This window comes from Sinobacterium caligoides (assembly GCF_003752585.1).
GTDB classification, from domain to species: domain Bacteria; phylum Pseudomonadota; class Gammaproteobacteria; order Pseudomonadales; family Sinobacteriaceae; genus Sinobacterium; species Sinobacterium caligoides.
This window is the reverse complement of the sequence record NZ_RKHR01000007.1, coordinates 68917-126587: the sequence shown is the minus strand read 5'-3', so window position 1 is coordinate 126587 and position 57671 is coordinate 68917. Positions and strand designations below refer to the sequence as shown.

General features: G+C 51.5%; 48 protein-coding genes (1 of these 48 running past the window's edge). 24 read left to right on the top strand and 24 right to left on the bottom strand.

Annotated elements, in window-relative coordinates:
• Both EDC56_RS16985 and aspA read left to right on the top strand, forming a co-directional pair.
• Nucleotides 1-1532, top strand: partial view of a TonB-dependent receptor gene (locus EDC56_RS16985; RefSeq protein WP_123713775.1) — the 3' portion only. Its footprint begins 877 nt before the window's first position; 1532 of the gene's 2409 nt are visible here — the last part of the coding sequence; its start codon lies off the left edge, out of view; the stop codon is at nt 1530-1532.
• Nucleotides 1533-2154: 622 nt separating this feature from the next.
• Nucleotides 2155-3588: an aspartate ammonia-lyase gene (aspA, locus tag EDC56_RS16975; RefSeq protein ID WP_123713773.1), complete on the top strand. Its 1434-nt coding sequence runs from the start codon at nt 2155-2157 to the stop codon at nt 3586-3588.
• A 53-nt stretch (nt 3589-3641) separates the two neighbouring features.
• On the opposite strand, the gene EDC56_RS16970 is transcribed toward aspA, so the two are convergent.
• From EDC56_RS16970 to EDC56_RS16950, 5 genes are all read right to left on the bottom strand, one after another.
• Complete coding sequence (locus tag EDC56_RS16970; protein WP_123713772.1) at nt 3642-3989, bottom strand: HopJ type III effector protein; 348 nt, start codon at nt 3987-3989, stop codon at nt 3642-3644.
• 55 nt (nt 3990-4044) lie between these two features.
• Nucleotides 4045-4458: an alternative ribosome rescue aminoacyl-tRNA hydrolase ArfB gene (gene arfB, locus EDC56_RS16965; protein WP_123713771.1), complete on the bottom strand. Its 414-nt coding sequence runs from the start codon at nt 4456-4458 to the stop codon at nt 4045-4047.
• Nucleotides 4452-5396, bottom strand: coding sequence for a D-hexose-6-phosphate mutarotase (locus tag EDC56_RS16960; protein WP_123713770.1), 945 nt, complete (start codon nt 5394-5396; stop codon nt 4452-4454). Before EDC56_RS16960 ends, arfB begins: the two co-directional genes overlap by 7 nt.
• 188 nt (nt 5397-5584) lie before the next feature.
• On the bottom strand, nt 5585-7702 hold the full coding sequence (gene pta, locus EDC56_RS16955) for a phosphate acetyltransferase (RefSeq protein ID WP_123713769.1): 2118 nt from the start codon (nt 7700-7702) through the stop codon (nt 5585-5587).
• A gap of 91 nt (nt 7703-7793) precedes the next feature.
• Nucleotides 7794-8969 carry an acetate/propionate family kinase gene (locus tag EDC56_RS16950; RefSeq protein WP_123713768.1) on the bottom strand — a complete coding sequence of 392 codons (1176 nt, stop codon included), beginning with the start codon at nt 8967-8969 and terminating at the stop codon, nt 7794-7796.
• 264 nt (nt 8970-9233) lie between these two features.
• Between EDC56_RS16950 and EDC56_RS16945 the strand changes: the two genes are divergently transcribed.
• From EDC56_RS16945 to EDC56_RS16910, 8 genes are all read left to right on the top strand, one after another.
• A complete protein-coding gene (locus tag EDC56_RS16945; RefSeq protein WP_123713767.1) occupies nt 9234-9989 on the top strand; it encodes a spermine/spermidine synthase domain-containing protein in 756 nt (251 codons plus the stop codon).
• A 2-nt stretch (nt 9990-9991) separates the two neighbouring features.
• Complete coding sequence (locus EDC56_RS16940; RefSeq protein WP_245980734.1) at nt 9992-11338, top strand: MATE family efflux transporter; 1347 nt, start codon at nt 9992-9994, stop codon at nt 11336-11338.
• 62 nt (nt 11339-11400) lie between these two features.
• Nucleotides 11401-11976, top strand: coding sequence for an elongation factor P-like protein EfpL (efpL, locus tag EDC56_RS16935; RefSeq protein WP_245980733.1), 576 nt, complete (start codon nt 11401-11403; stop codon nt 11974-11976).
• A 573-nt stretch (nt 11977-12549) separates the two neighbouring features.
• Nucleotides 12550-13287: an ATP-binding cassette domain-containing protein gene (locus EDC56_RS16930; protein ID WP_123713766.1), complete on the top strand. Its 738-nt coding sequence runs from the start codon at nt 12550-12552 to the stop codon at nt 13285-13287.
• An 11-nt stretch (nt 13288-13298) separates the two neighbouring features.
• Nucleotides 13299-14042: a transporter substrate-binding domain-containing protein gene (locus EDC56_RS16925; protein ID WP_123713765.1), complete on the top strand. Its 744-nt coding sequence runs from the start codon at nt 13299-13301 to the stop codon at nt 14040-14042.
• Between the two features lie 10 nt (nt 14043-14052).
• A complete protein-coding gene (gene artQ, locus EDC56_RS16920; RefSeq protein WP_211333741.1) occupies nt 14053-14730 on the top strand; it encodes an arginine ABC transporter permease ArtQ in 678 nt (225 codons plus the stop codon).
• A gap of 3 nt (nt 14731-14733) precedes the next feature.
• Nucleotides 14734-15426, top strand: coding sequence for an arginine ABC transporter permease ArtM (gene artM, locus EDC56_RS16915; RefSeq protein WP_123713764.1), 693 nt, complete (start codon nt 14734-14736; stop codon nt 15424-15426).
• A 181-nt stretch (nt 15427-15607) separates the two neighbouring features.
• Complete coding sequence (locus EDC56_RS16910) at nt 15608-17569, top strand: DNA topoisomerase III (RefSeq protein ID WP_123713763.1); 1962 nt, start codon at nt 15608-15610, stop codon at nt 17567-17569.
• A gap of 25 nt (nt 17570-17594) precedes the next feature.
• Here EDC56_RS16910 and EDC56_RS16905 read toward each other — a convergent pair whose 3' ends face one another.
• Nucleotides 17595-17813, bottom strand: a complete 219-nt coding sequence (locus EDC56_RS16905; protein ID WP_123713762.1) for a DUF3820 family protein — start codon at nt 17811-17813, stop codon at nt 17595-17597.
• Between the two features lie 305 nt (nt 17814-18118).
• On the opposite strand from EDC56_RS16905, the gene EDC56_RS16900 reads away from it, so the two are divergent.
• On the top strand, nt 18119-18451 hold the full coding sequence (locus EDC56_RS16900) for a hypothetical protein (RefSeq protein WP_123713761.1): 333 nt from the start codon (nt 18119-18121) through the stop codon (nt 18449-18451).
• Nucleotides 18452-18607: 156 nt separating this feature from the next.
• The gene (locus EDC56_RS16895; protein WP_123713760.1) at nt 18608-20533 is read left to right on the top strand and encodes an MFS transporter; all 1926 of its coding nucleotides are present in this window, start codon (nt 18608-18610) and stop codon (nt 20531-20533) included.
• A 1-nt stretch (nt 20534) separates the two neighbouring features.
• Here EDC56_RS16895 and EDC56_RS16890 read toward each other — a convergent pair whose 3' ends face one another.
• The gene (locus EDC56_RS16890) at nt 20535-20954 is read right to left on the bottom strand and encodes a phosphate-starvation-inducible protein PsiE (RefSeq protein WP_123713759.1); all 420 of its coding nucleotides are present in this window, start codon (nt 20952-20954) and stop codon (nt 20535-20537) included.
• A 417-nt stretch (nt 20955-21371) separates the two neighbouring features.
• On the opposite strand from EDC56_RS16890, the gene EDC56_RS16885 reads away from it, so the two are divergent.
• Nucleotides 21372-23066 (top strand): AMP-binding protein, encoded by a 1695-nt coding sequence (locus tag EDC56_RS16885; protein WP_123713848.1) that lies wholly within the window; start codon nt 21372-21374, stop codon nt 23064-23066.
• Between the two features lie 64 nt (nt 23067-23130).
• Here the strand turns inward: EDC56_RS16885 and EDC56_RS16880 are convergent, their stop codons facing one another.
• Nucleotides 23131-23325, bottom strand: a complete 195-nt coding sequence (locus EDC56_RS16880; protein ID WP_123713758.1) for a hypothetical protein — start codon at nt 23323-23325, stop codon at nt 23131-23133.
• Nucleotides 23326-23546: 221 nt separating this feature from the next.
• Nucleotides 23547-23993, bottom strand: coding sequence for a YaiI/YqxD family protein (locus tag EDC56_RS16875; protein ID WP_123713757.1), 447 nt, complete (start codon nt 23991-23993; stop codon nt 23547-23549).
• A gap of 128 nt (nt 23994-24121) precedes the next feature.
• Here EDC56_RS16875 and EDC56_RS16870 point away from each other — a divergent pair, with 128 nt between their 5' ends.
• Nucleotides 24122-26848, top strand: a complete 2727-nt coding sequence (locus EDC56_RS16870) for a S8 family serine peptidase (RefSeq protein WP_162844229.1) — start codon at nt 24122-24124, stop codon at nt 26846-26848.
• Nucleotides 26848-27600 carry a hypothetical protein gene (locus EDC56_RS16865; RefSeq protein WP_123713755.1) on the top strand — a complete coding sequence of 251 codons (753 nt, stop codon included), beginning with the start codon at nt 26848-26850 and terminating at the stop codon, nt 27598-27600. Before EDC56_RS16870 ends, EDC56_RS16865 begins: the two co-directional genes overlap by 1 nt.
• Here EDC56_RS16865 and EDC56_RS19490 read toward each other — a convergent pair.
• Complete coding sequence (locus EDC56_RS19490; RefSeq protein WP_148059442.1) at nt 27558-27812, bottom strand: hypothetical protein; 255 nt, start codon at nt 27810-27812, stop codon at nt 27558-27560. The genes EDC56_RS16865 and EDC56_RS19490 overlap by 43 nt on opposite strands.
• 457 nt (nt 27813-28269) lie before the next feature.
• Between EDC56_RS19490 and EDC56_RS16860 the strand changes: the two genes are divergently transcribed.
• Nucleotides 28270-29241: an RDD family protein gene (locus EDC56_RS16860; protein ID WP_123713754.1), complete on the top strand. Its 972-nt coding sequence runs from the start codon at nt 28270-28272 to the stop codon at nt 29239-29241.
• A 4-nt stretch (nt 29242-29245) separates the two neighbouring features.
• Here EDC56_RS16860 and EDC56_RS16855 read toward each other — a convergent pair whose 3' ends face one another.
• The 9 genes from EDC56_RS16855 to EDC56_RS16825 all read right to left on the bottom strand — a co-directional run bounded on the left by EDC56_RS16855 (nt 29246) and on the right by EDC56_RS16825 (nt 42536).
• Complete coding sequence (locus EDC56_RS16855) at nt 29246-31333, bottom strand: FUSC family membrane protein (RefSeq protein WP_123713753.1); 2088 nt, start codon at nt 31331-31333, stop codon at nt 29246-29248.
• A 140-nt stretch (nt 31334-31473) separates the two neighbouring features.
• Nucleotides 31474-33504, bottom strand: coding sequence for a TonB-dependent receptor domain-containing protein (locus EDC56_RS16850; RefSeq protein ID WP_123713752.1), 2031 nt, complete (start codon nt 33502-33504; stop codon nt 31474-31476).
• A 390-nt stretch (nt 33505-33894) separates the two neighbouring features.
• Nucleotides 33895-34347 (bottom strand): hypothetical protein, encoded by a 453-nt coding sequence (locus EDC56_RS16845; RefSeq protein WP_123713751.1) that lies wholly within the window; start codon nt 34345-34347, stop codon nt 33895-33897.
• A gap of 368 nt (nt 34348-34715) precedes the next feature.
• A complete protein-coding gene (locus tag EDC56_RS19680; protein WP_162844228.1) occupies nt 34716-34874 on the bottom strand; it encodes a hypothetical protein in 159 nt (52 codons plus the stop codon).
• 891 nt (nt 34875-35765) lie between these two features.
• The gene (locus EDC56_RS16840; protein WP_123713750.1) at nt 35766-37763 is read right to left on the bottom strand and encodes an acyltransferase family protein; all 1998 of its coding nucleotides are present in this window, start codon (nt 37761-37763) and stop codon (nt 35766-35768) included.
• 285 nt (nt 37764-38048) lie between these two features.
• The gene (locus EDC56_RS16835; RefSeq protein WP_123713749.1) at nt 38049-40010 is read right to left on the bottom strand and encodes a RecQ family ATP-dependent DNA helicase; all 1962 of its coding nucleotides are present in this window, start codon (nt 40008-40010) and stop codon (nt 38049-38051) included.
• 266 nt (nt 40011-40276) lie between these two features.
• On the bottom strand, nt 40277-40423 hold the full coding sequence (locus EDC56_RS19675; protein WP_162844227.1) for a hypothetical protein: 147 nt from the start codon (nt 40421-40423) through the stop codon (nt 40277-40279).
• A gap of 188 nt (nt 40424-40611) precedes the next feature.
• Nucleotides 40612-41856, bottom strand: coding sequence for an ABC transporter permease (locus EDC56_RS16830; RefSeq protein WP_123713748.1), 1245 nt, complete (start codon nt 41854-41856; stop codon nt 40612-40614).
• On the bottom strand, nt 41856-42536 hold the full coding sequence (locus tag EDC56_RS16825; RefSeq protein WP_123713747.1) for an ATP-binding cassette domain-containing protein: 681 nt from the start codon (nt 42534-42536) through the stop codon (nt 41856-41858). Before EDC56_RS16825 ends, EDC56_RS16830 begins: the two co-directional genes overlap by 1 nt.
• Before the next feature lie 107 nt (nt 42537-42643).
• On the opposite strand from EDC56_RS16825, the gene EDC56_RS16820 reads away from it, so the two are divergent.
• Nucleotides 42644-43327 carry a DUF3299 domain-containing protein gene (locus EDC56_RS16820; protein WP_123713847.1) on the top strand — a complete coding sequence of 228 codons (684 nt, stop codon included), beginning with the start codon at nt 42644-42646 and terminating at the stop codon, nt 43325-43327.
• 39 nt (nt 43328-43366) lie between these two features.
• Here the strand turns inward: EDC56_RS16820 and EDC56_RS16815 are convergent, their stop codons facing one another.
• The 3 genes from EDC56_RS16815 to EDC56_RS16805 all read right to left on the bottom strand — a co-directional run bounded on the left by EDC56_RS16815 (nt 43367) and on the right by EDC56_RS16805 (nt 46023).
• Nucleotides 43367-44371 (bottom strand): CobW family GTP-binding protein, encoded by a 1005-nt coding sequence (locus tag EDC56_RS16815; protein ID WP_123713746.1) that lies wholly within the window; start codon nt 44369-44371, stop codon nt 43367-43369.
• Between the two features lie 28 nt (nt 44372-44399).
• The gene (locus tag EDC56_RS16810) at nt 44400-45098 is read right to left on the bottom strand and encodes a DUF2796 domain-containing protein (protein ID WP_123713745.1); all 699 of its coding nucleotides are present in this window, start codon (nt 45096-45098) and stop codon (nt 44400-44402) included.
• Between the two features lie 148 nt (nt 45099-45246).
• Nucleotides 45247-46023 carry a DUF1826 domain-containing protein gene (locus EDC56_RS16805; protein WP_245980732.1) on the bottom strand — a complete coding sequence of 259 codons (777 nt, stop codon included), beginning with the start codon at nt 46021-46023 and terminating at the stop codon, nt 45247-45249.
• A 474-nt stretch (nt 46024-46497) separates the two neighbouring features.
• On the opposite strand from EDC56_RS16805, the gene EDC56_RS16800 reads away from it, so the two are divergent.
• Nucleotides 46498-47913 carry an FAD-dependent oxidoreductase gene (locus tag EDC56_RS16800; RefSeq protein ID WP_123713744.1) on the top strand — a complete coding sequence of 472 codons (1416 nt, stop codon included), beginning with the start codon at nt 46498-46500 and terminating at the stop codon, nt 47911-47913.
• Nucleotides 47914-48234: 321 nt separating this feature from the next.
• Nucleotides 48235-49032: a helix-hairpin-helix domain-containing protein gene (locus tag EDC56_RS16795; protein WP_123713743.1), complete on the top strand. Its 798-nt coding sequence runs from the start codon at nt 48235-48237 to the stop codon at nt 49030-49032.
• A gap of 105 nt (nt 49033-49137) precedes the next feature.
• Here EDC56_RS16795 and EDC56_RS16790 read toward each other — a convergent pair whose 3' ends face one another.
• Nucleotides 49138-51633 carry an SMP-30/gluconolactonase/LRE family protein gene (locus tag EDC56_RS16790; RefSeq protein ID WP_123713742.1) on the bottom strand — a complete coding sequence of 832 codons (2496 nt, stop codon included), beginning with the start codon at nt 51631-51633 and terminating at the stop codon, nt 49138-49140.
• Nucleotides 51634-52262: 629 nt separating this feature from the next.
• Between EDC56_RS16790 and EDC56_RS16785 the strand changes: the two genes are divergently transcribed.
• The 4 genes from EDC56_RS16785 to EDC56_RS19835 all read left to right on the top strand — a co-directional run bounded on the left by EDC56_RS16785 (nt 52263) and on the right by EDC56_RS19835 (nt 54988).
• Nucleotides 52263-52913, top strand: a complete 651-nt coding sequence (locus EDC56_RS16785; protein WP_123713741.1) for a hypothetical protein — start codon at nt 52263-52265, stop codon at nt 52911-52913.
• Nucleotides 52914-53444: 531 nt separating this feature from the next.
• The gene (locus EDC56_RS19670; RefSeq protein ID WP_162844226.1) at nt 53445-53900 is read left to right on the top strand and encodes a hypothetical protein; all 456 of its coding nucleotides are present in this window, start codon (nt 53445-53447) and stop codon (nt 53898-53900) included.
• Entirely contained in the window at nt 53860-54582 is a 723-nt protein-coding gene (locus EDC56_RS19840; RefSeq protein WP_211333740.1) for a PepSY domain-containing protein, read from the top strand. Before EDC56_RS19670 ends, EDC56_RS19840 begins: the two co-directional genes overlap by 41 nt.
• The gene (locus EDC56_RS19835; protein WP_211333739.1) at nt 54566-54988 is read left to right on the top strand and encodes a M4 family metallopeptidase; all 423 of its coding nucleotides are present in this window, start codon (nt 54566-54568) and stop codon (nt 54986-54988) included. Before EDC56_RS19840 ends, EDC56_RS19835 begins: the two co-directional genes overlap by 17 nt.
• Nucleotides 54989-55168: 180 nt before the next feature.
• Here the strand turns inward: EDC56_RS19835 and EDC56_RS16775 are convergent, their stop codons facing one another.
• Nucleotides 55169-56311: a M14 family metallopeptidase gene (locus tag EDC56_RS16775; RefSeq protein WP_123713845.1), complete on the bottom strand. Its 1143-nt coding sequence runs from the start codon at nt 56309-56311 to the stop codon at nt 55169-55171.
• A 589-nt stretch (nt 56312-56900) separates the two neighbouring features.
• Between EDC56_RS16775 and EDC56_RS19665 the strand changes: the two genes are divergently transcribed.
• Nucleotides 56901-57671: hypothetical protein (locus EDC56_RS19665; protein ID WP_162844225.1), on the top strand; the 771-nt coding region annotated here is incomplete at its 3' end.

Genomic DNA, 57671 nt, shown 5'->3' with positions numbered 1-57671 from the left:
TGAATGAGGAGCTTGACTATAAGCGCTCTTCGAACGGCGATTCCTCTGAAAACAACGTCACCAGTGCGGCGTTGCAGTTCGATTACAGCTTCGACGATGATAGCCAACTCACCTTCATCAGCGGCTACCTGGCCTATGACTACGATGAGATGTGCGACTGCGACTTCACCGGTGCTAACACCTTTACCCTGCAGTCACAGGAAGACTACAAACAGTACAGTCAAGAGGTGCGCTTCAGCTCACCTATCGGCCAGAGCGTCGAATATATTGTCGGCGGTTACCTGCAGAGCAGCGAGCTGGATTTTAATGATAACTTCCGCATCAATAACACGAGCACAATGGGGCCGGTGATGGAGCAGAAGTTTATTGACGCAGGGAAGGGGCCTGGTTTTGGCCAGGCGATTCTGGGGACTGCGTCACCGCGTGAGCTGACTCAGGATAGCAGTGAGTGGTCGCTGTTTGCCCAGGCCACCTGGAATATCAGTGAGCGCTTCCGCGCCATTGCCGGTGGTCGTTATTCCGAGGAGAAGAAGGAAGCGGAGAAGACGTTGCGTTTTGGGCTACTCGACGGTTCGCTCTTCTCTGACCCGGTACAAGCGGCAATGGCGGCAGCGGTATTTAATAATGCTTTTCAGGTCTATGAGATGGACTTAAAAGATGAGCGTAAGAAGTCGAACTTCGCACCGATGGTGACACTGCAATACGACCTCAACGATGACATCATGGGCTACGTAACGATCGCCAGTGGTTTTAAATCTGGAGGCTTTGATGCGCGCTCAAATAACGTTCCTGCACCGGGCAATGTTCAGGGTAGTGTACCGGGGACGTTTGAGTTTGATGATGAGGAGGCGTTGAGCTACGAGGCGGGCTTCAAGTCGCGTCTACTCGGTGGTCGCGCGACGCTGAATGCGGCGCTGTATCGCACAGAATACGATGACCTGCAGGTTTCTGTCTTTGACGGCACCCTCGGCTTCAACGTGGGCAACGCTGCTAGCGCGGTAAGCCAGGGCTTTGAACTGGATGGCCGTTTCCGCGCCACCGAATACCTGACCTTTGGCAGCTCGATCGCCTACCTCGACTTTGAATTCGGCGACTATGACAGTGGCCCGTGTCGAGCCTTTGAGACACCGAGCTCGGTCGATGGTACGAACTGTAATCGTGACGGCGAAACCAATCAGTATGTGTCACCGTGGACGGCGAACTTGATGACCGAGTATGCACGACCCTTGGGTGACAGCGGCCTTGAGTTGATGGCGAATCTAGACCTGCTGTTTAAGGACAGCTATTACACCGCCGGTAACTTAGAGGAGGACACCAAACAGGGCGCCTACACGATGATCAATGCACGCTTGGGTATTGGTGCCGAGGATGGTAGCTGGGATGTCGCCCTCGTGGGCAAGAACCTCAGCGATCGCGAGGTGGTTAGCTATTCCGCTGACACGCCGCTAGCGACGACGTTTGGCTATAAGAGTCAATATGGCTTTGTTGAGGCACCGAGAACAGTCGCGCTGCAGGGCGGTTACCGCTTCTAACAAAACGTTTCGTGAGTGATGATAACAAACCGCCTTCGGGCGGTTTTTTGCTTTTACCCACAGATTTGTGGGTAACTCTCCGCTTGGCTACATGTCCGCTTGTGTATAAATAACTTGTTTTAGGTTGTCCCCTGTTTCTGTGTGTAACTAAGTGCATAAGCCGGGTGCAGAACAGTCTAACGTAGTGGGGGTGCGGTGTTACCGCTGATGATCGTTTTTTGCCCATATGGGAAACTTGGCACTATGTATGCAGGGTTAGCTCAAATTTCTTTAAATACCCGCTCCGCTGAATAGAAGCAAGCGTTTTTGTTGCCGATTGATTGTGGGTAGTTTGGCGGCGCGAAGGTAATGGCGGGCTTTATGGCACGATTACTCGGCGAACTTGTGCGTATCTTCGCGGTGGACGGCGCTATTGTGGACAAACGCAGCAGAGCAACAGAGTGGCTGCGATATGATTGTAACAGTAGGGGGAAAAATAGCGGTAAAAGTAGAGGTAAAAATAGGAATAATTACGCATGGCTCTGGCCCCAATTTTACTGGATAGTAGCGGCCATCTAAGCACAGGCTGGTGCCTTGCCAGCTGACAATTACTCGGTCATTGAAGGCCTTGGAAGGATAATTTATGTTGGACGATGTAAAGCGGCGTTTGGAACAGGATCTGCTAGGTGAACGTGAGATTCCTGAGACGGCTTATTATGGTATTCATGCGCAGCGAGCGATCGATAACTTTCCGATCAGTGGTAGCGTGATTAGCGATGTGCCGCAGTTTATTCGCGGCATGGTTCAGACCAAGAAGGCAGCCGCCCTGGCTAACGGCGAACTCGGTACGATAGAGCAGGAAAAGACCCAGGCGATCATCCAGGCCTGTGACCTGATGCTTGAGACGGGCAAGGGCTTCGATCAGTTCAATATCGACCTGTTTCAGGGTGGCGCGGGTACCTCGGTCAATATGAACACCAACGAGGTGCTGGCAAACATTGCGCTGGAGCTGCTCGGCTATGAGAAGGGCCGCTACGATATTATCAACCCCAACGACCATGTGAATAAGTGCCAGTCAACCAACGATGCCTACCCGACAGGCTTCCGCGTTGCGTTGGTCCAGGACTGCGATAGCCTGCTGGAGGCGGTCGAATATCTCTGCGGTGTGATGAAAGATAAGTCGGAAGAATTTGACGATGTGTTAAAGATGGGCCGCACCCAGCTACAAGACGCCGTGCCGATGACCTTGGGTCAGGAGTTCAAGGCCTTCGCGGTGACGCTCAACGAAGAGCTGAAGAGTATTCAGCGCACGCAGAGTCTATTATTAGAGGTCAACCTCGGTGCGACGGCGATCGGCACCGGCCTGAATACTCCGGTGGAATATTCCAGCCTGGCGATACAGCGTCTGAGTGAGGTGACTGGCTATCCCTTTGTGGCGGCGGAAGACCTAGTTGAGGCGACGTCGGACTGTGGTGCCTATGTTAGCTTATCGGGTTCACTGAAGCGGGCGGCGGTTAAGCTGGGCAAAATCTGCAACGATTTGCGCCTGCTTAGCAGCGGCCCGCGCACCGGCTTCGGCGAGATTAACCTGCCACAGCTGCAGGCGGGCTCGTCGATCATGCCGGCCAAGGTCAACCCGGTCATCCCGGAGGTGGTCAATCAGATTGCCTTTAAGGTGATGGGCAACGATGTCACCATCACCATGGCAGCTGAGGCGGGTCAGCTACAGCTTAACGTGATGGAGCCGGTGATCGCACAGAGCATCTTCGAGTCGATCTCTCTGCTGAAGTCGGGCTGTTACGTGCTAGCGGATAAGTGTATTCGCGGCATCACCGCCAACGAACAGGTATGTTTTAACTCGGTACTTAACTCCATCGGCATCGTCACCTACCTCAACCCGTTCATCGGTCATGATGCCGGCGATGAGATCGGCAAGATCTGTGCACAGACTGGCCGTAATGTCCGCGAGGTGGTGCTGGAGATGGGCTTGCTGACCGAGCAGGAGGTCGACGAGATCCTCTCGGTAGAGAACCTAAAGCGGCCAAGCTACAAGGCCAAACTGCATAAGTACGCTTAAGGCGAGAGTTATGCACAGGATGGGAGGCGCCGATAGGGCGCCTTTTTTGTGGCTTACTTTTCCTGCAGCGCGGGGCTGCTGAAGCTGATGCCCTGCCAGCCGCTCTGCATGAAGTTGCGAATGTTCTGGTGATCATCACCCTGTGGGTTGGCTAATACGTCTTGTCGATAGAACTTGCCGAAGCAGGCGAGGGTCTGTGCGATGTCGAGCTGATTGAGTTGAGCGAAGGCGAATATCTTTGCCGAGCCTTCGTTAGTGCCGGCGGCATTGACGGTGTTGCCATTGCGAAACTCGGCCGGTGTGTAGTGATAGCAAGCCTCAATGGTGGCGATCACTTCGGTAAACTCAACCTGTTCAGGTTGTTGTTTGAGGCGGGCTAGTAATGTGCTCTTATCGGTCATAGTCGTTACTTATTGTTGATTGTGGATTGTGGATAACTGGGCGCTAGTGGTCGAGCTAGTAGTCAATTTTCTTGCGCAGAGACTTGGTCTTGGCATCTTTGGTTTTGCCGTCGAGGCGTCGCCTCTGCGAGCCCTTCGTGGGTTTGGTGGGGCGGCGTTTTTTCTCGACGACAGCGGCCTGCAGAATGATTTCCTTTAGGCGTAATAGCGCGTCCTCACGGTTTTTTTCCTGGGTGCGGAAGCGCTGTGCCTTGAGGATTAGCACTCCGTCCTTGCTGATGCGACTGTCTTTGAGCGCCAGTAAGCGCTCCTTGTAGAAGCTGGGCAGCGATGAGCGGCGGATGTCGAAGCGCAGGTGGATCGCCGTCGAGACCTTGTTGACATTCTGGCCGCCGGCACCCTGTGAGCGGATCGCGGAGAGTTCGACCTCCCACTCTTTTATCGACAGGTGTGAGTTGATCGTTAACATGTGGCGCGAGATAACCTCAGGTCTAGGGTGTGTGACTCGCCCGGGGCGAGGCTGATGAAGTCGAGGCCGGCGTTGGCGGTCTCGACACAGACCATCTGTTGGTAGGCGTGATCATCGAAGTGGCTGAGGCGTTTGGCCTTCTCGATCCACGGGTTCCAGACGACGGTGCTGTGGCTGTTGTCACTGTCGATATAGAGGTCGCTATTGGCGGTGTCGTGCAGGGTCAGGCGCGGTGGTTGGCGCTGATAGATGCGGTCGACTTCGCCGTCAAACGCCAGCTTGCCGCGCTGTTGTTGCGTCGACCAATGGTCGAGGGCATCTCGATAGTGGCAGCCGTCGAGACCTTGTAGCTGGACGTTATCGATGTGGCTGATGTCGAAGTAGCTATGCAGGGCGCTGCTGTAGTGAAACTTATCGGCACAGCGGTTGTGTACGGTAAAGGCGATGTCGAGATGCTGGCCAATGGTGACTCGGTATTCAAGACGTGTCTGAAAGGGCCAGAATGGCTGGCTGTGGCGAGGGATGTCCAGTTGTAACAGCAGCGTGGTGCTGTCTTCGCCTTCCTCTACGCTGACCAGTTGCCAAGCCTGTTCGCGGACGAAGCCGTGGGCGGAAGCATCGTCGAGCTGGCGGGTGGAATATTGCTCGGTGATGGTCTTCGGGTTGGCGTGTAGGCCGCCAAACCAGGGCCAGCAGATGGGGATGCCGCCACGCAGTGAGCGGCCTAGGCTGTAATCACAGTGTTCGCTGCACCACAGGACCGGGGTTTGTTGTTGCGGCTGGTAGTGGCTGATTTGCGCGCCTTGCAAGAAGAGACTGGCGCATGCGCTGGCATTCTCTACATCGATAGCGACGAGTTGACCCTGTTCCCTGAAGTTGACGCTTGTTTGTTGGTTGAAGCGTTGCTTCAGCTGCTCGATGAGCGTTGTGTTATCCATGATATCGTTATCGTCGTTGTCTCGCGGTGCATCGGCCGGGCGCAGAGTGGCGCACGATGGTGAAGAGCCTAGCTTACCGCAAATTGTCGTCGCCGATAAATCCTGTGGGGAAAATAAAGCGCGGCAGTACGCTGTTAGCAGAGACAAAAAAACCGGCACAGGGCCGGTTTTTTGAGCGCCAAAGGCGTTTACTTCTCGAGCTCGCCTTCACTGCCTGACTGGATTGCAGTCAGGGCGATGGTGTAGACAATGTCGTCGACGAGGGCGCCGCGAGACAGGTCGTTAACCGGCTTCTTCAAGCCCTGCAACATCGGGCCGACACTGACTACAGAGGCGCTGCGTTGCACAGCCTTGTAGGTGGTGTTACCGGTGTTGAGGTCGGGGAAGATGATGACGGTGGCTTTACCGGCAACGGGGCTATCCGGCGCCTTGCTGGCTGCAACGCTGGCGGTGGTTGCCGCATCGTACTGCAGAGGACCGTCGATCACGAGATCAGGGCGCAGCTCCTTGGCGATGCGTGTGGCCTCACGGACCTTCTCGACATCGGCACCGCTGCCTGAGCTACCAGTGCTGTAGGAGATCATCGCAACGCGTGGCGGAATACCAAAGGCGGCCGCAGAATCGGCGGACTGAATGGCAATGTCGGCCAGCTGCTGTGCGTCGGGGTCTGGGTTGACGGCGCAGTCACCGTAGACCATTACCTGATCGGGTAGGCACATGAAGAACACCGAGGAGACAAGGCTGGCGTCAGGCTTGGTCTTGATCAGCTGCAGTGCAGGCAAGATGGTGTTTGCCGTGGTGTGAACAGCACCTGAGACGAGGCCGTCAACGTCGTTCTGTTCGAGCATCATGGTGCCGAGGACGACGCTGTCTTCGAGCAGCTGACGAGCACGGACTTCGTTCATGCCCTTGTGCTTACGCAGCTCGACAAAGGAGTTGATGTAGTTGTTGCGGATGGTACGCGGGTCGATAACTTCGAAGTTTTGCTCAGGACGGCTCCAACCACGCTTCTCCAGCAGGTCATCGATGACCGCGGGATCGGCGAGTAGCTGACAGTGTGCGATGCCCTTGTTGGCTGAGATGATGGCAGCCTCGACGGTGCGTGGCTCATCACCCTCGGGTAGCACGACGGTCTTCTTCAGCGCCTTGGCGACACGCACTAAGTTGTAGCGGAAGGCCGCGGGAGAGAGGCGACGCTCGCCTTCGACGCTGATCACTTCGCGGAACTTCTCACGCTGTAGGTGGGCGACGACGTGATCAATGATCGAGGCAAAGCGCTCGGTGTCATCCTCAGGCGTGTAGGGGTAGAGTGCTGGCAGGCGCGTGGCCGTCGGGTAGGTGGCGGTCTTGGTGACCATAACGGGTAGGCCAAGCTCGAGCGCGGGGGCGATCAGCTTCATGGTGCCTTCTGAAGGCTGCAGGCCGCCAGTCAGCAGTACACCGGCTAGCGGATTGCCGCTAATCTCAGCGAGCGCTGCCGCCTGTAGTACGTCGTTGCGATCGCCAGAGGTGACGACCAGCGTGCCGGGCTGCAGGACTTCGACCAGGTTGCCGGGTGAGCGTGCGCCGATACTGACATGCTCGATGCGACGGCTTTCAGCCTGCCCCTTGTGTAGAATCTGTACCGGTAGTACGCGATTGATGTCGATGGTTCTCGGCGCCATCAGGCGGCTCTGCCAAGGAATGATACCGAACAGCTTGAAGTGGCCGCCGCGGAAGATAGGCAGCTGCTTTTCTAGTGCTTCAAGGCTGGGGATCTCACGTCCCTGGGTGTCGAACATCTCTGGGCGAATGGTGCCGTGTACGTCACGGGGAGCACCGGCCTTGTTGATAACGACACCGAGGGCGCGGCCGTGGATTGCTCCGCCGTAAGTCTCTGCAGCAATCTCTAGCTTGCGGTTCATGTGCTGAGGATTAACTTCGGTGTCGGTGGCAACCAGAATGACGCTGGCGTCTAGGGACTTGGCCAGTGCCGAGTTAACCTTGGTTGCGAAGGGGGTCGCGTCGTTGCTCGCCAAGCCCAGGACGATGACGATGTCGCAATCGGCGGCCTGTTCTTCGTAAGAGGCGACCATCAGCTCGAGGGCGTCGTCTAGCTCGCCATCGCTCATATACTGTTGTAGTTGTTCCATGCCCATGGCGGGTTTAGAGCCGAATGAGGCGCTCAAGCTCTGTACCGATTGGCTGACGGGGAGGAAGAAGCCCGCCTTTAAACCGCGCTGATCGGCGAGGTGCATGAGACCCATGGCGATGGAACTGGCGCCGGTGGAGGCGCCGAGGGGGCTGAGTAAGTAGGTATGTTGCATGAATAACTCCGCTTTATTGTCACGAGTATTACGGTCTCGTCTGCATTGGACGGCCGTAAAAAAGGCGACCTAGGTCGCCTAATTGTCGATGTTACGCCTGAGTGAGCTTCAGGGTGTGCTTGGCAATCATGAATTCTTCGTTGGTGTTGATCACCAAGATTGCTGGGCTGCCTTCGGCGGCGATGTTCGGGTGGCTACGGCCACGATCGGCGTTGGCTTGATCGTTGACTTTCAGGCCAAGAATTCTGAGTTGCTCGACGACGCGGCGACGCACTAGATCAGAGTTCTCACCGATACCACCGGTGAATACGAGGCCGTCGATGTGATCGAGGCTGGCACTGAGAGCGGCCAAGGTACGCGCTAGGCGGAAGATGAAAACGTCGAGGGCGAGTAGAGCGCCCTTGTGGCCTTCGGCGGCGGCTTCTTCGATACCACGACAATCGTTGGTGAGCTCAGAGAGACCAAGTAGGCCAGACTTCTTATTGAGGACGTCAGAAATCTCGTCGCCGCTCATGCCTTGTTGCTGTGCCATCCAGAGGATGATGCCGGGATCAACGTCACCGGAGCGCGTACCCATGACGAGACCTTCGAGAGGGGTCATGCCCATGGTGGTGTCGACTGAGTGACCGTCACGGATGGCGCTGGCGCTACAGCCGTTACCGAGGTGGGCGACTAGTAGCTGTGCCTCTTTCACGTCCTTGCCAAGTACGCGTGCGGCCTCTTGTGAGACGAACTCGTAGCTGGTGCCGTGCATGCCATAGCGACGGATTGAGTGCTCGCGGTAGAGCTCTTGAGGGATCGCGTACTGGAACACTTTCTCAGGCAGTTGGGCGTGGAAAGAGGTGTCGAATACGGCAACCTGAGGCAGCTCAGGGAAGGCTGCCTGAGCCGCTTCAATACCGGCTAGGTTTGCGGCAGAGTGCAGTGGCGCCAAGTGAGAGCAGGCGGCAATCTCTTCGAGTGCGGCGGCGTCAATTAGCGTGGGTACGCGGAACTTCTCGCCGCCTTGAACGACACGGTGGCCGATAGCAACAGGCTTGGCACCTTCTGGCAGGGCCTCGATCACTTTGGCAATGGCAGAAGCCATAGAGCCGTCGCTGATCGCTGACTCGGTTTTTACGCCGTCATTCTTGATTTTGATGACAGCTTGCGGGCTGCCCAAGCGCTCTGCGAGACCGTCGAAATTGCTGTCGCCGCTAACCGCGTCAACGAGGGCAAACTTTAAGCTTGAGCTACCTGCGTTTAAAACCAGAATCCAGTTGTTCATAAGACCGCCATGTTGTGTGAGTATTACTCAGAAGAGGTGCCAACTAAAAGCATAGTTGGTAAGTATTGCTTCGCAGGAATAGCCTGTATGTATGAATCGTTAATTGATTCAACCAATGTTTAGGCACCATGCTCTGTGGGGCAATTTTTGCACATGTTAATCCTGTTGATTTACTGCAACAATACGCAGATCCCGTAAGGGCAGTAGATTTTTGGTTCGACCCTATGTTTTTTAAACTTTGTTGATTTAGGCGGTGTTTTGCCCATGGCGTTACAAGAAGTACATCGAGAAAAAGATGAGTGGGGAGAGCTATCGGTGGTGGATGACGGTGCTTATCGTTACCTCTGTTTTGCCGAGGGTGACGAGCAGAGTTGTCAGCTCAAGGCGCAGCCACAGATCTTACAGCATGAATATACCCAGGCGATGTGCCTGGCGCTGTTAATAAGTGTGCCGAAAAATGTTGTGATACTGGGGTTGGGCGGTGGTTGCCTGGTGAGTGCTATTCATCATTGCCTACCTGGGGTGAAAATTAGAGCCGTCGAGCTGCGCCCTCAGGTGGTTGATGTCGCTTATCGTCACTTCCGCTTGCCACGATCGAAGCGGCTGCAAATCATTATCGATGATGCGATCGACTTTATTGCTCGTGACGAGGTGAAGAAGACCGATATTCTGTTTGCCGATCTTTATACCGGCGATGGTGTGGACAACAGACAAACTGAGCAGGCCTTTATTCGGCGTTGTCACAGCTTGTTGAAGTCGGAGGGGGTGTTGGTGTTGAACTGTTGGCGCGAACACCGCTACGAATATGCCATACAGGAGGTGCTGACGGCGCTATTTGTCGAAGTTTGGGTCTGTGTGACTGGCAGTGGCAACTGGGTGATCATTGCCAGCCGTCGGCCGTCGGCGGCGAGTAATAAACAGTTGAAACAGCGTGCTCAGCAGTTGTCACAGCAACTGGGCTTCAACTTGACGGCGATGCTGGCGCGGATGCAGCCGCTTAGTGCCGCGGTGGAGGAGTAGCGGTGGCGAACGCTAAATTTGTAACCGGTAGGCCACTCAAACACATCATCACCATGACGCTGGCCTCGACGGTCGGTTTGCTAATGCTATTTACCTCCGACCTGGTCGATATGTACTTCCTCAGTTTGCTCGATCAGCGCTCACTGGTGGCGGCGATTGGTTTCGCGGGAACACTGCTGTTTTTTACCACCGCAGCCTGCATTGGTCTACAGGTGGGTATGGGGGCGCTGGTGGCGAAGTCGTTGGGTGCCGGTGATCGTCAGCGTGCCGGCGAATATTGTAGTTACGTGTTGCTCTATAGTCTGGTTGTGTCCGTGTTGCTGACGATCCCGATCTTTGTCTTTCTGCCAGAGCTATTGCGCTTTCTCGGTGCTAGTCATGAGACGCTAGATTACGCGGTACGCTATGGCCGGATCTTATTGCCGGCGACGCCTTTGCTGGCGCTGGGGATGGGGGCGGCAGCGGCGCTGCGAGCGCAGGGTGATGCCAAGCGCTCGATGTTAGTGACGGTGCTAGGGGCGCTGGTTAATGTGTTGCTGGACCCACTGTTTATCTTCACTTTTGGCTGGGGGCTGGAGGGCGCGGCGTGGGCCTCGGTGTGCTCGCGAGTGGCGCTGATGTTGTTGGCGCTGTATTGGATTCAATCAGAGCATCGGCTACCTCGAGCGATTACCTTTGCAGGTTTTATCGGCTCGTTAGGCACCGTGACGGCGATTGCTGGGCCGGCGATGTTGACGTCTCTGGCGACGCCGTTGGCGAGTAGCTTTGTGGTGAAGACGATGGCGCAGTACGGTGACGAGGCTGTCGCCGGCTCGGCTATTATCGGTCGTATTGTGCCAGTCGCCTTTGCGGCGATCTTTGCCCTGTCGGGGGCGGTCGGGCCTATCATCGGTCAAAATGCCGGTGCAGCACTCTATTGCCGGGTTAGGCGTACCATCATCGACGCGATGCTGGTTAATCTTGCTTACTGTCTATTTGCTTGGATGCTCTTATTCTTGCTGCGCGATGTGTTGATTGACAGTTTCAGCGCGACCGGCTTAGCGGCAGAGTTGATTGATTTTTACTGTCATTATCTCGTTTTGGGGTTTGTCTTTAGCGGTGTATTGTTTGTTGCTAATGCTGGCTTTAATAATTTGGGGCAGGCTTATATGGCGACGGTGTTTAACTTTGCACGCTCGTTATTAGGTGTCATCCCCTTCGTGTATTGGCTGTCGGCGCTGTATGGCCCAATGGGGGTGTTGATGGGCGAGGCCGCGGGCGTATTGCTTTTCGCCGTGTTGGCATTTTATATGGTGTTGCGACGGGTGAGGCGTCTGGAACTCGGCATCAGCAAACTGTCCGCTGACTGATGGCAGTGGAGTAAGAGGCGTCGATTCGCTAGAATCGCCTCTCAATCGTTTTAGAGCAGGGAGTGAGTCCGTTGACCAAGGCAAGTGAATTAAAGAAGGGGATGGTCGTTGAGATTAACGGCATGCCGCACATTGTAAAGACACTCGACGCTAAGAGTCCGTCTTCGCGAGGGGCTTCAACACTCTATAAGGTGCGCTTCAATAATTTGAAGACAGGGCAGAAGCTCGATGAGTCGTTCAAGGGTGATGACATGCTTAAGGATGCCGACTGCCTGCGCACGCAAGTACAGTACTCCTACTTTGATGGTGAGATGTACACCTTCATGAACCTGGATGATTATAGCCAATATACGTTGTCAACTGATGAGCTTGAGGGGCAGCTAGAGTACCTTGTGGAAGGTCTTGAAGGTATTACCGCGCTGTTGGTTGACGACCAGATTATTGCCATCGATTTGCCCACCGCGGTCGAAATGACGATCGTTGAAACGGCTCCGGGCATCAAGGGAGCGACCGCCACGGGAAGGACGAAACCGGCGACGCTGAGTACGGGGCTGGAGGTGCAGGTACCGGAGTATTTAGAGCCGGGTGAGGCAATCAAAGTAAACACCAGCAACAATAAGTTTATGTCGCGCGCTTAAAGAGGGGGTGGAGACTGTCGGTTTTCTGACACCTGCGTTTATTCCCTTTGATTTGGCTGTGTACCTGCAATGACGTGGGCGCCAGAGTGTGACGGGCGTCACGCTGTTGTCGATCGCTGTCGATGGATTTTACGCTGCCCATCGTTGTGGCTGGAGAACTGACGTTTTTTGTCAACACTACCGTCTAGTTTATTGAGTTGGCACGGTTGCTGCTGTATGAATATTGGTCAGTTTATTTTATTGCTTTGCTGTCGATTGTAAGCGAGCTGCCCGGCTGAGCGAAGCTGGATATAAAAAGATGATCAATAGCTCCAATCCAAGCCCTTGAAACGGTCCTCGTGACCGTTTTTTTCTGTCTTTTTTTTAATGTGAGCACCACGATTAATCGTCGCTTGTGATTCTAGAGCCATACTCTCGAGCTTGATACGTACGATCTCGCTAACTCCGCGCCACTAAAACCCCTGTCTTGGATCAACAATTAAAGCCCGAGGCCGCTTGGTGGTGTCGTTTTGCGATTAATTATCGTATCCTTGCCAGATATTTTGCCATCAAAACGGTCCTGAATTCCTCGCTATGACTATTACCCTGCAAGCTATTGATAAGAGTTGGGGCGCCTCCCATGTGCTCAAGAATGTCTCGCTGAGTTTCGCACCCGGTGAGACGACGGTGTTGCTGGGGCCAAGCGGTGCAGGTAAGAGCTCACTGCTGCGTATTTTGAATCTATTGGACACGCCGGATAACGGTACCTTAGTGGTCGCCGGTGACACCTTTAGTTTTCCTGCGCCGAAGAATAAGGCTTTTATCCAGCAGGCAAGACGATTGCGACAGAAGGTTGGCATGGTGTTCCAGCAGTATCATCTGTGGCCACATATGACGATCATGCAAAACCTGATTGAGGCACCCTGTAAAATATTGGGGTTGAGCAAGGTCGAAGCGACGGCTAAGGCTGAACAGCTATTGGCTCAGCTGAAGATCGGAGAGAAGGCGGCGGTCTTTCCCAGCCAACTGTCGGGTGGCCAGCAGCAGCGTGTGGCGATCGCGCGGGCACTGATGATGGAGCCTGAAGTGTTGTTGTTTGATGAGCCGACCGCGGCGCTCGATCCTGAGATTACCAATGAGGTGGCGCAGATTATTAAACAGCTTGCCGATATGGGGATTACCATGATTGTGGTGACCCACGAGGTGGGCTTTGCTAAAAGAGTGGCGTCGCGTGTCGTCTATATGGAGGCAGGGCGGATTGTTGAAGAGGGGCCTGCAGCTTGTATGCAAGAACCTAAAACCCCAGAATTTGAAAACTATCTAAAACACTAAAGAGGAATACGATGAAGAAATTACTTTGTTTTGCTGCAGCGATGTTGGCCAGCGTACCACTGTTTGCCCTCGACAAGATTACGTTTGCCACCGAGCCGACTTACCCACCGTTCGAGTATCTCGATGAGGCGGGTAACTACCAGGGCTTTGATATGGATCTAGCGCGTGCCGTGTGTGCGGCGGCTGAAGTTAAGTGTGAGTTCAAGAGTAATGATTTTGACAGCTTAATCCCCGGTCTGCGCTACCATAAGTTCGACGCTGTCATTGCCGCCATGGATGTCACCGAAGAGCGTAGCAAGGCCGTCGATTTTAGTAATGTGTATGTGGCAAACTCGGCCGTCTATGTTGCTCGCAGCGGTGATTTAAAAAGCATCCACGACCTGCACGGAAAGCGTGTAGCAGTGCAGAATGGCACGACCCATCTGAACTACTTAGACGATCGTATGAAGGCCGAGAAGATTACTATTGTGCCTTATAAAGGCTATCCCCAGGCTTATCTGGACTTAGGCAATAAGCGTGTCGATGCGGTGTTCTCAGACGCGGTGGTTGCCCATGAGTGGCTGGAAAAGCGCGGTAAAGGCAGCTTTGAGGTCGTTGGTGAGCCTGTGACCGATAGCAAGTACTTCGGTTCGGGCCTCGCCATTGCTGTACGCAAGGGCAATGCCGAGTTACTTGAGGTGATTAACAAAGCCTTGGCGAAGATAAAGGCCGATGGCACTTATCAGAAAATCTACGATAAGCACCTAGCGAACTAAGGCTCTATTAATGTTTGAACTCCCCATCATGAATGCTTTCGCGACTGCAGCGATGATGACGCTCGGTTTGGCGTTAACGGCGTTACTGTTCGGCTTCGTTTTCGCGCTGTTGTTTTGTGCGGGCGAAATGAGTAAGCATCGTTGGTTAAGTGTGCCGGTCAGCATTGCCGTAACGGTGGTGCGTGGGGTTCCTGAGATCTTAGTGGTGATGTTTGTTTATTATGGCAGCACCCAGGCGTTGTTTCTGCTGACCGACGACTACGTTGAGGTCAGCCCGTTTTGGTCCGGCGTCACCGCGCTGGCGCTGCTCTTCGCCGGTTATGCATCGCAGACGTTGCGGGCGGCGATCAATGCCGTGCCAAGCTCGCAGATGGCGGCGTGTCGTGCCCTAGGCATGTCGCCGCTGTACAGTTTCTTTCGCATCGTCTTGCCGCAGGCTTGGCGCTTTGCTCTACCGGGGCTAGGCAATCAGTGGATGGTGTTGCTAAAGGATACCGCGCTGGTCTCTCTCATCGGGGTGACGGAGCTGATGAAGCAGGCGAGCCTGACCTCAGCCACGAGTTATGAGCCATTTACCTACTACGCGTTGTCGGCGATGATCTATTTGCTGATTACGTTGCTCAGTCAGCAGCTAATGAAGTACTTGCGTCATCGTGCCGCACACTATGATCGACAGGCAGAGGCGTAAGTTATGGAGTGGTTGCAAGCGGTGATTGACGGTCTGTACTTGGACACTTTAACGGTTGGCGTGTTAACGACGCTGAAGTTGGCGCTGTTGAGTCTGCTAACCGGGGCGGCGATGGCTGCGGTCTTTACACTGATTCTCGAGTTAAAAGTGTTCCTACTCGAGTGGTTGGTGCGAGGCTTTATTTTGTTCTTTACCGGCACGCCGTTGCTGGTGCAGTTCTTTCTGATCTATTCGGGGCCAGGGCAGTTCGACTGGCTGCGAGAGAGCTGGCTCTGGGAGTATCTCAGTCAACCATTCTTCTGCGCGGTATTGGCGTTGGCGATGAATACAGCGGCCTACTCTGCGCTGTTGTTCAAGGGCGCGCTAGAGGCCGTACCATCGTCGGATTGGTTGGCCTGTAAGGCGCTGGGAATGAATACTCGGCAGACGCTGTCAGTAGTCGTCTCGCGTGCGTTGAGGCAGGTCCTGCCCGCTTACTCGAACGAGGTGATTATGGTGCTAAAAGGGACCTCGCTGGCCAGCACGATTACCATTATGGACTTGATGGGCTATGCGCAGCGTATTAATGCGCAGACCTATGATACGTTAACGGTATTTACTGTTGCCGGCGCCTATTACCTGGTCATCACCGCGCTGTTGACGCTGGGCTTTAGGTTGTTGGAGCGACGCGCGTTACGCTTTCAGTCGGTGAGTTAGTCGTTAATTATTGAGCGTACGATGGCAGTTGTACGAAGATAAAGAAGGCCGAGTACTGGGTAAGCTAGTGCTCGGCCTTTTACGTTAAATAGGCTGTTGTGACGAATGCTGTCATCTGCGCGCTGCAATAATCTCAGGGAGTAGGCTTGAGTACTTGACTGTATTTATATACAGTGAATAAATGAGATTGTTTATTGCAGAAAAACCCAGCCTTGGTCGGGCCATCGCCGCGGTGCTCGCCAAGCCGCATCGCAAGCAAGACGGCTGCATTTATAGTGCTGACGGTGATTGTGTGACCTGGTGTGTGGGCCATTTGTTGGAGCAGGCGGAGCCGCAACACTATGACCCAGCCTTCAAAAAGTGGTCGCTAGAGCACCTGCCCATCGTGCCGGAAAATTGGCAGTTAATGCCGAAGGCAAAGACGAAAAAGCAGCTGGCGGTGATTAAATCATTACTGCGCGAGGCGGATAGTGTCGTACACGCCGGCGACCCGGATCGGGAGGGGCAGTTATTGGTCGACCAGGTACTGGCCTATCTCGGCGTTAAAGGTGAGCGAGCAGCGTCGGTGCAGCGGCTGTTGATCAGTGATCTAAACCCGCCTGCGGTGCGCCAGGCATTGACTCAGTTACGCAGCAACCGAGAGTTTATCCCGTTATCGACCTCAGCGCTGGCTCGCTCGAGGGCGGATTGGCTCTATGGTATCAACATGACCAGGGCCTATACCTTGCAGGGGCGCAAGGTGGGCTATGATGGCGTGTTGTCAGTAGGTCGAGTGCAGACGCCGGTACTCGGCTTGGTGGTCAAGCGTGATGCAGAGATCGAACATTTCGTCAGCCACCCCTTCTATCAGGTGGAAGCGTTGCTGGAGCCTATAGGAGTAGCTGACGAGGATGCGGGGAAGAGGTTTAGTGCCAGCTGGCAGCCGAGCGAGGCCTGCCGTCCCTATCAGGATGAGCAGGGGCGGGTAATTAGTAAGCCGCTAGCGGAGAATGTGTGCTCGCGTATCGAGGGTCAGCAAGGGGTGGTAAAGGCCGTTGATAAGCGTCTTAAGAAGTACAATGCGCCGTTACCGTTTAACTTATCGGCACTACAGATTGAGGCGAGTAAACGCTTTGCGATGACGGCGCAGCAAGTGTTGGAGCACTGCCAGCAGCTCTATGAGCGCTACCAGTTAATTACTTATCCACGCTCGGATAGCCGTCATCTGCCTGTTGCTCAACACGCTATGGCGCCGCGAGTGTGTGCGTCGCTGGCGGAGAATATAAGCGAGTTAGCGCAGGAGTTGACTGCGGTCGACTACAGTCGACGCAGCCGTGCCTGGAACGATAGCAAGGTGGACGCCCATCACGCGATCATTCCGACGGAGAAACGTATGGCCGTGGCGTCGCTGTCGGAGCCGTTACAGCAACTCTACTTACTGATTAGTCGCTTCTACTTGGCGCAGTTCTACCCGCCCTATCAATATAATGAGACGGCGGTCCGGGTCGAGATTGCCGGCGGTATGTTTGTGGCAAAGGCCAAGCAGCTCGTCGATGTGGGCTTTAAGCGTGTCCTTCCTGACCGCCGCCAGCAGCAGGATAGTTTCTTGCCGCCGCTGGTCGTCGGCCAATCCTGCCTCTGCCGCACTGCAAAGCTGCTGGAAAAGCAGACGGAGCCGCCTAAGCCATATGACGATGCCACGCTGTTGGCGGCGATGACCGGCATTGCACGCCATGTCAGCAGCGCAGAGGTGAGGAAAATATTGAAGGACACCGATGGTCTGGGTACCGAGGCGACGCGAGCCGGTATTATCGAACTGTTGTTTAGGCGTAAATTTCTGCGCCGTGCGGCCAAGACGATCACCGCTACAGCGGCAGGTAGGGGGTTGGTCGCGAGTTTGCCTGAAAGCGCCACGACGGCGGATATGACGGCACAGTGGGAGGCGTCATTAAATGCGATTAGTGAGCGGCAGATACGGTATGGCTGTTTCATGCAGCCACTGCAGCAGTCACTCTATCCATTAATTGCCGAGGCTCAAGCGGTGCTGCCGGAGGCATTAAAAGGCTTGCCGGTAGAGAAGGGAGGAGGGGGGAAAAAGCGTCGTCGCTCAACAGGCGGTGGCAGGGGCAGCACTGCTGCAAAAGCACGTGCTGGTCGTCGCTAGATATTACCGTGCGAAGTGATAGTTGTTATCTTTTTTGGCGCAGTGGTTCGAGCACGCCTTCGACCCCCTCGGTTTTGATCTCTAGGGTTAACGCAAGCAGTGTGCCGAGTTCACCCTGTGGAAAACCCTGGCGACTGAACCACAGCAGGTAGGGTTCTGGAAGGTCGAGCAGTGTGCGCCCCTGGTACTTTCCGAAAGGCATCGTCTTATTGGCAATCTTTACGAGGTGTTGTTTCTCAATCATAGTGCTTGCTGGTGTAGGCTAAAAGGCCAGTGTAATCGAGATAGGCTTTTATCGATACAGCCTAGTTAGGCGAGGTCGGCCATGTTAACTTATCGTCGTGTTCTTTATAAACTTGCATTATAAGGCGTGTGGGGATAATAATTGTTTGGCTGGTTTGAAGCTCGTCGTAAGAAAGAGCTTAAAGGCGGTAAGATATTACTATTTTTTTTAAAGGTGGTTGCCTAATCTGACTCCTGTCACAGAGTAGGCTAACTAGATGAGAGGTACGTATGCACGACACTGCGGGCCGTAGAAAAGATAGGTTGATGAGCGAGAGCCTTCAGCAAGAGTTAAACTACTCGCTGTTGTATGTCCATAACACCCTGGAGAAGCTCAGTGAGCTGTACAGCGGTACCTTATTGTCACAGTTGCATGAGGAATACAGTGAGGCGATTGCTGTCTTAAACCGTGTCTCCGAGCAATCGCTGCAGGATGAAGATGTCGAGCGCTTTGGCTTTATTCGCCTAGTGTTAGCTGCCGTCGCAGAATACTCTTTGAACCCGGTACAGGCACCCGCCATCAACCGACTGTTGATAAGTCAGTTAAACTGCTTGATCGATATTGAGCGGCGCCATAGGACGAGTGCCGTGGCGGGTTAGTGGTATTAGGCCGAAAAATCGATCACCATGCTGTTAAAACACCCCGCTGATGTCTAGTGTATTAAAGGTTGTTGGGCGCTTACTTGCAAAGTGCAGGCAGTCGTTGCACGATGAGCTGTCGATGGCCCGGCCATCTCCTACAAAGGCGAGAGTTTAGTGAGTGATCAGTTTAAGTTATTAAGTGAGAGACGGTTCCTGCCATTATTCGTTACCCAGTTTCTTGGCGCCTTTAATGATAACGTCTTTAAAAATGCCCTCATTGTACTTTTACTGTTCGGTACTGCGAGCAACGCCGAGCAGGGCAGCCTATTAGTTAACTTGGCTGCCGGGTTATTTATTCTGCCTTTTTTCTTATTTTCGGCGCTTGCTGGTCAGCTTGCGGATAAGTACGACAAGGCAACGTTAACCCGGGGTGTTAAGGCCGCGGAATTAATGATCATGGCTTTAGCCTGTTTTGCTTTGTATAGCGGCCAAGTCTGGTTGATGCTATTTATTCTCTTTTTGATGGGGACTCAGTCGGCTTTTTTTGGCCCTATTAAATACTCAATATTACCGCAGATGCTCACCGAGGATGAGTTGGTAGCGGGTAATGCACAGATAGAAATGGGCACCTTTGTCGCGATTCTGCTGGGTACTATCTGCGGCAGTATGTTGGCAGGGCACTCGCAGGCCATGCTGTGGTTGTCTATTGTGCTTATCGCTGTTGCAGCAGCCGGTTTGTTGGCGAGCTTTTATATGCCGAGCGCTCCCTCTATATCGAGAGACCTTAAGGTTAAGCTAAACCCCTTCACGGAGACCACGAAGCTATTAAAGACGGCGGCCGAGAATCATCCGGTATTTTTATCATTATTGGCTATTTCCTGGTTTTGGCTGTTGGGGGCGGCTTATCTTACTCAGTTGCCAGCGCTAACCAAGGACAGTCTTGGTGGTAATAATAATGTGGTAACGCTATTGCTGTGTGCCTTTACCATTGGTGTTGGCGTTGGGTCGCTGCTGTGTGAACGGTTGTCGAAAGGCATGATTGAAATTGGTATCGTACCTTTGGGTTCGATCGGTCTTAGTTTGTTCGGTATCGACCTTTATTTTGCCATTAATAATTTTCAGCCATTGGCAGTGGCCGGTGAGTTTATTGGTGCGGGGGGGTTTCTCTCCAGCCACCATGCCATTAGGATACTGGTCGATATTGCCATGCTGGGCATATTTGGCGGCTTTTATACCGTGCCGCTTTACGCGTTTATCCAGGCAAACTCCGCGCCGAAACAGAGAGCGCGAATCATTGCTGCGAACAATATTTTAAACTCGCTGTTTATGGTAGTGAGCTCACTGCTCGCCATTCTTGTCTTAAGTAAGCTGCATTATAGTATTGCAGAGTTCTTCCTGTTCCTATCGGTGGTGAATATCGCCGTTAGTCTCTACATCTATTCGACGGTGCCAGCGTTTACGGTACGCTTTTTGATTTGGATGTTGACCCATACGATGTACCGCGTGACGCACCGGGGGTTAGATAATATCCCTAAGCAGGGCGCGGCGATTATCGCGGCGAATCATGTCAGCTATGTTGATGCGTTGTTGATGGGGGGGGCGATCCGTCGGCCGATACGTTTTATCATGCTTAAAAGCATCTATGATATTCCTGTCTTGCATTATATTTTTAAGGTGGGAAGGACGGTGCCAATTGTCTCCAGTCATGTCGATAGCGAGGTGTATGACCGTGCTATGCGTGATATTAAGGAAGGGCTTGAGGCTGGTGACTTGTTCTGTATTTTCCCCGAAGGTAAGTTGACGACGACGGGGGAAATGAATGAGTTTAAGGCGGGGATAGAGAGGATTATCGCCGAGACACCAGTACCCGTTGTGCCAGTGGCGCTAGCCGGGTTATGGGGGAGTTTTTTCAGTCACCGTGGCGGCCCGGCGTTGTCGAAGCTGCCGAGACGTTTTTACTCGAAAGTGGAAATCGTCGCGGAGACGCCGATGGCGGCTGAGGGTTTTAGTGTGCAGGAGCTGCAGTACAGTATTGCAGAGATGTTGCAACAGAGCGAAAGCCGCAACAAGTCCAAGCACGACTCAGAGGAGGCGAACTAGTTTATTTTTCGTCGCTCATTTTGTTGTAGGGCCAATAGAAGTGGCCAATGCGCATCACGGTGGTAGAGGCGGTCAAAATAAAGATGGCGATGGAGAGTATAATGAGTTGCGTACTGTCCATCTCCTTCATGCCGAGAATAATATAGCGAGCGATGGCGATAACCGCGATGTAGATTGGATAGCGTACCGGTAGTTTCCCGTGGCTGGCGTATTGGTGCACCATGGCTAATATTTCGAGATAGATAAACAGCAATAGGATGTCGCTCAGCGCAACATAGCCAACCTGATAGATAAGGTGGAACTCTTCTGCGATAGCGGCAATGGTGGCGAGAGTGATACTGATCAGCAGCACCGCCTCTATCCAACCGATGACTTTATTGAGGGGTTTGCGAATGCTGAGAGGAAGATTGCTTTCGTCCATGACTACTCCTGCGACGGTCTTTAAGGAAGAGGGGCGCTACCTTAGCACAGCTGTGATGATGGATGAACCGTACTGTTTGCGAGCCTTTTACTACAGACTGATCGTTCTGACAATGTTGTGGCGCTGATGATGTGTATCGCCGAACCATTGCAGTCTCTGCTGGTGACTTGTGGGCGGCCGATAGTAAGCTAATATTAGCTACCTGCGGTTTTAGTTTTGTTGTTGTTAAGGTGTTCCCTATCACCACACTCACCGGTGTATGCGGGTAGTGAGGCATTAAGTTGATTCGAAAATTCACCTTTAACAGGCTGTTGTTAGCAGATAAAACATTACGCATGTAGTAAGCTTTAAATTTGCTACGTGCTGTGTAACACTTTGCTTATTTATAAATATAACAAGTTGATTTTTGGAGGCAATATGCTCGACAATTTCTTTAACGGTAAGCGCCCTGCGGGCGTGGCTGACACCATCGATATCACCCAGTACGACTCCATTGTCGAAGTGTTAGATAAGGCCTGCAAAGATAATGCTGAGCGGCCCGCCTTCACCAACCTTGGTTACACATTAAGCTTTGCAGATCTAGATCGCTTAAGCGCAGATTTTGCTGCTTACCTAGAGCACGAGACCGACCTACAGCCGGGTGATCGTGTCGCCGTACAGATGCCAAACTTACTGCAATTTCCTGTTGCTGTCTTTGGTGCAATGCGCGCTGGGATGGTGGTGGTAAATACTAATCCGCTTTACACCACGCGCGAGATGAAACACCAATTTAACGACTCTGGTGCCAAGGCGCTTATCGTCGTTGATATGTTTGGTCATATGGTTGAAGAAATCTTAGCGGAGACGCCGCTCGAGCATGTCATCGTTACTAGCATCGGCGATATGGTGCCAGGTCTTAAAGGGCATGTTATTACCGGCCTGATGAAGTACGTGAAGAAGATGGTGCCGCCCTATAACCTGCCGAAGGCGGTGAAGTGGCGTCAGGCACTGTCGTCGGCAGCTGGTAAGGGCTATACACCGCGGCCAGCGACTCGGGAAGACCTCGCCATTTTGCAATATACTGGTGGCACGACGGGCGTCGCTAAAGGGGCGATGTTAACGAATAAAAATATTCTGGCGAATATGCTTCAGGTTAAGGCTGCGCTACACCAGAAGAATGACAAGGGCCAGCCGATTTTTGGTCGCGGCACTGAGACCGTCGTTGCGCCATTACCGCTCTATCATATTTACTCTTTTACCGTGCACTGCATGTGTATGCTGGAAATGGGTAATCACAGCATTTTAATTACCAATCCGCGCGATCCGAAGATGTTTATTAAGATGATTAAAGATCGCGCTATCACTGGTTTTATTGGTCTAAATACCTTATTCGTCTCATTGATGGATCACCCAGACTTCAAGCTGATCGATTTCTCCAAGTTATCGATGACGCTATCGGGTGGTACGGCGCTGGTGAAAGACACCAGTTTACGCTGGAGAGAGGCGACAGGAATTACCATCTCGGAGGCCTATGGTTTGACAGAGTGCTCCCCGGCTGTGTGTGTTAACCCACTCGGAGAGCAAGCTCAGATTGGTACTATCGGGCTGCCGCTACCGGGTACTGATCTCAAGTGTATCGATGCCGATGGAAGTGAAGTTGCACTTGGTGAGCGTGGTGAGCTCTGTGTTCGCGGCGATCAGGTGATGAAAGGCTATTGGCAGCGCCCAGACGCGACAGCAGAGGTATTGAGTGAGGACGGCTGGCTGCGTACCGGCGATGTGGCGGTGATTGCTGAAGATGGCTTCGTCAAGATAGTCGATCGGATTAAAGATTTGATTCTGGTTTCTGGTTTTAATGTCTACCCGAATGAGATCGAAGACGTCGTTTCTAGTCACCCTGACGTGGTTAACTGCGCGGTGATTGGTGTTGCCGATGAAAAGTCGGGAGAGGCGCCGAAGCTATTTGTTGTCACGCACAATACAGCGCTGAAAAAAGAACAGTTAATGGATTATTGTAGAGAGCATCTTACCGGCTATAAGCTGCCGCGATACATTGAGTTTCGTGATGAGCTGCCAATGACACCGGTCGGAAAGATCCTGCGACGGGAGTTGCGCGACAGTGACGCTGCGTAGTTATTGCTGACGTAGAAAAGCCCGCGGCAAAAGCATTTGTTGCGGGCTTTTTTTTTGCTATTTTTTAATGTTGTATCTGCTGCTCGCTTTCAATTTCTGCCAAGTGTTGCTGGTAGGCGTATTTAACGGCTTTAGATTCAGTAACCCCCTGGCTAATCAGCTCATTAATTAATGTAATGCGTTGCTGTTGTACAGCTTGCGGGGGGATCTTGGCCAGTACGTTGGCCAGTATTTCCTGATCGATAAAATGTTTCGACATAACACTATTCCGGCTTGGGTTAGCAGACTTTATTTAGAATTATTAAGCTGGATGTTAGAGCGTTGCCGTTGAGCTATCGATGCGTTGCGTCAATCTTGCGTGCAAGTGAATGGATTGTAACGGTGCTGCTGTTGAATGTTCTCGAAACTGCGAACTGGGACAAGTTCTAGGATGGGCGAGAAGCTTGGCTTGGTTGCCTTGGCTGTTCTCGCCGTTGGGCGCTAGCGTTGCTGAGCGAGGTAGCGATCCAGTGCATTGGCGAAAGTTTGTTTGTCTTTGGCGCTCATCGCGCTGGGACCGCCTCCGACTTCGCCACTTGAGCGCATTGTCTCCATGAAGTCACGCATATTGAGTTTTTGGCGGATATTTTGCGCGGTATAAGCCTCTCCTCGGCTGGTGATAACAAGCGCACCCTTTTCGATCAGTTCGGCGGCGAGGGGGATGTCAGAGGTAATGACCAGGTCGCCGGCTTGTGCTTGCTGAACAATATAGTCGTCGGCGACATCGAAGCCAGATTGTACTTGTACCATTTTAATCAGAGGTGACTTGGCAACGTGTATTGAGTGATTAGCGACGAGTGTCAATGCTGTTTTGGAGCGGATGGCGGCCCGAAACAGAGTCTCCTTAATCGCGTTAGGGCAGGCGTCGGCATCGACCCAAATGGACATAATATTGTACCTTTCGATGAATAGAGTGGGTACTCTATAGGTATAGCAGTGTCGCGGACAAGGGAAATTGTCATGACAAAAAGGTATGATGACTAGAGATGGAACAGATAATAACAGCAGGGTTTTCGATGTTGATTAGGGCAGATGAGTGTAGACGGTTCATTATCGCGTTTTTAGTATTGAGTTTAACCGCCTGTGGCGGTGGCGGTGGCGGTGGCGGCGGTGGTGCTGCCGATGACTCAGGGCCTGATGGCGAAGAGGAAGCTCCGACGGTTGTAGAGGCCCCTTTCGGAATCAGTGGCACGATTACCATCCCCCATAACGCGCAAATAGATGGTGATACGATGGGGGCACAAGGATTGTTGCAATCAGCCACCAATAACCTGCTGCAGAGCGCTCAGCCGATTGCTAACCCGGTGATGTTGTCAGGCTATGTTAGCCGTCAGTCTGGAAGCTATAAATTGGATGCCGCACGTGGCTACGCCCGTGATGAGGTCGACTACTTTGTCGTCGAGCTGTTAGCGGGGCAGTCTGTCCGGCTGCAGCTCTACCCGGCAGATGAGGGGCGAGATAACCTAGCAGACTCGCAACAATTTGCTGCCTTGACACTCTATGACTATCAGTCGATGGCAGCAGTCAATCAGCTTGACGATTTGAACACCGAAGTGGCAAGTAGCGGGCGTTATTACATCGAGGTGGCTTCCCGCGGCGCTCCGGCGCTCTACACTCTGTCAATATCTCAGCAGATTAGTACGCTTAGTGACCCTGGTATCGACAGCGAGGCGGAGTTTGCTGACGGCGAAGTGCTGGTGAAATTTAAAGTACAAATGCCCGCGCTGCGATCAGCGTTTAATGATACACAGGCAGTGTCGAGCGAAGTTGTTCCCGATTTGACTGGCGCAGAGGTAGTGGCAGGTAATAACTCAACAGGCTGGCGGCTGCAGATAGCGGATGCAACGGCCTCGGCTTTTAGCGTGAAGGACGATCAGCGCAGTGGCCTGCGACTGCAAAAAGGCATACGTCAACGCACGCTAGAATATATTGCCGAGTTGCGTCAGCGCGATGATGTCGCCTGGGCGGAGCCAAATTATCTACGTAGGGCCTACCTCGAGCCTGCCGATGAACTCTATCCTCTACAGTGGCACTACCCGCTGATCAACCTAGCGTCGGCCTGGGATAGTAGTACGGGGAGTGGTGTCTCGGTGGCGGTGATTGATACCGGTATCGTGACAACTCACAGCGAGTTTGCCGGGCAGTTATTACCCGGCTATGACTTTGTCTCAACGGAGAGTTCTGCTCGCGATGGTGACGAAGCAGATGGCACCGAGATCGATGACGATCCTTCTGACACGGGGGCTACCTCACACGGTACGCATGTAGCCGGAACCGTGGCGGCAGCGAATGATAACAGAGGTGTCGTTGGCGTCGCCTTCGACGCAGAGATTATGCCTATCAGAGTGCTAGGTAGCGATGGCCAAGGTCTCGACTCCGATATTATTGAGGGGATACGCTTTGCGGCGGGTCTTGATAATGCCTCTGGTCAACGGCCAGAGCGGCGTGCCGATATTATCAATTTGTCGCTTGGTGGGCCCTCTTCCAGTGCGGCATTAAAGGCGGCTATTGACGAGGCGGAAGCGGCGGGCGTACTGGTGATTGCGGCAGCAGGCAACGAGGCCACCAGTCGTGCCTCATACCCTGCGGCTTATGATACGGTGGTGTCGGTGAGTGCGGTCGATCAGAGTAAGCAACTGGCCCCCTATTCGAATTACGGTGCCATTGATGTCGCGGCGCCTGGCGGCAATATCGTGCAGGATTTGAACTCAGACGGTAATCCAGACGGGGTGCTGAGTAGCAGTAATAGCGATGACGGCTCCGGTGCGGCGTATGCCTGGTATCAGGGCACATCGATGGCCGCCCCACATGTGAGTGGTGTTGCAGCGTTGATGATATCAGTGAAAAAGTTGGCTGGAGAAATACTTACCCCTAGCGAGTTTCGTGATTATTTACGCGCAGGTGAGCTAACGGAAAATATTGGTAGCAAAAGTTTCTACGGTGCCGGCTTGATCGATGCGGCGAGGGCGTTACAGGCACTCGACGGCGATATATCCCCCTATGTGGCAATTTCTCCTGCGGCAATAAGTATTACGGGCTTGAGTAGTGAGACCAGTTTTACCGTGCTAAGTGGTGGCGCTTTGCCTGTATCGGTACGCAGCTTGCAATCGAACGTACCATGGTTGACGGTCATTGCCGAAGACGTCGATGAACGTGGATTGGGACGCTATAGCCTCCGCGCTGAAAGAGAAGGATTTTCCACTGGCGAGGTGCGAGCGGCGCTATTATCGGTGACGGCGCAGGTCGATGGGGGAGGGAGTGCAGACTTGCAGCAACAGGTGAATGTTTTAGTGAAGCAGCCTGACCCTAGAGAGTTGTCGAGTGTTGGTGCACTCTTCGTTGGTCTAATTCGACGAGAGGTGCAAGATGCAGCCGAGGCACAGCAGGCGGAATCCATTGAGCTCTACAAAATTGTCGAGGCGCAGCGTGTGGAGGGCGAGTATCGCTATCAATTTAACGATGTTGAGAGCGGTGAGTATTTCATCTTTGCCAGTACTAATATGGATCAAGACAGTCGTTTGAGTGATTACGGGGAGGCGGAAGGAGAGTATCCCGTGCTAGGGGCCAAGCAGCGCATTCTCATCGGCCCGGTGGAGGCGACGGGGCAGCAGATCGATGGCATTGATTTTACAGTCAGTAATTTAACCACGTTGACTTCGCCGTCTGCTACGTCGGCGACGTTCAAGCAGACGAAGCGCATCCCTCCGGAGATGATGACGCAATCACTTCGGCAGGCCCTGTAGTGAAGACGACGCGAAAAGCTTTTTCGTTAGCGGATTTGCTGCAAGAGTGTCGAGTCGAGGCAGGTTGCTATACATTACACGGTAAGCCTCTGGGGTTGCGGCTACACATCCCGGAGGCGCTCTTTGGGCGCTGGCCATACTGCGCCGATGCCTATGACTTTCTGCAATATTTACGCGATGATATTGCTCAGTATGGCGTCATAGAGTTTCCACGCTTGCCGCTTAATAAATTAAATTACACCATTGCTATGCGGGCGCCGCAACAGCATGAGTATAGTGCCAACCCATTTCTGACGGATCGTTGTCAGCAGCCGCACCAGGATACCCCGCCTTACCCAACAGCTTTCTGGCTGCCAGCAGAGCGCCGCTACTTCGCCACCTGGTTAATTTCACAGCAGGGACTTCAGCATTATCAGTGCGCACAACAACAATGCTCTGCTGCTAGTGTAGAGGATTTGCATAGACAGTTGTTAGCTACTTCGCTTGCGCAGGGCTGGGGGCTGCTGGTGAATTACCAGCCGGGCTTAACGTTGATCGATAATAGTGACGCAGCTAACCTCTATCATGCAAGGACCTGCCGTTTCGAAACGCAGCGGTTAACACCCAACTTTGTCGAAGACACGCCAATGTACGCTTTTAACGAGGTAGGTTTGTTACGTTATATCGATCAGATGGATGAGCGACGTGGTGCTGAGGCGAGAGATGTCGATCATGTCTTACGGGTTGCGGCACGGATGGCAGGTGACGGATAGTGGTCAAGTGTTAGTTTGGGACTGCTGAACAGGTTGTTGCTGCCCGGATCTGGCGCCAAACCAACAAAACAGATGATGGCTAATACTGCGTATATAACCGCACCAAAGCGCGCGCGTGTTAGTGTCTTGTATTGGTTGAGACTAGGCTCAATCGAGCCAATAACGCCGGCACTGGCCGCGGCGACAAATAAAAAACCTAAGTAATACCACATGTAAAACCTCCTGTATTGTCTTGGTCATCCATGACGAAAAATGTGTTGAGTTAAGTTGTGGTCTATTCTCTCAGGGTTAATACCATAGCATAAAACAAGCTATTCTAAGCGCTCTAATTACCGCTCAGTGTGAGTTATATGGGACGAAGTTTGTTGTGATAATCGTACTTCGGCTGAATGCGCTACCTATCACAATGAAAATAATACTGCCTACTATTGCTAATAGCCGCTTGCGATAAAAGCGCGTTTTTAATGACGATTCTACTTTTATTACTAAGCTTATCGCTACTTTTTAAACGTGTCAGAAAGTATTTGTAGATGCTCTATGACGCTGTATTATTTTTGATGGTTGAGGTACGGTATCCCCTTACTTGTCGTAGGGGGAAGCTTGATCATACTTCCAAGCGGCGAGGCTTAATCATTCGAATGAATAATAATAATTAAATAGGGGTGTGTCTTGGTCGGGAGAAAACCGTGGTTAGCTAGCCTGGGGCGTAGAGTCATTGCTTTTTCAATTGATTTACTGCTCCTCTGCATATTTGGCTTTTTTTTGAGCTTAGCCTATGAGGCGAGCTTTGTGCAGCTGGGTGCGCGCGGAGTGCTGATCGGTATGGTAGCGGCTTTACTTTATTTCGGTATCCTGAATAGTCGGGTAAGTGATGGCCAAACCCTCGGTAAAAAGCTAACAAGAATAAAAGTTGTCGATCGCAATGGTAAGAGTATCGACTTGTTGAGGTCTTTTGTTCGCTATTGTATTTTTGCCATTCCGCTGTCACTGCTTGGGGTCGATATCCTTAGCGAGCAGTTGATGCGTTATATCCACTACCCTCTAACCGTTATAGTCATTGGTAGCGTTGTCGCAACAGTCTATTTATTACTTTTTAATTATATCACAAAGCAGTCATTGCATGATCTTGTGGTACGCACGTTGGTGGTGAATAGCGCGGCACCCTGTGAGTCGGTGAGGCCTATGTGGCGAGCACATTTAAGCGTGACAGTGTTGATTTTTATGATGGCCACAGTCATGCCACGCTTTATTGACTTACCGATGAGCCAAGATCATTCGATAGGTCTTGCCGAAACAGAGCGCTTGTTGCGGGAGGAGCACTCGGTCATATCGGCAAAAGTGACTCAGGGAGAGTCAACACTGTATCGTTCGGTGCGACCGGTCGATGCGTTAAAGCGTGTAGAGGTGAGCGCAATGCTCGCAGAGAATATTATCAGTGATACCGAACTTGCGCGAAAACTAGCGATGAGCACGTTGAAAGCGTACCAGAAGGCAAAGGATAGCGATGAGATTGTTGTCAGGCTCAATTATGGCTTTGCTATTGGTATCTGGTCGCGCTGGTCAAGGAAGAGTTATCGTTTTCAAACAGCAGATTTATCAGCAAATGGGCTAGATACCGTGCAAGCTGGCGATCAGTCGTAGGTTGTTATTTCTTGGCCATTCTTTTCAATACTTTTAATATGATGAGTGGGTTGGTTTCGTGGGTGAGTTGTTCGGCTGCTGTTATATTGCCGGCAATGTTGTCTGTTCTATTAGCGATTATATTGTAGAAGTCACTTTTGTCGCGCTCAAGTTGTTCCTCTAGGGTAGAAAAAGCGTCGATAGCATTGTTCAACTCATCGATGATAGTGACTAGTTCGCTGCTATTTTCCTTATCTATTTCGGCGTTGAGCTGGGTGAGTAGGCGCAGCATGACATTAGAGTGGCGGCAGCATAATAGAATTGTAACGGTCGTTTTCTTTACCTGCTTAGGCTCGCCAATATATTTTAGCCAGTGATCGAATAGATGGGTATCGTTGATGACGCACTGCTGCAGCAAGTTGTTGACATGTGATGGCTGGACGTTAGGTGTTGCAAGATAATCGGCCAGTGCCACTAAGTAGTGCTTGTAGCTATTTGTTGTCTGTATAAACTGCCCAGGAAAGGCTTTCTTTTGCCAACCGGGGGCCATTAACAGAACAAGCAGTACCGGCAAGGCGACACCGAGTAGCGTGTTTTCGAGCCGAGGGAGAAGAATTAGGTCGGCCTGGCCATTGAGGGCGAAGCCTGAAAATACAAATAACGTAACAGCGAAGACGCCGACACTGTAGACACGTGCTGTGGTATGAAAAAATAACACCGCAGCGGCGCAATACACTAACGATAATACGCTGTTTGGTAGGTTTAGATAAAGTAAAAAACTGACGACGATGAGGCCAGACACTGTGCCAGCGACACGGTTTCGCAGTCTGTCCCAAGTCATCGATAGGTTGGGTCTTAACACGAACAAGCTAGTCATCAGCGTCCAAAAACCAAATTCAAGATTAAGAAAGCGTACAAGAAATAAGCCGATGCTCAAACAGAGACAGCCGCGTAAGGCGTGGCGGAAGTGGGGTGAGTTATAGTTTAGGTTGCAGAGAAATAGTCTAACGTTGGTATTAATATTAGCGGGGAGCTTTCGCAAGCTAAGTTTAGGCTTTGCTATCGGGTATTCGAGCTCGTGGGTGGCGCCTAACTTCATCAGGGCGCAGTATATCTTTTCGAGCTTATTGATGAAGGCCAGCGCCTGAGAGGTCTCTAGTGGGTATTGGTTTTTGGTGCTGACGGCTCTAAGTGCGCCGAAGTTAATGTCCGGTAGCGGCAGGCTATTAATATTCTCAATCCTAACATTGTGCAAATAGTTCACTATGGCATCGGTGCTAGTGACAATGCTATTAATCCAGGCAGTGTTATCTTGGCCGAATTGCTCGGCTGGATTGAAGTGCATCAGACGTGTTTGTTCGGCAATGTAGCTCGCCTGTTGAACGAAGGAGTGAATAAGGCTTAGCTTGTCGTTGCCTTCTCTATCGGCGATTTGTTGATGGATACGCCCTTCTACGTGCTCGAGCTTCTCTGCAAGGGTGGATCGTAATCGAGCCGAGGTAATAAAATCATCGTTTAAATTGCTCTGTTTACGCGTTAATGGTTTGTTGTGGGACAGCAGTTTTTCACCGAGGGTTTGGTATAGGTCGTGGATAAGGTCGGCGTCTTCCCGGTGCGGAAGCGCCTTTTGCAGCAGCCACTGCCAGATCGCGTACCAGATAGCGCCTGTGGTGAGTAATGCGGGTGTTAGCCATATTGGTTGGCCATCAGTGTGCATTATCATCGTGTACGTTATCAGTACCGTAGTGGCGAAGCCGATAGCGGCATAGCGTGGGCTAAAAATAGAGAGCATTAATAATAGGAAGCTCGCCACCGCGAGATAGCCTCCAAAAAGCATGGTGTGAGGAAATAGCCAATCGACGCCAAGGCTGACAGGAAAAAATAACAGTACAGTTAACAGGAAGTCATATTGGCGATGACGTAGCGACTTGCCGCTATCGGCTAAGCAAGCGGCTATCGTGCCCAGTGATAGGGAGATACCTGCGGTTATTTGCCCGAGCAGAAAGAGGGGGATTGAACAGCTGATAAAGCTCCAAGCGGCAGTACTCTCTCGAATGCTGCTGAAGTAGCGCCATGAAAGTATTTGCAGGAATCGAGGCCGTAGCAGGGACATAAGTCTTCATCGTCGTGAGTCACGTTGTGCTCAATGTTAACATTTTTACCCGTTTGCAGATAGCATTCGGCTGAACTCCCCCCAGCGCGGCAGCTGAGGGGAGTTAGATGGTACGGTGTTAGCTAAACAGTGAGCACCGTTTAAATGGCATAGCGGACACGGAGCCAGTATTGACGACCTGGCTCGTTGACCCGTATTGCCGTGGGATCAAAGGGATCCACTGAGGCGGTATTAACATGATAGGCGTAGTTTTTGTCGAATAGGTTCTCCACGCCGGCCTCAACAGTCAGCTGCTTTTTGGCCTGCCAGTGACTGTACAGATTCATCACGGCAAAGCCAGGGCTCTCGGCATCGACATCGACGTCACTGTTGTACTTGTCCTGGCGGTCGGCAACAATCAGTTCGGAGCCTACGCCCCACTTATCGCGACGATAGTCCAGCTTGAACCTGCCGGTGAGTGGTGCGATGTTCGCAAGTGGTCCGTTATCACTCTCGCCTCGGGTGTAAGAGACGGCAATATTTGCACTAAGGTTGTCGCTAAGCTCACTGCCATACTCCAGCTCGACGCCCTTTAATGTCGCATCAACATTGCGATACAAAGTATTCTCAGCGACATTGTAGCGCTCGATATAATCATCGACATTGTCCCAGAAGACGGTCGCAGACCAGTTGCGTTCGCTATCGTCTGACATCAGCGTGAGATCGATTTGCTGATGCACCTCTGAGTCGATGTTGGGGTTGCCTACCCAGTGCGATGGATTCATCCCCATCGACTGCTTGGCGATAAAGGCTTCGTTGGTGTCGGGGTTACGTATCGAGCGGCTGACATTGACTGAGAACAGCTTGTCATCGTCGAGGCTGCGATCCCAGCCGAGGACAAAGCCAACATCATTGTTTTCTACTTTATTCGTGCTGGTACCGTAGAATTGTTGATAAAGCTTTTGCGGTGTTGCGCTGCCCATCATGCCCACTGTTTCGTTAGCTTTTGTTGCCTCCATGGTGAACTGATCGTAGCGTAGACCGGCGCGCAGCAGGTCGTCTTCGCTGTATTGATAGTCCCACTCTGCAAAAACACCGAGTTGACGCTGCTCGACATCGGGCCATAGATAGGCGCCGATCATATCGTAACTCCCGTCTTTACCCATATCCATGAACATGCGTGCGCTGCGGTCGTTGGCTAGGTAGTCCATGCCAAGCTTGATCTCACTGTTTTCTGTTTCGATATTGCCGAGCAGTTTTCCGCCATAGGTCTCAGAGGATGTTGGTGCAGCCATGCCAGAGCCCATCATTGGGTTACGGTCTCGCAGCGTGTAGTTGTCCATCAGGTGATCGACATCGGTTCTATAAAGCGTCGCTTCTAAGCTGTCGAGAAACAAGATCTCACCGCTGTGTTTCCAGCGTAGGCGCATGGTCTCTGAGTCGGCGTATGGGGTGTCCATGCCGTTGCCGGCGAAATACATATCACGCTCTTTGGCTTTTTCAAAGGAGGCTTCTATATAATCTTGCTCGCCGATATCGGCGCCGGCGATAATGCCAGCATTGTCAGAATCGAAGGCGGATGAGACAGTGTTGCCATCGGCGTCGTCATAATTGCCAGCAGTTTTGTGCTCACCGAAAACGCGAACAAAGGCGTCGTCGTTACCCATCGCCAGGTTGGCTGACAGGCTTTTGGTATCGGAGTTTGAGGTATAGCCGGCGACGACCGAGCCTAATAAACTTTTTTCTGAAAAGTCAGGTCGTTGGTGCTCAAAAAGGATGGTGCCGCCACTGCCACCGGCACCATAAATCACAGAACGATTACCCTTGATGACGGTCACTTGGTCAAAGTTATCGAAACCGACGTAAGTGGTAGGGGGATCCATGCGGCCAGGGCAGCTACCAAAGCTATAGCCGCCGTCGCTAATGACGTTAATTTGATTTTGACTCTGCCCGCGGATGATTGGCTCGAAGCCGCGGCCGCCACGCCGCGCTGCCTCCATACCGTTGACGGCACGCAATAGTGCGCCGGCATCTTGTACAGGTTGAGTAAGCGGTGCTTGGCTAGTCATTTCTGCGTTATTTGGCTCTTCAATCCTTTGTCCGGTGACTTCGACAATCTCGATGGGTAAATCGTGGCCTGCAAGGGCAACTGAAGGGCTTAGAACGGCTCCGAGTATTAATATTTTTTTCACTTTTATCTTCCTGGTTACGGCATTTTGAGCGCAGGCAAGCGTACTTGAAGGGGAGGGGGAGGAGAAGGGGGTAACTGCGACAATTTGTCGCGGTTAATGATTTTTAATTTTCTTTAAGTGTAACTTTTTTTAAGCGATATAGTGAAGGCTATATTGTAGCTTAAGGCATAAATAAAGCTTTTTAAGCGTGTCTGAAGTGAATTTTACGTTGAAAAGGTGCTTCGAGGTTGCGAAGAAAAACGACAGTGTGCTGGCTTGTGTTGGCTGCATTCAAGGTCAATTGATTGTTTAATGACTTAGCTTAGTTGCAGATGCCTTCGAAGCTTTGCTCGAAGACATCTTTTGTCGCGGTGCTGTAAGCATCTCGCTGGTTATAATAACTGACTGAGTCTAGTCGCAGGCGCAGCGTGCGGATTGCTCACAGGGTGGCGCTGCTGCGACCTCACAGACACCGCTAGTGTGACCGTTGCCGACGCACCAGGCGTTACAGTCGAAGGTATCTGGATGGCCAATGTCGTTACCGTGGCTGTGCAACTCACCCTTACCAGGGTTAGACTCAACCAATAGACCGTTTGCTAGACAGGCTTCGCCAAATTTCCTGCCATTGGGAACCCCTTTCTCGTTGGTGCCGATGTGGCAGCCTGCCACTCCGGGGTTGACGCCGTCGCTATCAACCCACCAAGTGGTTTCGCTCTCAACCCAATCACTGGGCTTAAATTCGAAGGTGCCCTCGGCGCCAGGCATGTTGCTGGCGCCACCAGAGGGCTTGCCTTGATGGTGAGAACAGCCGGCAATGACTAGCGACAGGCAGCTTAATAAAATGATACGGCTAAGGTATGGCATGAAATATTTCCTGGTTTTTTAAGGTATTTATTGTGCAAAACACCATGCCAAAAAATGGCGGTGCTCTACTATTGTAAAGATCTATCTATAGGTACCGGGTCGTAGATAAAACAGGCCTATTATAAGAATAGGCTCGGCTGTAAAAACGAGCGGCGACCCTACCAAGATAGCCGCTGTCTCGCCAATCGCATAATAAAACGATACTCTCTGTTCATTATTTCAATGGCACACATCATTATAAAGCGATTGTGCTATTACACCTGTTTCATGACGATTAATTTAAATGTTAATAACCTGACTTACTCGCCAGAAATTATGGCTGATCATTTTAGAAAGGCTTAGTCTGTATATTTTGTGACGCGTGTTTGTTAATCCAGTAGCAGGCAGTAGGGGGCGATCAAGCCAAATAATAGCGCTAGTCCGGCCAGAAGCTTGCGATTTCTGAAGCCAAGACGTTGTGGTCGCCGAATGGCAGAGATGAGAATGGCGCAGCCAATGAGACTAACGGCGTAAAGGAAATAACTCATGGCTCGGTCCAATTTTTCTTTTGTTTTCTGTTGCCGCAATCCATGCGGGATTTAGCAGCGGTGAATTATATAGGTGGATATATCACCGTAATCGTTCTATCTACTCGCACGGCACGACCAGAAAGTATTTTCGGCGATAATAATAGTGTCTTATTAATAGGTGGTCTAGTGCTAGCAGGTGAGGTTGTAACTTTTAATGTTGCTAATTGGCAGTTGGTTTGTGTACATATGGCATTGACCTCACCGTCTGTGATTTGTTTTCGGCCTATTATTAGTAGCTAATAATAGGCGTTTTGAAGTTTGTCATTACTCGTTAATAATTTTGTCGGAGGTGTTTACACTTTTTAGTGTTGTAGCTTAGCTATGGCGTTGCTACTGGAGATGGAAACACAAAAGAAATTGTCTCACAGCTTATCTTTGCCACTGATATTCTTGAGGCAGCTGCTCCTCATGATAGGTCTACCCGATTAGTCAGTTTGGTCATGAGGCTTTTTTAACTTCTCTCACTTAGGTTTTTTTAATAATAGAGCGTTCTTTGAGCTCATCATTTAAAAATTCATCAATAAATGAAGCGGTATATCTTTTTTGAGCTTTTTGATGTCTGGGTAAGGCTGCTGTGAAGTGAATTTCGGGTTGAGGCGATGCGTGCCCCTGCAGCGTTGACGAACTGGCTAATCAAACGGTTGGCGTATATATGCAGATAGGCTGACGCTTAGAGTTGAGAGCGAGCACTTTGAAGGAGGTAAAAACAAACTACAATCGAGTGCCTGCAGCTTGTGCTACAGGCAATTATAGAAAAAAATGTCCTAGAGCTGTATTGCAGGTTTGCTCGTTATGAGCATAAAAGTTATTGTCTGTAGTGCCTGTAAGTCATGTTTGTTAGTGGAAAGCTCATTGCTCTGGCGTTGCCGCACGCTCTTTGATGGATTGGAATAAGGGGTCAAACATATTCTGAATGCTAGTCGCTCCATAAATGGAAAGGTGATTGCCGTCTCTGTATTTCGAGTGGCCATTGTCGACGGCGGCACAACGGTGGCCGTCACAGATAAAGGGTGTCGGATCGAGTAATCTGACGCTATCGCCGGCCAGCTCTTCTAGTACACCAGAAGCAAATCGTTGGCGCCTCTCGTGTTGATCCGTCGTGATGCTATATATCGATGTATCCCTTCCTCGCATTGCCCTCTTAATGAGTTCGTTCGTGACATTGTCATGGCTAATACGCGGCACCTGTTTAACCAGCCAGACACGAATATTATATTGGCGCAGTAGGGCGATGAAGTTCTCCGCGTTTTCCTTAAACAGCTCTTTTGACTCTTCAAGGTTTTTTTGCTCCGGGTTTGTAGCAAGCTGTGTACTATGATCGTCGGCGCTGTCGCCATAAACATAGACCGACCAACGGCTGGCAATTAGCACATCTGTCACGCCGGAGCTGGTGGCCTGTCTCAGCATCGCTTGATTGAACATCGGGCAGCCATCATCACTGCCAAACTTGTCTGCACCAGGAATAGGGATGCAGCCATTATTCGATGCATGCAAGACCTTAATGTCGTATTCATTCGCCTTGGCAATAACAGCAGGCAGTAGCGCAGCGGAATGGCTGTCGCCCCAAAATAAAAGCTTTGCAGGTGTTTTCATGCTGCCACCAAAATGGCAAATACCTCCTTCGTCGATATCCTTTGGTGACAGCTTGTAACACCTTACTTGGTCTTTCGACCATACCGCGTCTTCGGCAAAGGTAAAAGCCGCCCCTGATAGCCGGGTGCGATAGCCATCATTGTGGCGGATCATTTGGCCGATTATTATAATGACTATTAGCGCGCAGAAGGATGCCCATAATATGGCCTTATCGCTTTGTAATAGGCGCTTTTGCCGGAAGGGTGTTTCAATAAAGCGCCATGATAAGTAGCCAACAACAGTGCTGACTGCAAGCAAAACAAACTTATTGCTTGTGCTTATGGCACCCTCACTGATTTCTTGCGTGAAAGCCATTATTGGCCAATGCCAGAGATACAGCGAATAGGAGATGAGCCCGAACCAGACGAGGCTGGGCAATGACAAAATGCGTTTAATAAGTGTCTGATGATAGCTATTGGCCCAAATAATCGCAGCAGTGGCGACAGTTGGCGGAAGTGCTGCGGCACCAGGGAAGACCATCTGTTCATCATAGTAAAATATGCAAAAGATTATGGTGGCGAAACCACTGAGGCTGATTACTTCACACAGCACAGGTCGCCTCTGTAAGTTATTTGATAGCGGAGCTATCGCCAATAGACTGCCGATCAGCAGCTCCCAGGCGCGAGTGTGTAATAGATAGAAGGTACTTGTGGGGTGGTTATTAATGAGCATGACGCTAGCGAAGAAGGATGCGGCGCATAGCGCAATTAAAGCAAGGCGTCGACGTTGTTCTGAAAACTTACTCAGTAGCACAAGGACAAAAGGGAGAAGGAGGTAGAATTGCTCTTCTGTAGAGAGTGACCAAGTGTGCAGTAGTGGTCTGATCTCATCGACGTTATCGAAATATCCATATTCTTTTGCAAAGAAGAAATTCGCGGCGAAATAAGCTTGCTCGCGTGCGGAGCGACCCAGCTCTCGATAGGCGTCCGGAGCCAGTAAATACCAGCCGGCGACTAAGCAGGCGAAAATCATGATGATGGACGCTGGTAAAATTCGCCTTGCTCGCCTCGCCCAGAAAGTTTTATAGCTAAAATTGTTAGCTGCTGTTTCACGGACGATAATGGAGGTAATTAAAAAGCCTGAGATGACAAAGAATATATCGACACCGATAAAGCCGCCGCTAAATAAGGTGAATTGTGCGTGAAACAATACGATTGGCAGAATGGCCAGTGCACGTAATCCATCGATGTCATCACGATGCTGTAATTTGAGCATATAAGAAATTCTTCAGTAAATAATTTGTCGAAAGAGATGCAGTTGAGGTTGTTGATTGCAGCGGAAGATACGTTAACGAAGTACGCTTTTCCAGTGAAACCTAGCCTGATAGCAGTACTAGTTACTTATGATAGACGATCGATCAAAAAGTAGTTTTTTTACGCTACGTAATAAGGTCAGCTATTCGCTCGCACGAATAGCGTTGGGGTGCATTCGTGCGCTTATCGATTTAACCCGCTGTTGCTGACCAGTTGTTAGCAGTTAGTCGTTAGCAGTTAGTAGCTGTCAGGGGGCGCCGTCATTCGATGGTGCTTTTAATCGCTGCAAGCTCTCTCGTATTGTCGCATAGCGCTGCTCCTCGCAGCAGGCAAAGCCTGGTAGCTGCTTGATCTTGTGGCGGCCAAAGAAGGGAACGCTGATGCCGGCGAGAAAGCGACAGTAGCTCTCAATCGTTAATGGCTGCGGAGTTTTTCCCTGCAGGTGTTGCTCGAGCCCGAGGGTGTAGTGCAGCAGCTCTTCATCACTGACTACCCGCGGCGGCTTGGAGTATGCCAGTTTGGCAGTTTGGCCGCGGCAGACAGAGCAGTGGCTGCATTGTGCGGGCGATTGCTGATCGTCAAAATAACGCGAGAGGTTATGGCTCAGGCATTTATCGAGTTCAAAAAAACGAATCAGTGTGGCAATGCGCTTCACCTCTTTCTCTTCCTTGTCGACAAAGTATCGATGCAGTGTGGAGGCCAGTTCGGCTTGCTGCAGTTTTTCCGTGTCTACCGAGAACGCCTCGGTCATGCCTTTTGTTTCAAGAACGATCAGTTGTTGCTCCTGTAAATACTCTAACGCACTAACGACTCTACTACGGTCGCAGGCGTAGCTGGTAAGCAGGGAATGAAAATCCAATTCGCCCCATACTTTTTTGAAGTTTGTATGGTGAAAAATAGCATTAATAAACTCGCTGCGCTCAGCATTAAAATGCGCAACAATATCTTCTTTACTGTGCAGTAGTTTGAGCTTGAATTCAGCGAAGTAGGCGTAGAGCGGTTTGATAATTTGCTTGAGTTCTAACTGTACCAGTAGCGTCTTGAGGGGGAGCTGCTTGATGTTGGTGGCATTGGATAGTGGGTTTAGCTGTACCTCCCAGCGCTGGTTGTTAACCTCGCTAGCAATGCTGTCTAGTACGCTCTGAATCGCGCTGAGCTCTGGCGTATCGCCATAGACAAAGTTCTCAACGGTGTTGATGCCGTCCAGGTTGGCCAAGGTGTAACAGTGGGCGCTGAGGCCGTCGCGCCCGGCACGACCAATCTCCTGGCTATAGTTCTCAATAGATTTTGGCAGGTCGTAGTGTATTACAAAGCGAATGTTGGCCTTGTCGATACCCATGCCAAAGGCAATCGTAGCAACGATCACCTGAACTTGATTAGCCATGAACTGCGCTTGAATCTGTTGTCGGCGCTCGCTGTCAAAGCCTGCGTGATAGGCCGCGGCGGATACACCCTGGGCGGCGAGATATTGTGCCACCTGCTCGGCGCTTTGTTGTCGAGTAACGTAGATAATGCCTGCGCCCTGCTGTTGTTTGACGAGCTTGAGCAGGGTGTGATTTTTCTCTGTGGCGTTAACCGGTACGACAGATAAGTCGAGATTTTTACGATAAAAGCCTGTTTGAACGATGTGCTGTGGCGCGATCTCGAACTTCTTCGCCATATCGTTTTTCACTTGTCGAGTCGCCGTTGCAGTTAACAGCAAGACTAGGGGGATATTTAATTCCTGGCGATAGACGGGTAGCTTGAGGTAGTCCGGCCTGAAGTTGTGACCCCACTCGGAGATGCAGTGTGCCTCGTCCACTACGAGCATGGATAGTGGCACCGAGTTGATGAATTGACGAAAGCGCTCATTCTTAAAGCGCTCGACGGAAACCATCAGTATTTTGGTTTTACCGGCATGGATATCCTGGACTACCTGCCGGTGCTCGTCGGCGCTCAGCGTGCTATCGATGCTGGCGGCGGCAATACCCTTCGACGCTAAGAACTCAAGCTGATCTTTTATCAAGGCGAGTAACGGCGATACCACCAGTGTTAAGTGGGGGAGCTGCAGCGCGGTTAACTGGTAGCAGAGTGACTTGCCTGAGCCCGTAGGGAAAATAGCCAGCGACGATTGCTGCTCTAGTAGCTGCTGAATTGTTTGCTCTTGTCCGGGGCGAAACTGGCTAAAGCCAAAGCTGTTTTGTAGCTGACTATAAAGAGCGCTATTCATAGCTGATTCCTAACGATTTGAGAACTGCCTCGCCTCGGCTAAGCTAGCATGGTTAGCGGAGAGGGGCGGTATAATGGGCAGAGAGGAATAGTATAGTAGCGTCACACAGAATGCTTGGGTAGCGGCCAGGGTAAAAACAAAGTTTAGATCACGATGATGTCGTAGACGCGACGGAGTGGTTACCGACAAGACGGCGCAGCGGGGGCCATTGCAACATCAGGCGGCCATGATAATGCATCATGACCTCGCTGATAATGGGCTAAATATTACCACATTAAATAAGTGCTGATGGCCGTTAGCAGCGATACGCTAATCAGTAGCGAGCGACTATTTTTCATCAAGAACATCGTTAATACAATAACGCCCACGAGTAGGAATGGCTTGCCCTCTATGGTCTTGGCTTGTGTGTTCATAGAAAACTCCAGTGCGTGAAGAGTCGACTATGTTACACCTCGCGGCAGCGCTAAACTTTTGAGTTAGCGACAACCGATAACTCAAAACGGACAATAACGACGCGCGAGTAGCCTTGATAGAAGGGGCGTCATCCGAGCTAAAGACGATGGGCCGCGATGCGCTCACGGCCGACGTTTGACAGGCAGGCTTAACCGTGTGCCTGCAGGCTCTTTCGGCTGGCGTAGATGGCTGGAAACAGCGCCGCGACGAATGAGGCGATGAGCATAATGCCCATGATCGCCAGGCTGCGCTCGAGGTTGATCGCCGCGCCGATCTGCAGGCCAAACTGTGATACCAGATAATCCTGCGACAGCGCCAGGCAGGCAGCGAGCAGGGCGGCCCCCAGCAGCATACTGACTACCGTGATCAGCAGGGCTTCCAGCTCGATCAGCCAGAATAAAAAGTGTGGCGGCGCCCCCACCACACGAAGCAGCTGAATCTCTCGGCTGCGCTCGCGAATGGACGACAGTAGCATCGCGCTCACCCCTAAACAGGCGGCGACAAAGACCAGTGCAGAGACCAGCAACAGGGTGTTTTCCAGCACCCCCATCATCTGCCACAGCTCGGATAAGGCAACACCGGGTAGAATAGCCAAGAGTGGCTCATAGGTGTCGTTGTTGATCTGTCGCTGCACGCCAAAGGTCGATATCTTCGACTTCAGGCCGAGCATTAGGGCGGTCACGCTCTTAGGTTGCAGCTGAGCGTCGGTAAAGTGACCCTTGCCGGTATCGCTGTGCGGTATTTTGACACCGTTATGCCAGTCGACATGTATCGCCTCAATACCCCCGAGGCTGACATGTAACGTCTGATCGACCGGGGTGCCGGTCGGCGCAAGGATGCCGACGACGGTGAAGGGGTAGTCATCGTGTAAGCTAAAGCTGGTTCTGGCGATGCCGTGTGATAACACCACCTTGTCGCCCAGCTGGTAGCCTAGCTTCTTCGCGACCTCTGAGCCCAATACCACATCAAAGAGGCCGTCGAAGGCGTGGCCCTTAGTAAAGGTGAGTGGGTGCTGTTGGCCGTAGCTGAAGTACTGAAAGTAGTCTTTGCTGGTGCCGAGTACGCGGTAGCCTTTGTGTGAGTCGCCGAGTGACATTGGAATCGCCCACTTCACCTGTGGGCTGGCGGCGATTCTCTCGACGGACTGCCAGCTGATATTGTTGGTGGGCGAGCCTATTCTAAATACTGAGTAGAGCAACAGATTCAGCTTGCCGGTTTTGGCGCCAACGATCAGGTCGACCCCCGATACAGTATTGGAAAAGCTGTCTTTCGCCTGATGACGAATGTGCTCGACACCCAGTAGTACGAAGATGCTAATCATCATCGCCATCATGGAGAGTGCGACCGAGCCTTTGCGGTCGAGCAGGCTGCGCAACGCTAATTTAGCAAACATTACAGTGCCTCCTCTATGCGGTTAATCTCGGTGAGTGCATCCACGCGCTTAAAATAACGGCACAGAGACATATCGTGGCTGACAAACAGTAGGGTGATCTGATGCTCTTCAACTAGCGACATTAACAGCGTCATAAAGGCATCGCGGTTGGCCTGGTCGAGTGAGGAGGTCGGTTCATCGGCGATCAGTAGCTGAGGCTTGTTGATCAGCGCGCGGGCGATGGCGACGCGCTGCTGCTGGCCGATGCTGAGATTGCGGGCGGGAATGTGCCAGTCACTCTCGGCAATATTCAGCGTCGCTAACAGTGTTTTGATGTCGTGGTCGATTGCCGCGCCTTTCTTGCGTTGCGAGAACTGGCTGGCTAAGCGAATGTTGTCGATGGCATCGAGGTAGGGAATTAAGTTGAACTGCTGAAACACATAGCCGATATGATTGGCGCGGAAGCGGTCGCGCTGGCGGCTGCTCATCTGGTCCAGGCGCTGACCAAGGATGTTAATTTGTCCCTGCTCTGCCATCAGTAATCCGCTCAGTAGGCTGAGTAGGGTCGATTTGCCACCACCGGAGGGGCCATGAATGAAGGCACATTCGCCGGTCGCCAGCGACCATGAAGGGATATTGAGTACCGGATGGTTTGGCCGATCGGGGTAGTGAAAACGGATATTGGCAAGATCAATGGCCATTGCATTCCTTCATGGTTGAAAGTTGTAGGAAACGGTTTGAAGCGCAAATGATACAATGTATCATTACGATCCGAAACTGATGATTTTAATTTAGTATGATGGCGAATATGTTGCGAGTAGTGAGATGGAGTGTGTTGGCGGCGGTGACGCTAACGCTATTGGCCTGCGAGCAAGCAGAGAATGAGGCGCTCGCCGACAGCGCGGCGGAGACGGCTACTAACCAGCAGGCGGCAGCGCCTAAGCAGGCGTCGCCCGGGGCGGCGAAGAAGGCGGTGCTGCCTTTGGCGATACTACCCGCCACGGCATTCAAGCCGCTTGAGTGGGTCGACTTGATCCCGAAAGAGGATCTCGAGGCACTGGAGCACCCGCCGGGTTACATTGCCGACGTCGAAGACGGTTCGTTTGAAGACCAGATCAGCAGTCAGATTAACAATAGCCTGGTGGCCGCCGCAGACGATCGTTACCAGCAGGCGTTAGTGTCTACCGACGTTGTACCAGCGATGAATAACCGGCCAGTACGCGTTCCCGGTTTTATCGTACCACTGGAGTTTAATGATAAGCAGGAAGTGACGCAGTTCTTCTTGGTGCCGTACTTTGGCGCCTGTATCCACGTGCCACCGCCGCCACCCAATCAAATCATCTTTGTGCGCTACCCGCCAGGGTTGAAGCAGGAAGAGTTGTACACCCCATACTGGGTATCGGGTGTACTAGAGACGTCGTTGGTCGAGAATGACATGGCGACAGCGGCGTACTCGATGCAGATGCAATCCTTCGAGACCTATGTCGAATAGTCTCGTTAGCTAGCTATAGTCGTTGCTGGATTCTAACGTTTAATCTGTGAGGCAGCCGAGTAGTTGTGACTCAAGGCTGTCGTGCAGCCCCGTGTCGATGATTTCAACACGGCTTTCCAGGCAGTCGTCCAGTTCCACTTCTGTTAGCGCGTCGGCGGTGAGGTTATAGGCAAAGATGCCCATGTCGGTGATAAACACCGCCTTCATCCTCTCTACACGCAGGCCGCTTAACAGGGTAAATAGCGTGTCGTAATGAAAGGTCTTGCCGGCGTCGAAGCGCCAGCCGACACTGTTAAATCCCTCACCCTCGTTCATCGCCTTGATAAAGCCACGTTCAGGCATCGCAGCCTCCGAGGCCAGCGGCTTGTCGCTTTGTGGGTGATGGTGGTGGTGTGCTTTGAATAGCTCGGTAGCGGTGGCGCCCTGTAGCTGCGATGGCGCTATTTCTCCGTGCTGTGAAAATATAACTTTAGCATGAGGCTGGCCGTGCGCTTGCACGTAGGCGCTCAAGCGCGCACGATCATCCTCGCTGTAGAGATCCAGCTTATTGCCGACGACCGTATCGGCCACCGATATTTGCTGATTAAAAGTTTCGTGGGTGGTGTAGCGGGTGTCAGTCAGCTTACGCGCATCGACTAAGGTCAGCGTCTTCTGTAGTGACAGTACCGTGCGATAATGCTCGGCTGCCAGTACCTGTAACACCTCCTTCGGATGGCCCAGCCCGGTTGGCTCAATCAGCAGGCGGTCGGGCTTGGCGCGCGACAACAGCTGATTGAGGGCAATTTGCATCGGTAATCCGGCGGCGCAGCACATGCAGCCACCGGCGACCTCGCGGATAAACACACCCTGTGTCTCGGCGTGCTGACCGCTAAATAGGCTGCCGTCGACGCCAATCTCGCCGAACTCGTTGACCAGTATGGCCCAGCGTTCGTCGGCAGGTTTGTGACTGAGCAGGTGCAAGATAGCCGACGTCTTTCCAACCCCCAAAAAACCCGTGATGATGTTAGTGGGAACGGCGTTGATCGGTCCTTGCTCTGTGCTCATGGTGGTATCTCTTGGTTACTTATTTTGCTTATTTTATAGCAATTGTGTTGTCTTGTGGCGTCAGGTGATTGGCGCCCTGCTGATTTTTGGTGACCCAGACCGCATGGATCTTGTGAATACCGGGGAAGGGCTTAAACAGGCCGACGGTGATCGCAGAGAGGCTGCTCATATCGTCACAGCTGTAGCGGTAATGTGCAGTAATCTCGCTGTGGTTACCGTGCTCATGACCGTGTTTGTGTTCATGGTCATGTTCATCTTTGTGAGCGTGTTCGCTGTCATGATCGTGCTCATCATGGTGGGCGTGTTCGTTGTCGTGATCGTGCTCATCTTTGTGAGCGTGTTCGCTCTCATGGTCATGATCAGCCTTGTGGTCATGCTCGTCGTTGCCGCTCATCGCGCCAGAGATATCGATCGAGTGACTGCTCAGGTGGCACTGACCACCGTTGAAGCCAAAGATCGCTTGGCTGTTATCGAGCACAGAGGTTGCCCGTTTGATGGCGGCAATATCGTCTTGCGTGCTTGCCTTGTGCTCGAAGCCCACCAGGTTCATCGCCGGCGAGTGCATTTCGATTTCGAGGGCCTTGCCCTCAATCGCGATGGCGAGCTCAGAGACGCCATGCACATGGGGGCCGAGGCTGGTGCCGTGGGCGTGCTCGTCACTCGCCTGTACCGCGAGGCTGGCGAGAGCAATGTTGCATGTGACGATAGCCGATAACACTTTTTTCATAGTTCAAACTCTTGTTTAACAATAGGGTGTGTTGGTTAGATTAAATCGGTTAGATTAAATCGGTTAGATTAAATCGGTTAGATTAAATCGGTTAGATTAAATCGGTTAGATTAAAAATAGATGTTTATTCTCACATAAACGCATTTTCTTAGTAGGTGACGAAATCAAGGCTAAGAAACAGGCGGCGCTCGCCCGGCGATAAGGAGGGGGAACGATGCACCAGTCCAGCACCTGCGTTGCCTGGCCACAGCTCGCCTTTAAGTAGTGCTACATCGCCTTGCTGTAGACGTTGAATGTTATCCGCGCGGCGATAAATGCCGGATTCGGCATCTGCTTTGCCTCGGCTGCCAAGGCCTAGCTTGCTGCGGTCGACGCTGTCCTCGGCCAGCCACTCGGTGGCGACGCCCTGGTAGGTTGTCACCAGTCGGCAGGGCACGTGGTCGACGTGGAAGCGCGGACACATCGCCCGGTCGATGGCGGTTAGGCGCAGCCCTGCGCGTTCGATGTCAAATAGGCAGCAGAACATATCGACGAGCTGTGCCATGTCGGCGGCGAGGGGGGCGCTAGCGCTGGTGGCGCCAAGGGCGGTGTGAATGCTGGCGTAGGCGTCCTGTGGCGTCACTGTTAGCGCCGTTAGTAATGAGTTGTTGTTGGTCAGCGTGTGCTCAACGGCAGCGCTGAGTGCGTCGGCAAGTTGGCGTTGCCAGACGACGATATTGCTATCGTCGCGGAAGATGTCAGTAAGTATCTCCGGGTGATTACCGGTGATCGCGTGTTGGTTTATGAGTGTGTTTATATTGCGCTCGTGGGCGGTGGCTATTGCGCTCATAGACTTATCCTCCAGGCAGGGGGCGTGACTCAGTACCGAACGCGCATCGGCATGAAGATAACCGTTGGTCACTGTAATCGGTGGTTGTTGAACCATACTGAGGCTACCCCTGTGTATTATTGTGTACTCATCAAGTAACAACGATATGTTATAATATAACATATCTATTTGGTAGCTGTTTGTCGCATGCTAGGGCAGTTGCAGTTGCAGTTGCAGTTGCATAGGCGTGGAGGTGGTTTGTTGGCTGGCTTAAGCGAAAACTTCACTGCCGGATTGCCTTATCTGTCTCACTTCTTATTAAAGAAATGACGTAAAGAAAAAATATGCCATTTATTTTTGCTGTGTTTTATCTTTTTATATTTATTCTTTAATCGGGTTGATTACAGATTTTAAGTCTTTATTGTTTATCGTATTAGGCTATTTTAACCGACCTACTCTGTTAATAAGGCGATAAGCATAGAATTGTTTTTTATGTGAATTTTATATGACAACGACGGTTATCGCTTGAGCTCGACGATTTTTTTGCTAGGGTGGTGGAAAATTTTGGTCTAGTCCAGTGAGAAGTTCCCTATGTCAGATAACCCCGCCGCCGATCATATTCAGCCTTTTTGGTTCGCACAAGCCATGAAACGGGAGTCTAACCACTGCCCGAAGGTGCTGACGCAGGATATTGAGGCCGATGTCTGTATCGTTGGCGGTGGTTATACTGGGTTGTGGACGGCGATCACGATCAAACAACAGCAGCCGGAGCTGCGTGTGGTGATCATCGAAAAAGGTCTCTGCGGCAGTGGCGCCTCTGGGCGCAACGGTGGCTGTATGCTGACGTGGTCGACGAAATACACCTCGATGAAAAAGATCTATGGCGAGCAACAGGCCATCCACCTAGTGCAGGCATCTGAGCGTGCCGTCTATGCGCTCGAGCAGTTCTGTCAGGAGCATCAGATCGACGCCGAACTTCGCCGTGACGGCACGCTATATACCGCCACCAATGCCGCCCAGCAGGGCTCGATGGACAAGGTCTTAGCGGAACTGAGCAAACAGGAAATTAATAGCTGGCAGCAGTGGCATAAAGAGCGGGTGCAGCGTGAGGCTGGCTCGTCACAGCACATCGAGGGGTTCTACTCGCCCGCCGCCGGCAGCGTACAGCCTGGCTTGCTGGTTAGGGGGCTAAAGTCTGTGGCGGAGAAGTTGGGGGTTGAGGTCTACGAGCAAACGCCAATGGAGGCGATCGACTATGGTCAGCCGGTGACGATCCGCACGCCACAGGCTACGGTTGCTGCGGGCAAAGTTGTGCTGGCACTCAACGCGTGGATGCTGGAGCAATTCCCGCAGTTTCGACGCAGTATCGTTTTAGTCTCTTCCGATATGGCGATTACTCAGCCGATACCGGGAAAGCTGGCGGCGATGGGGCTTAAAGACGGCAAGGCGGTAGTCGATTCTCGTATCTTTGTGCACTACTATCGCTCTACTCCCGACGGGCGTTTAATGCTGGGCAAGGGCGGTAACTACTTTCCTTTTGCCAATAAGATTACCCGCGCCTTCGATCAGGCGAGCCGCTATATTCCGCTGTTGCGCCGTTCGTTTGATACCTTGTTTCCGTCGTTAAAGGACGAGGCCTTTGCCTGCACCTGGACCGGCGCTTCCGACCGCTCGACGACGGGTTTACCCTTTTTCGGCAAGCTAGCCGAGCAAGATAATATTGTTTACGGTCTGGGTTATTCCGGCAACGGTGTGGCGCAAACCTGGATTGGCGGGCAGATACTGTCATCCCTGGTATTGGAGCAAGACAATGAATGGAGTCGCTGTGCCCTAGTCTCCGGCCCTAAGGGGTCTTTCCCCATCGAACCAGTACGCTGGCTTGGCGTGATGATGGTGCGTAATGCTATACGTCGCAAAGAAAAGGCAGAAGACGCGGGTAAAGGCGTTTTTTGGTGGGACAAGCAGTTGGCGAAATTTGCTAACGCTGCGGCTAAAGCGGATAAATAGCGTCGCAAGAGAGGGGCGACTATTATGATATTGCCCCTCGGTCTTTGCTGTAAATTTTTCGTGCTTGGCATTTGTTAATATTTTTTTGTTAGTGATTATGCTTATTTTGGAATAATGGGTTTTTTGATTTTTTGTCTACCTATCTTTGCGGTTGGCATGGTGTTTTAGTTTTTTCCATAAAAACTAAAAAAGAATGTGATGTGGTACACAAAAGCACGGTTTTTAAGTCTATCGGTGTTGCTTTGGCGCATGATTTGTAAATCCCCCGTCGTGCTAGACTGCGGTGTCTAGAGATATTGGCCATTAAGGGGGCCTTTACTTATGTTGAAATTTATTTTTTCTAAATTATTTGGTAGCAGAAAAGCTGATAGTGTTGAGCAAAACACGCCAGATAATCATCTGCACACGAACCCTGCAAAAGACGTCGTGGTAGAGAAGCATGTTGTGGTGGAGCAAAACGCCGTAGCAGAAGACAGTGCAGCAGTAGCGAAAGACGCTGGCGCTGACGGCTATGTTTTTATTCCGACCTGCCGTTTGGCAAACTCAATTGAGATGTTTGAGCGCGGCGGGGAGATCTATCGTGGTGAGGGTACGCCACCAAATTACGGCGGCTCGAGTGCCGGTGTCTGGCTGCCATTGTCCGAACAGCCGACACCTTTTGATGAAAGAGTGACCTCGTCAGATGCGGGTATGGTCAATCTTGTCGATTATATCGACTATGCCAGCGGCTTAGTGCAGCTGTTTGAGGGCGATGAAGATATTCAGCAAAAGATGCAGGCCGCCCTTAGCTACGCCTCGGTCAACGAAAAACACATGGCTATCGAAAAAGGCATCTTGAGCCACTATAAGGTCACCAGTATCGATTTGGCAATGTGCCGTATACATTCCTGCGTCTCTCTCGAAGAGCGTAAGGAGTACTGTTTCGATAAGCCGGGTAACCTGACACTGGTCGATGGTGTGAACGCGACGATTGCAGCGGCGCTGAGAAAAATCGGCGTGCTGACGGCGAAAGACGTTTTCAGCATGAGCAAGGAAGAACTGCTGAGCGTGAAAGGTGTCGGTAACGTGGTGGTTGAAAAGATACTGGCGGGGCGATTGATCACCAATGAGCCGCATTAAGCCTACGAGGCAGCAAAGGGAGGCGACGATAATACCGCGTTGTTAGATTGTTATTAGAGTGATGCGCTGCCGGCGCGCTTAACGGCCGGCAGTGGTTTACTGCGGTTACTGGCAGCTTTGGTTAACGTAGGCGAGATCGTGCAAGACTTCGGCGGTGTTAAACAGCTTGGTCGCTGTAGCGGTGCTCGGCTCGAGGGTATAGATCGCCCCTGCGCCGCCAGCTCGGGCGCTAGCATAGAGCGTGCCGCTGGCATCGACGGCGAGTCCAGAGGCGCGTTTGAGACCGTGATCACCCAACTTCGTCAGCGCGAGGGTGTCTTTGTCGACAGTGTATAGCGCCGATTTGGTCAACAGGTAGAGCGTGCTGCCATCGAGGGAGTAGGCGATATCACCGTTCTTAAAGTTTTCACCGTCGTAGATAAGCTTACCGAGAACCTTTTTCTTGCCACTCTCTAGGTCGAAGCGATACATCGTGGTTTTGCTGGTCGAGGTGTAGCGCCCCTCACGATCGAAGCTGGCGCGGTAGAGCGGGTAAGAGGTGGCCTCGGCACTGAGGCTCTGCTCGCCACTGAATAGGTCGTAGCGATAGATGTTTGAGGCGCGCGTTTTCTTATCTAGTTGCTCGACATAGACCAGCTGGCCGTCGGCGGCCGCCAAGTTGGTGGCGTTAGTCTCGATACCGGCTAACGGAGTCAGTGTCTCGCTGGCGAGGTCGATAGCAACGATGCGGCTGGCTTCACCGTCGTTCTTGCTCACACCGTATAGGCCGCTGACGCAGCTCTGGCTGGCAGTAACACTAAACTCCCCGGTTTGCTCATCGAAGGCGTAATAGTCGGCACCAAACCAGTCCACCTGCCAGCCGTAATCGTTAAGTTGGCTGCCGGTGAATGTGGAGAGCATCGCGTAGCGTTTGCCCTCCGGGTTCTGTACCAGTGCAAGGTTCAGCGAGCGGTTGATGGTGCGCATCGACAGCGTCGTCTTCGGTGCATCCAAATAGGTGAAGAAAGGCGCTATCTCGGTGACGTCGTCGTTGGTGAAAGGCACCCCGAAACTCAACATCATCGCCTCGCCGGCGGAGTAGTCGTTGCCGTTATAGTGCCAGGCTGACTTGCTGACCCGGTAGTTGGGCTGGCTGGCGACGACGGGCTCAGTAAGTGCCTTCTTGCCAACGATCTCGGTGGCGCTGGTGGTGTTGATGATCAGCTGGCGGTTGCCGTTGTCATCGTAGTGCGGATAGAGGGAGACGCTGGGTTCGCTACTGCCATTGACGATTGGGTGAGTGTAGCGGAGTAACTCTTCACCATCTTTACCGGAGTAGCCAACCAGTTGCACGGTAGCAGCACCATCATTATCAAGGTTTAGCCCGGGGATGGTGGGGAGGAAGCCTGCCCAGTCGACCCAGACGTCGTCTATGCCGTCACCGTTGAGGTCGCCGGCGGGCAGTGAGGTCGCAGCGACAAAGAGCGCCCAGCCCTGTGCTAGGCCAGTATCCCGCTGCCAGAGTACCTTGCGTGTCTCCGATGATAGCGCTGTTAACAGTGTGCTGGTTTGGCCATAGTAGCCGTCGATATTGCTGATGGAGAGGGTGATCAGGTCGTCGACGCCGCCACCGTCGAGGTCACTGGTCAGCTCGGCACGAAAGTGGGTGTCCGATAGCCCGAGGCCGTAGCGACCAGAGTGATAGGGGAGTCCCTGTGGATAAAAGGGCATTTGCAGGTCATTGATCACGGCACCGGTCGAGCCTGAGAGGATGACGTGCAGGCTGAGGCCGTAGTTGACTAATATGTCGTCGGAGCCGTCTGCCGAGCCATCGTAGTTACCGACGTTGGTGAGATTTTTGATGTGCGGGAAGGCGCCGGAGGAGTAATCGATACTATCGCCGAGGTCGCCATCAGGGTTGATGGGGAGCAATAGGGAATGCTGCCAGCCTGCAGCGGGGTTGTTCAGGCAGTTGCTGCCGGTGCTACAGTCGTACATGTTGATCCGGCGGTCGCCGTTAAACGAGATTACCTCGTTGACGATGCCGTCGCCATTGAAATCACCGCTGATCAGTTGGGCGCCGAGGCTGTGATTCTCCTGGTCGGCGTCGCCGACCAGTGTTTGCAGCGGTGTCTTACTGACGGCGGGGATCAACTTACCGGAGATCACGGCGAGGCCACCGGCATTGCTCGCACCGATGCCGTACTCGTGGCCACCGAGCACGAGGTCTTGTACGCCGTCGTCATCGATATCGGCGATGGTTTCTGCCATATAGTAATTACCGTTGACAGCATGTCGGGCGATCTCAGCGAAGCCGTCGGTGGTGAGCGTGTGTACGGCAATGAAGGTAACGTCGGTATTATCGAGGCGAGCCTGTTCAAGGCGGATAAAGTCGTTGCGACCGTCACCATCGAAGTCTGCGCTGGGCTCGATACCGGTCAGTGAGGTGGTGGTAAAATCGGTGAGATTGAGCCGCTCGGCGGTCAGCGCGTATTGATCGGTGAGCCGCTCGATCTGTGGCGGTGCCGCACTAGGCAGGGGGCTGGGATCGGCGTAAGCCGGCAGAACAGATGTTGTGAGCGCGCAGAGTGCACTCCCCGACAGTAGTTTTGAAATTGTCATTATATTTCCTTATATAAATCCAAGTAAAGCAATCGTGGCCCGACAACATAACACGCCCATAATTCTCTTGGTTAGTTGTTATCTGTTTTTAATAAAAAATAAATAATCTCATTTTGTTCACCTTGTGGTGATATTTATTTTCATCTGCCAAGTTGGTTGGCGGTATTTATAGACAGCTATCTTTAGCTTTAGTGCCGCCAATATTTGAAATAAACATGTTTTTATTTTCATTGAATAATATCGGCATGATTGTTTGGTTAGTTGCTTTGTTGTTGGCTGTCTTGTCGAGGATCGTCTTGTCGAGGATAATATTGTCGAGGAGTGTTGCCGGGGAGTATTGCGGAGGTCGGTGTTGATTGGCTGCTCGCGATTGACTGCTCGCGATTGATAGTTGGCTATAAAAAGATAGCGAGAAACTATTTATTTGCGACAGTCGGTGGTGGCGAGGTGTTACTGCTATTTAGCCTGTGTGTTGGCTTATAGCTGTAAGAAAAATCGTCGCACCCCCAAATAGGGATGCCATTGAAGATTGATTAAACGTTATCCCCCATGAACAGATGGGTTGGTAAAAGCTGTGATAGGCCTAGAATGGAGTAATGCTGCAATCACAGCGAATAAAGGGGGCTATAATGCAGGGGATCTATCGGATAAACATCGACTCACGCCGATTTAAGTCTCTGGATTATTCCATCAGAGAGGTTTGCAAGCAGCGGCCAGCTTATCTTGCTAGAAAGGAGGTTATGGACTTTAGCTTTAATAATTTATCGTTTAGCTCCTGGTGGCCAAAGCCTGAGGCCCGGTATACCGGAGGGGGGCCAGGTGCAGAGATTCCCGATGTCAGCCTTTGGTTGGACGGGAGTCTATCGTTGTCGCCAAAGGCTAATCGTTACCTGGGGGAGTTACTGCGTGATTGCGGCGAGTTTCTGCCCGTGACCGTCAACGATGAAGTCTTTTATATCTTTAATTGCCTGCGCTTTGGTGAAGAAGATACGGCGAAGTGTCATCGCAGCGAAGGTTATATTGATACTGTGACAGAATTAGCCTTTGAGGAGAGCGTTAGCGAGCTTGTGCTGTTTAAATCGAAGCTCTGTCGAGGACAAACCCTCTACTGCAACGAAATTTTTAAGCGCGCCGTCGAAAGCCTGGGCTTGACCGGCATTGCTTTTTCTACCGACCTGCTTGTGCCTGAGCTTGGTAGTGCTTTTAGGTCGGAGCCAGCCTATGCCGTACCTACTAATAGGTTGATGGGGTATGTTGAGCGCTCTACTTTAAGGCATTAGGCATTAGGCATTAGGCACACAGGCTTCAGGCTTGACTGTGCATAAAATTATTTGTGTAAAAAAGGGCGGTAACCAGTAGCCCCCTAGGGCAATTGTTCACGATCGAGGGGGAACGTGAGATTTTCTTTGGACCCTAGGGGGACGATGCCGGTCGGATTGCTTGTTGATAATATACGGCCTCTGTTTATCCCATAACGCCGGCACGATCTTAGCCTCATTATTTATAGGCCGTTGAAAAAATTGCACGAGCCGAAATGTCGCCATCAATATCTCCAGAGCTAGGTCAATAGACTCCTGCTAGCAGTTCATAATATTTGGGGCAGGAATATAAATCAATCAACTAGGCTTGTGTTTTTAAAAAATGTTACGTATCCGCGTAGGAAATGATCGTCACCAAAGGCGATATTAATAATTTTCCATTATTCTCATTCGACAAAAACTATCGCCTATTTCGGCGATGCCTGTGTCTCTCTTATAAGTTAGTATATATCGAAGGAATTTATAAAAATTTATAATTAACGGAATAAGATAATGAATATTTTTCAGGGAGTAGGTGCTGTTGCGGTTGCGTTCGGTCTATGCATGAGCGCCCAGGCAGCAGACTGGGTTAACTACACAAGCACAAGCACTCAGGGTTCTGCGCTGCGACAATTGCCCGTCGAAAAAAATATAGACTTAGGCCCTCATTCAACATTAATAGAAAGGCAGCGCATACGACTAAAAAATGGTAAGGAGCTTGTTCGTTCGCAGCAGCTCTATAAGGGCGTGCCTATTCTGGACAGTAATATCGTCCAGCAAAAAAGTGAGTCACGCTCTCTGCACTCGCCAATCGGTCGCCTAGCTAGTAATATTGACGATGATTTAACCTCGGTTACGGCGAAAATATCAGCCAAAAAAGCCTTCAAACGATTGCTCAAAAAAAACAAGCACCGACGATCCAGTAAGATTGAAAACCGCACCACAGAGCTGTTCGATCCTTATCGATAAAGATAATGTCGCTAAACTGGTTTACCAAGTTTCATATTTCCATGCCAGCAAGAAGCCAAGTCGCCCCTTCGCTATCATTGATGCCAATAGCGGAAAAATCATTAAGCAATGGGATGGTCTGGCCCATTCCGACAGTCACGATAGCCACCCTCATGAGTTGTTTGGTACAAGCCAGCTAATTGGCGTCGGCCCCGGTGGCAACGAAAAAACCGGACAGTATATTTATGGTACAGACTTTGGTTATCTCGATGTCACTCAAAGCGGCAATAAATGCACTATGGAAAACGCTAATGTAAAGACCGTCGACTTGAACGGTAACACCAGCGGCTCTAGAGCCTTTTCTTTCACCTGCCCAGAGAATACTGTACGAGCAAAAAATGGTGCTTACTCGCCGCTGAATGATGCACACTACTTCGGTGGTGTTATTTTTGATATGTACAATGACTGGTATGGTACTGCGCCTATCAGCTTTAAGCTGACTATGCGTGTGCACTATTCGAGAGATTATGAAAATGCTTTTTGGGATGGCTCAGCGATGACTTTTGGTGACGGTGGTGAAATGCTTTATCCACTTGTGAGTCTAGATGTTGCCGCCCATGAAATCAGTCACGGTTTTACCGAGCAAAACTCGGGCCTAGTTTATCATGGAAAATCTGGCGCGATTAATGAGTATTTTTTCTGATATGGCAGGAGAGGCCGCTGAATACTTTATGCAGGGTAGCAATGACTGGTTAGTGGGCGGTCAGATCGTCAAGAACGGTATCGCTGCGCGTTATTTTAGGGACCCCAGACAGGATGGTATGTCTATCGCTCACGTCAATGATTATCGAGAGGGGCTCGACGTCCATTATGGTAGTGGCATATTTAACCTCGCCTTCTATAAGCTCGCTAATACTGTTGGTTGGGATACGAAAAAGGCCTTCGAAGTTATGGTTCGGGCTAACCAGTTGTACTGGACGAGCAATACCGACTTTGATGAGGCAGCCTGCGGCGTCAAAAGTGCAGCCCTCGATAGTAAATACAATGCTGATGACGTGGTTGAAGCATTCAGGGCTGTCGGCGTCAATGCCGATTGTAAAGTAGGCTAGCGATACAATATAAAAAAACTATTTGCTTAAATAGTCTTCAGGCACTTCCTTTCTGGACGGTGTCTGTTTGTCAGCTCGCAATAGATAGCGTTATGCGACTTGCGGCTGAAAATTGAGGAGGCAGTGACTAGCCTCCTTTTTTCCTGCGATAAATTGGCTATCGGTTACGGTTATTTTTAATTAACGTAAGTCATCTATCATGTGGTAAATGCCTGTTAAGAAGTCTCGGCCGAGTAGGCTACTGCGCTGGTCAGACCAGCCGACACTATCATCGGGTAATAACTCATTATCTTTAAATGGCATTTCGATGGTGTAAGCCAAGCACTTAAATTGATTGCCCACCCAGTTGGTGCCGACAGTCGCTAGCGCCTTGCCGGGTTCATCTTTATCATAACCGCGCTCATCCTGGAATTCTGGTGTGATAGCGAGCATGATTTTTTTAAATTTATCTTCAAGTGCTTTATGGCGTGCATCGTAATTAACGACGCCTTCACAGCCGGCAACAAAATTGAACGGTAATGCTTCATCGCCATGCACGTCTAAGAACATATCGACACCGGTTGCCAGCATTTTTTCACGGACGAGGAAGACTTCGGGGCTGCGCTCCATGCTAGGCTCTAACCACTCGCGGTTTAAGTTGGCACCACAAGCATTGGTCCGCAAATGGCCACGAACACTACCATCAGGGTTCATATTGGGCACAATATAGAAAACGGCCTTGCTCAATAAGGCACGGCCAACGCCGTCATCGATATCAAGCAGTCGGGCTAATAGTCCCTCGACAAACCATTCGGCCATGGTTTCACCCGGGTGTTGACGAGCGGTAATCCAGATGTTTCTTTTGCCATCACCTTCCTCCCCAAGTTTTAATAGCGTCATATCGCGGCCATCAAGCGTTTGGCCTAACACCTGTAGCTGGCAATCGGGGTGCATTTGGGCGTTATGAATTAAGTCTTGGTGACGTTCGTAGCTATACGGCGCAAAATAGGCGAAGTAGATTGAGTCATATTCAGGGGTGAAGGTGATCGTCAGCTTTTTACCGTCATACTGCGTTGGCACACGAAACCAGTGCTCGCGGTCATATGAAGCAACCGCTTGATAATCAACCCAGCCTTCAACATAGGCCGCCTTACCGGCATTGTTAATATGCATCACATGCTCTAAACGATCGCCATTGGCGGCGAGGTCAGTTTGCAGCTTAAAGTGGAACCACTGATAAAAGTCAGATTGGTTATCTTGTTTGATCTCTAGTTGGATATTGCTAGCGTTAGAGGCATCGATAACACGAATGTTACCGCTGTCGAAATTGTCAGTAATTTGCATAATCATCTTTCCTTCACGGCTTTAGCCAGAATGCGTATGGGGAATAGGGTAATGCGGTGGGGCCATTGCAAGCTGAGCTATATCAATGTCACGTTGAATGACAGTATCTACTTGTTAGATGCCTCCGTTTTTGTGTTGTGCATATTGGCGACATAATCGTTTAGTTATTAGATTGGCCTCTGCTGATGTAGAGCTGCTGACATTGCTTGGTAGGCTTGCTGCGTACCGTTGTAGTGAGGTTTCTTTAGGGCATAAAAAAACCCAAGCAAGGTTGCTTGGGTTTTAGTAGTTGGTGGGACGGCGGGATTTGAACGGGCTTTGTAATACATTGAAAAATATTCCTTTATGGGCGTAATCAGATGATCTTTGGTGCTTGTTATGGTGCATGCTGCGGCGCGGTGTATGCGATGATCATATGTAATAGACGCAATATCGTCCAGTACAGCTTGTCTTCGCTCAACAGCTTTCTCTATCAATAGCGGCGCTGCTATCGTGTTTTGTAAAAGCTATCGACAGTTGTTTCTACCGTTTTTACTATGTAGTCTGGGCGCCAATAAATAGAATAGCCAGATACCTTAAGGATTGAGGAATGTTTGCTAGGGAATTTAAACAAAGGTTAGTCATAGCCTTAGTGCTTTTTGTGTGCTTTCTCTCATCGTTTTCACAAGCACGTACAACAATATTTCAGTATGACGACGCAAACCGCCTTGTTAGTGCTGGCTATGATGACGACAAAAAGCTCGTTTATTATTACGACGCGATGGGCAATCGGTTGATTCATCGAGTTGTCGCTACTGACGAAACAACGGAACCGCCGGCCTCTTTTACCCTTAACATGCAAAATGACAGTGTTATTAGTTATGGTGCAGGGGTTACATTAAATTGGGGGGATGCGAGTACGGCGGAGGCCCCCCTATTTTACGAAGTATATTTTGGCAGTACAGACGACCCTGAGTTATATACTACCGGTGTAACAGAACCCTCACTCTTTATTGCGGCCTTGCCATCCGCCTCCTCATATTATTGGAGGGTGGTTGCGGTGGCTATTGATGGTACAAGAGTCAGTAGTGAAACTGTTCGCATTCTGCCGCTTGATACCGATAGCGACGGCATTCCTGATCATATCGAGGACGGGCTCTGCACTGATAGCACGAAGCTTGACAGTGATGGTGACGGGCTCAGCGATGCAGAAGAAGATATCAATAGTGATGGCTTTCTAGATATTGGCGAAAGCTATGCATGTATCGCTGATAGTGATGGCGACGGCATCTTGGACGGCTGGGAAGTGGTCAATGGCTTGAATCCGTTAGATGGCACGGATGCCCAGGAAGATCACGATGGCGACGGCTTCATCACGCTA

Excerpts from the sequence above, each read along its gene's own strand:
- aspA (WP_123713773.1), top strand. The coding sequence starts at position 2,155 with ATGTTGGACGATGTAAAGCGGCGTTTGGAACAGGATCTGCTAGGTGAA.
- EDC56_RS16970 (WP_123713772.1), bottom strand. The coding sequence starts at position 3,989 with ATGACCGATAAGAGCACATTACTAGCCCGCCTCAAACAACAACCTGAA.
- arfB (WP_123713771.1), bottom strand. The coding sequence starts at position 4,458 with ATGTTAACGATCAACTCACACCTGTCGATAAAAGAGTGGGAGGTCGAA.
- EDC56_RS16960 (WP_123713770.1), bottom strand. The coding sequence starts at position 5,396 with ATGGATAACACAACGCTCATCGAGCAGCTGAAGCAACGCTTCAACCAA.
- pta (WP_123713769.1), bottom strand. The coding sequence starts at position 7,702 with ATGCAACATACCTACTTACTCAGCCCCCTCGGCGCCTCCACCGGCGCC.
- EDC56_RS16950 (WP_123713768.1), bottom strand. The coding sequence starts at position 8,969 with ATGAACAACTGGATTCTGGTTTTAAACGCAGGTAGCTCAAGCTTAAAG.
- EDC56_RS16945 (WP_123713767.1), top strand. The coding sequence starts at position 9,234 with ATGGCGTTACAAGAAGTACATCGAGAAAAAGATGAGTGGGGAGAGCTA.
- EDC56_RS16930 (WP_123713766.1), top strand. The coding sequence starts at position 12,550 with ATGACTATTACCCTGCAAGCTATTGATAAGAGTTGGGGCGCCTCCCAT.
- EDC56_RS16925 (WP_123713765.1), top strand. The coding sequence starts at position 13,299 with ATGAAGAAATTACTTTGTTTTGCTGCAGCGATGTTGGCCAGCGTACCA.
- artQ (WP_211333741.1), top strand. The coding sequence starts at position 14,053 with ATGTTTGAACTCCCCATCATGAATGCTTTCGCGACTGCAGCGATGATG.
- artM (WP_123713764.1), top strand. The coding sequence starts at position 14,734 with ATGGAGTGGTTGCAAGCGGTGATTGACGGTCTGTACTTGGACACTTTA.
- EDC56_RS16910 (WP_123713763.1), top strand. The coding sequence starts at position 15,608 with ATGAGATTGTTTATTGCAGAAAAACCCAGCCTTGGTCGGGCCATCGCC.
- EDC56_RS16905 (WP_123713762.1), bottom strand. The coding sequence starts at position 17,813 with ATGATTGAGAAACAACACCTCGTAAAGATTGCCAATAAGACGATGCCT.
- EDC56_RS16900 (WP_123713761.1), top strand. The coding sequence starts at position 18,119 with ATGAGCGAGAGCCTTCAGCAAGAGTTAAACTACTCGCTGTTGTATGTC.
- EDC56_RS16890 (WP_123713759.1), bottom strand. The coding sequence starts at position 20,954 with ATGGACGAAAGCAATCTTCCTCTCAGCATTCGCAAACCCCTCAATAAA.
- EDC56_RS16885 (WP_123713848.1), top strand. The coding sequence starts at position 21,372 with ATGCTCGACAATTTCTTTAACGGTAAGCGCCCTGCGGGCGTGGCTGAC.
- EDC56_RS16880 (WP_123713758.1), bottom strand. The coding sequence starts at position 23,325 with ATGTCGAAACATTTTATCGATCAGGAAATACTGGCCAACGTACTGGCC.
- EDC56_RS16875 (WP_123713757.1), bottom strand. The coding sequence starts at position 23,993 with ATGTCCATTTGGGTCGATGCCGACGCCTGCCCTAACGCGATTAAGGAG.
- EDC56_RS16870 (WP_162844229.1), top strand. The coding sequence starts at position 24,122 with ATGTTGATTAGGGCAGATGAGTGTAGACGGTTCATTATCGCGTTTTTA.
- EDC56_RS19490 (WP_148059442.1), bottom strand. The coding sequence starts at position 27,812 with ATGTGGTATTACTTAGGTTTTTTATTTGTCGCCGCGGCCAGTGCCGGC.
- EDC56_RS16855 (WP_123713753.1), bottom strand. The coding sequence starts at position 31,333 with ATGTCCCTGCTACGGCCTCGATTCCTGCAAATACTTTCATGGCGCTAC.
- EDC56_RS16845 (WP_123713751.1), bottom strand. The coding sequence starts at position 34,347 with ATGCCATACCTTAGCCGTATCATTTTATTAAGCTGCCTGTCGCTAGTC.
- EDC56_RS19680 (WP_162844228.1), bottom strand. The coding sequence starts at position 34,874 with ATGAGTTATTTCCTTTACGCCGTTAGTCTCATTGGCTGCGCCATTCTC.
- EDC56_RS16840 (WP_123713750.1), bottom strand. The coding sequence starts at position 37,763 with ATGCTCAAATTACAGCATCGTGATGACATCGATGGATTACGTGCACTG.
- EDC56_RS16835 (WP_123713749.1), bottom strand. The coding sequence starts at position 40,010 with ATGAATAGCGCTCTTTATAGTCAGCTACAAAACAGCTTTGGCTTTAGC.
- EDC56_RS19675 (WP_162844227.1), bottom strand. The coding sequence starts at position 40,423 with ATGAACACACAAGCCAAGACCATAGAGGGCAAGCCATTCCTACTCGTG.
- EDC56_RS16830 (WP_123713748.1), bottom strand. The coding sequence starts at position 41,856 with ATGTTTGCTAAATTAGCGTTGCGCAGCCTGCTCGACCGCAAAGGCTCG.
- EDC56_RS16825 (WP_123713747.1), bottom strand. The coding sequence starts at position 42,536 with ATGGCCATTGATCTTGCCAATATCCGTTTTCACTACCCCGATCGGCCA.
- EDC56_RS16820 (WP_123713847.1), top strand. The coding sequence starts at position 42,644 with ATGTTGCGAGTAGTGAGATGGAGTGTGTTGGCGGCGGTGACGCTAACG.
- EDC56_RS16815 (WP_123713746.1), bottom strand. The coding sequence starts at position 44,371 with ATGAGCACAGAGCAAGGACCGATCAACGCCGTTCCCACTAACATCATC.
- EDC56_RS16810 (WP_123713745.1), bottom strand. The coding sequence starts at position 45,098 with ATGAAAAAAGTGTTATCGGCTATCGTCACATGCAACATTGCTCTCGCC.
- EDC56_RS16805 (WP_245980732.1), bottom strand. The coding sequence starts at position 46,023 with ATGGTTCAACAACCACCGATTACAGTGACCAACGGTTATCTTCATGCC.
- EDC56_RS16800 (WP_123713744.1), top strand. The coding sequence starts at position 46,498 with ATGTCAGATAACCCCGCCGCCGATCATATTCAGCCTTTTTGGTTCGCA.
- EDC56_RS16795 (WP_123713743.1), top strand. The coding sequence starts at position 48,235 with ATGTTGAAATTTATTTTTTCTAAATTATTTGGTAGCAGAAAAGCTGAT.
- EDC56_RS16790 (WP_123713742.1), bottom strand. The coding sequence starts at position 51,633 with ATGACAATTTCAAAACTACTGTCGGGGAGTGCACTCTGCGCGCTCACA.
- EDC56_RS16785 (WP_123713741.1), top strand. The coding sequence starts at position 52,263 with ATGCAGGGGATCTATCGGATAAACATCGACTCACGCCGATTTAAGTCT.
- EDC56_RS19670 (WP_162844226.1), top strand. The coding sequence starts at position 53,445 with ATGAATATTTTTCAGGGAGTAGGTGCTGTTGCGGTTGCGTTCGGTCTA.
- EDC56_RS19835 (WP_211333739.1), top strand. The coding sequence starts at position 54,566 with ATGAGTATTTTTTCTGATATGGCAGGAGAGGCCGCTGAATACTTTATG.
- EDC56_RS16775 (WP_123713845.1), bottom strand. The coding sequence starts at position 56,311 with ATGCAAATTACTGACAATTTCGACAGCGGTAACATTCGTGTTATCGAT.